At 71.4% G+C, this 57671-nt stretch carries 48 protein-coding genes and 2 pseudogenes (1 of these 50 running past the window's edge); 31 read left to right on the top strand and 19 right to left on the bottom strand.

The genetic code is table 11. The features are described 5' to 3' along the window. On the bottom strand, nt 1-1608 hold the 5' portion of the coding sequence (abc-f, locus tag HKK72_RS05460; protein WP_187233123.1) for a ribosomal protection-like ABC-F family protein. It extends 30 nt beyond the left edge of the window; only the first 1608 of its 1638 coding nucleotides appear in the window; it begins with the start codon at nt 1606-1608; its stop codon lies beyond the left edge, outside the window. Between the two features lie 393 nt (nt 1609-2001). Between abc-f and HKK72_RS05455 the strand changes: the two genes are divergently transcribed. The 4 genes from HKK72_RS05455 to HKK72_RS05440 all read left to right on the top strand — a co-directional run bounded on the left by HKK72_RS05455 (nt 2002) and on the right by HKK72_RS05440 (nt 6351). Then, nucleotides 2002-3303 carry a sensor histidine kinase gene (locus HKK72_RS05455; RefSeq protein ID WP_315987091.1) on the top strand — a complete coding sequence of 434 codons (1302 nt, stop codon included), beginning with the start codon at nt 2002-2004 and terminating at the stop codon, nt 3301-3303. 72 nt (nt 3304-3375) lie between these two features. Then, nucleotides 3376-4035: a response regulator gene (locus tag HKK72_RS05450; protein ID WP_187233122.1), complete on the top strand. Its 660-nt coding sequence runs from the start codon at nt 3376-3378 to the stop codon at nt 4033-4035. A gap of 133 nt (nt 4036-4168) precedes the next feature. Beyond that, on the top strand, nt 4169-5185 hold the full coding sequence (locus HKK72_RS05445) for an alpha/beta hydrolase (protein ID WP_187233121.1): 1017 nt from the start codon (nt 4169-4171) through the stop codon (nt 5183-5185). Continuing rightward, a complete protein-coding gene (locus HKK72_RS05440) occupies nt 5182-6351 on the top strand; it encodes an acyltransferase family protein (protein ID WP_187233120.1) in 1170 nt (389 codons plus the stop codon). Before HKK72_RS05445 ends, HKK72_RS05440 begins: the two co-directional genes overlap by 4 nt. 149 nt (nt 6352-6500) lie before the next feature. Here HKK72_RS05440 and HKK72_RS05435 read toward each other — a convergent pair whose 3' ends face one another. Both HKK72_RS05435 and HKK72_RS05430 read right to left on the bottom strand, forming a co-directional pair. After that, nucleotides 6501-7163: a potassium channel family protein gene (locus HKK72_RS05435; protein ID WP_187233119.1), complete on the bottom strand. Its 663-nt coding sequence runs from the start codon at nt 7161-7163 to the stop codon at nt 6501-6503. After that, on the bottom strand, nt 7156-8535 hold the full coding sequence (locus tag HKK72_RS05430; protein WP_315987090.1) for a TrkH family potassium uptake protein: 1380 nt from the start codon (nt 8533-8535) through the stop codon (nt 7156-7158). Before HKK72_RS05430 ends, HKK72_RS05435 begins: the two co-directional genes overlap by 8 nt. 105 nt (nt 8536-8640) lie before the next feature. Here HKK72_RS05430 and HKK72_RS05425 point away from each other — a divergent pair, with 105 nt between their 5' ends. Further along, nucleotides 8641-9021, top strand: a complete 381-nt coding sequence (locus HKK72_RS05425; RefSeq protein ID WP_187233118.1) for a nuclear transport factor 2 family protein — start codon at nt 8641-8643, stop codon at nt 9019-9021. A gap of 80 nt (nt 9022-9101) precedes the next feature. Here the strand turns inward: HKK72_RS05425 and HKK72_RS05420 are convergent, their stop codons facing one another. Beyond that, nucleotides 9102-10277, bottom strand: coding sequence for a zinc-dependent alcohol dehydrogenase (locus tag HKK72_RS05420; RefSeq protein WP_187233117.1), 1176 nt, complete (start codon nt 10275-10277; stop codon nt 9102-9104). After that, nucleotides 10274-10735: a hypothetical protein gene (locus tag HKK72_RS05415; RefSeq protein WP_187233116.1), complete on the bottom strand. Its 462-nt coding sequence runs from the start codon at nt 10733-10735 to the stop codon at nt 10274-10276. The genes HKK72_RS05420 and HKK72_RS05415 overlap by 4 nt, the downstream gene beginning before the upstream one ends. Before the next feature lie 855 nt (nt 10736-11590). Between HKK72_RS05415 and HKK72_RS05410 the strand changes: the two genes are divergently transcribed. From HKK72_RS05410 to HKK72_RS05395, 5 genes and pseudogenes are all read left to right on the top strand, one after another. Continuing rightward, nucleotides 11591-11842, top strand: coding sequence for a hypothetical protein (locus HKK72_RS05410; RefSeq protein ID WP_222720360.1), 252 nt, complete (start codon nt 11591-11593; stop codon nt 11840-11842). Next, a pseudogene (locus tag HKK72_RS42660) lies at nt 11824-12090 on the top strand (PQQ-binding-like beta-propeller repeat protein); the annotation flags it as partial. The gene HKK72_RS05410 and the pseudogene HKK72_RS42660, both read left to right, overlap by 19 nt. Further along, a pseudogene (locus tag HKK72_RS05400) lies at nt 12053-12625 on the top strand (PQQ-binding-like beta-propeller repeat protein); the annotation flags it as partial. The pseudogenes HKK72_RS42660 and HKK72_RS05400, both read left to right, overlap by 38 nt. Beyond that, nucleotides 12544-12816: a PQQ-binding-like beta-propeller repeat protein gene (locus HKK72_RS42655; RefSeq protein ID WP_410050284.1), complete on the top strand. Its 273-nt coding sequence runs from the start codon at nt 12544-12546 to the stop codon at nt 12814-12816. The pseudogene HKK72_RS05400 and the gene HKK72_RS42655, both read left to right, overlap by 82 nt. 15 nt (nt 12817-12831) lie before the next feature. After that, nucleotides 12832-13983: a serine/threonine-protein kinase gene (locus HKK72_RS05395; protein WP_187233114.1), complete on the top strand. Its 1152-nt coding sequence runs from the start codon at nt 12832-12834 to the stop codon at nt 13981-13983. 121 nt (nt 13984-14104) lie between these two features. Here the strand turns inward: HKK72_RS05395 and HKK72_RS05390 are convergent, their stop codons facing one another. Beyond that, a complete protein-coding gene (locus HKK72_RS05390; protein ID WP_187233113.1) occupies nt 14105-14656 on the bottom strand; it encodes a hypothetical protein in 552 nt (183 codons plus the stop codon). A gap of 220 nt (nt 14657-14876) precedes the next feature. Between HKK72_RS05390 and HKK72_RS05385 the strand changes: the two genes are divergently transcribed. Together HKK72_RS05385 and HKK72_RS05380 are read left to right on the top strand one after the other, a co-directional pair. Further along, a complete protein-coding gene (locus tag HKK72_RS05385) occupies nt 14877-15248 on the top strand; it encodes an STAS domain-containing protein (RefSeq protein WP_187233112.1) in 372 nt (123 codons plus the stop codon). Between the two features lie 314 nt (nt 15249-15562). Next, the gene (locus HKK72_RS05380; RefSeq protein ID WP_222720359.1) at nt 15563-20446 is read left to right on the top strand and encodes an HAD-IC family P-type ATPase; all 4884 of its coding nucleotides are present in this window, start codon (nt 15563-15565) and stop codon (nt 20444-20446) included. Between the two features lie 6 nt (nt 20447-20452). Here HKK72_RS05380 and HKK72_RS05375 read toward each other — a convergent pair whose 3' ends face one another. Beyond that, nucleotides 20453-21874: an NAD(P)/FAD-dependent oxidoreductase gene (locus HKK72_RS05375; protein WP_315987089.1), complete on the bottom strand. Its 1422-nt coding sequence runs from the start codon at nt 21872-21874 to the stop codon at nt 20453-20455. Between the two features lie 198 nt (nt 21875-22072). Between HKK72_RS05375 and HKK72_RS05370 the strand changes: the two genes are divergently transcribed. Continuing rightward, nucleotides 22073-24532, top strand: coding sequence for a LuxR C-terminal-related transcriptional regulator (locus tag HKK72_RS05370; protein ID WP_187233111.1), 2460 nt, complete (start codon nt 22073-22075; stop codon nt 24530-24532). A 30-nt stretch (nt 24533-24562) separates the two neighbouring features. Here HKK72_RS05370 and HKK72_RS05365 read toward each other — a convergent pair whose 3' ends face one another. Next, nucleotides 24563-24757: a DUF5999 family protein gene (locus HKK72_RS05365; protein WP_187233110.1), complete on the bottom strand. Its 195-nt coding sequence runs from the start codon at nt 24755-24757 to the stop codon at nt 24563-24565. 389 nt (nt 24758-25146) lie between these two features. Between HKK72_RS05365 and HKK72_RS05360 the strand changes: the two genes are divergently transcribed. From HKK72_RS05360 to HKK72_RS05330, 7 genes are all read left to right on the top strand, one after another. Next, entirely contained in the window at nt 25147-25350 is a 204-nt protein-coding gene (locus HKK72_RS05360) for a cold-shock protein (protein ID WP_187233109.1), read from the top strand. Nucleotides 25351-25816: 466 nt separating this feature from the next. Continuing rightward, on the top strand, nt 25817-27073 hold the full coding sequence (locus HKK72_RS05355) for a M16 family metallopeptidase (protein ID WP_187233108.1): 1257 nt from the start codon (nt 25817-25819) through the stop codon (nt 27071-27073). After that, entirely contained in the window at nt 27070-28440 is a 1371-nt protein-coding gene (locus HKK72_RS05350; RefSeq protein ID WP_315987088.1) for a pitrilysin family protein, read from the top strand. The genes HKK72_RS05355 and HKK72_RS05350 overlap by 4 nt, the downstream gene beginning before the upstream one ends. A 476-nt stretch (nt 28441-28916) precedes the next feature. After that, complete coding sequence (locus HKK72_RS05345; protein ID WP_187233107.1) at nt 28917-29612, top strand: hypothetical protein; 696 nt, start codon at nt 28917-28919, stop codon at nt 29610-29612. Between the two features lie 98 nt (nt 29613-29710). Then, complete coding sequence (locus HKK72_RS05340; RefSeq protein WP_187233106.1) at nt 29711-30322, top strand: MFS transporter; 612 nt, start codon at nt 29711-29713, stop codon at nt 30320-30322. Nucleotides 30323-30450: 128 nt separating this feature from the next. After that, entirely contained in the window at nt 30451-31167 is a 717-nt protein-coding gene (locus tag HKK72_RS05335; RefSeq protein ID WP_187233105.1) for a YcnI family protein, read from the top strand. Further along, nucleotides 31164-31709 carry a copper resistance protein CopC gene (locus HKK72_RS05330; protein ID WP_315987087.1) on the top strand — a complete coding sequence of 182 codons (546 nt, stop codon included), beginning with the start codon at nt 31164-31166 and terminating at the stop codon, nt 31707-31709. The genes HKK72_RS05335 and HKK72_RS05330 overlap by 4 nt, the downstream gene beginning before the upstream one ends. A gap of 150 nt (nt 31710-31859) precedes the next feature. On the opposite strand, the gene HKK72_RS05325 is transcribed toward HKK72_RS05330, so the two are convergent. The 3 genes from HKK72_RS05325 to HKK72_RS05315 all read right to left on the bottom strand — a co-directional run bounded on the left by HKK72_RS05325 (nt 31860) and on the right by HKK72_RS05315 (nt 34025). Then, the gene (locus tag HKK72_RS05325) at nt 31860-32624 is read right to left on the bottom strand and encodes a crotonase/enoyl-CoA hydratase family protein (protein ID WP_187233104.1); all 765 of its coding nucleotides are present in this window, start codon (nt 32622-32624) and stop codon (nt 31860-31862) included. Nucleotides 32625-32703: 79 nt separating this feature from the next. After that, complete coding sequence (locus tag HKK72_RS05320) at nt 32704-33279, bottom strand: HdeD family acid-resistance protein (RefSeq protein ID WP_187233103.1); 576 nt, start codon at nt 33277-33279, stop codon at nt 32704-32706. A gap of 161 nt (nt 33280-33440) precedes the next feature. Further along, nucleotides 33441-34025 (bottom strand): hypothetical protein, encoded by a 585-nt coding sequence (locus HKK72_RS05315; protein WP_187233102.1) that lies wholly within the window; start codon nt 34023-34025, stop codon nt 33441-33443. A gap of 229 nt (nt 34026-34254) precedes the next feature. On the opposite strand from HKK72_RS05315, the gene HKK72_RS05310 reads away from it, so the two are divergent. Then, nucleotides 34255-34548 (top strand): hypothetical protein, encoded by a 294-nt coding sequence (locus HKK72_RS05310; protein WP_187233101.1) that lies wholly within the window; start codon nt 34255-34257, stop codon nt 34546-34548. Continuing rightward, nucleotides 34509-37295: a substrate-binding domain-containing protein gene (locus tag HKK72_RS05305; protein ID WP_187233100.1), complete on the top strand. Its 2787-nt coding sequence runs from the start codon at nt 34509-34511 to the stop codon at nt 37293-37295. The genes HKK72_RS05310 and HKK72_RS05305 overlap by 40 nt, the downstream gene beginning before the upstream one ends. A 136-nt stretch (nt 37296-37431) precedes the next feature. Here the strand turns inward: HKK72_RS05305 and HKK72_RS05300 are convergent, their stop codons facing one another. Then, nucleotides 37432-38430 (bottom strand): polysaccharide lyase family 1 protein, encoded by a 999-nt coding sequence (locus tag HKK72_RS05300; RefSeq protein WP_187233099.1) that lies wholly within the window; start codon nt 38428-38430, stop codon nt 37432-37434. 389 nt (nt 38431-38819) lie between these two features. Here HKK72_RS05300 and HKK72_RS05295 point away from each other — a divergent pair, with 389 nt between their 5' ends. Together HKK72_RS05295 and HKK72_RS05290 are read left to right on the top strand one after the other, a co-directional pair. After that, nucleotides 38820-40112 (top strand): sensor histidine kinase, encoded by a 1293-nt coding sequence (locus HKK72_RS05295; protein WP_187233098.1) that lies wholly within the window; start codon nt 38820-38822, stop codon nt 40110-40112. Continuing rightward, nucleotides 40076-40720 (top strand): response regulator, encoded by a 645-nt coding sequence (locus HKK72_RS05290; RefSeq protein WP_187233097.1) that lies wholly within the window; start codon nt 40076-40078, stop codon nt 40718-40720. The genes HKK72_RS05295 and HKK72_RS05290 overlap by 37 nt, the downstream gene beginning before the upstream one ends. Before the next feature lie 24 nt (nt 40721-40744). On the opposite strand, the gene HKK72_RS05285 is transcribed toward HKK72_RS05290, so the two are convergent. Next, nucleotides 40745-41398, bottom strand: coding sequence for a histidine phosphatase family protein (locus HKK72_RS05285; RefSeq protein WP_315987086.1), 654 nt, complete (start codon nt 41396-41398; stop codon nt 40745-40747). A gap of 124 nt (nt 41399-41522) precedes the next feature. Between HKK72_RS05285 and HKK72_RS05280 the strand changes: the two genes are divergently transcribed. Beyond that, on the top strand, nt 41523-41741 hold the full coding sequence (locus tag HKK72_RS05280; RefSeq protein WP_187233096.1) for a hypothetical protein: 219 nt from the start codon (nt 41523-41525) through the stop codon (nt 41739-41741). A 14-nt stretch (nt 41742-41755) separates the two neighbouring features. Here the strand turns inward: HKK72_RS05280 and HKK72_RS05275 are convergent, their stop codons facing one another. Next, on the bottom strand, nt 41756-42571 hold the full coding sequence (locus tag HKK72_RS05275) for an SAM-dependent methyltransferase (RefSeq protein WP_187233095.1): 816 nt from the start codon (nt 42569-42571) through the stop codon (nt 41756-41758). A gap of 276 nt (nt 42572-42847) precedes the next feature. Between HKK72_RS05275 and HKK72_RS05270 the strand changes: the two genes are divergently transcribed. The 3 genes from HKK72_RS05270 to HKK72_RS05260 all read left to right on the top strand — a co-directional run bounded on the left by HKK72_RS05270 (nt 42848) and on the right by HKK72_RS05260 (nt 47361). Then, nucleotides 42848-44023 (top strand): cytochrome P450, encoded by a 1176-nt coding sequence (locus HKK72_RS05270; RefSeq protein ID WP_187233094.1) that lies wholly within the window; start codon nt 42848-42850, stop codon nt 44021-44023. A 78-nt stretch (nt 44024-44101) separates the two neighbouring features. Beyond that, nucleotides 44102-45499: a DUF2201 family putative metallopeptidase gene (locus HKK72_RS05265; protein WP_187233093.1), complete on the top strand. Its 1398-nt coding sequence runs from the start codon at nt 44102-44104 to the stop codon at nt 45497-45499. Nucleotides 45500-45726: 227 nt separating this feature from the next. Continuing rightward, nucleotides 45727-47361: a hypothetical protein gene (locus HKK72_RS05260; RefSeq protein ID WP_187233092.1), complete on the top strand. Its 1635-nt coding sequence runs from the start codon at nt 45727-45729 to the stop codon at nt 47359-47361. A 3-nt stretch (nt 47362-47364) separates the two neighbouring features. On the opposite strand, the gene HKK72_RS05255 is transcribed toward HKK72_RS05260, so the two are convergent. Further along, on the bottom strand, nt 47365-48936 hold the full coding sequence (locus tag HKK72_RS05255; RefSeq protein ID WP_187233091.1) for an SDR family NAD(P)-dependent oxidoreductase: 1572 nt from the start codon (nt 48934-48936) through the stop codon (nt 47365-47367). 99 nt (nt 48937-49035) lie between these two features. Here HKK72_RS05255 and HKK72_RS05250 point away from each other — a divergent pair, with 99 nt between their 5' ends. Beyond that, nucleotides 49036-50892: an AAA family ATPase gene (locus HKK72_RS05250; protein ID WP_187233090.1), complete on the top strand. Its 1857-nt coding sequence runs from the start codon at nt 49036-49038 to the stop codon at nt 50890-50892. A 12-nt stretch (nt 50893-50904) separates the two neighbouring features. Here the strand turns inward: HKK72_RS05250 and HKK72_RS05245 are convergent, their stop codons facing one another. Together HKK72_RS05245 and HKK72_RS05240 are read right to left on the bottom strand one after the other, a co-directional pair. Then, nucleotides 50905-52392 carry an MFS transporter gene (locus HKK72_RS05245; protein WP_315987085.1) on the bottom strand — a complete coding sequence of 496 codons (1488 nt, stop codon included), beginning with the start codon at nt 52390-52392 and terminating at the stop codon, nt 50905-50907. A 58-nt stretch (nt 52393-52450) separates the two neighbouring features. Then, nucleotides 52451-52819: a VOC family protein gene (locus HKK72_RS05240; RefSeq protein WP_187233089.1), complete on the bottom strand. Its 369-nt coding sequence runs from the start codon at nt 52817-52819 to the stop codon at nt 52451-52453. 73 nt (nt 52820-52892) lie between these two features. Here HKK72_RS05240 and HKK72_RS05235 point away from each other — a divergent pair, with 73 nt between their 5' ends. Together HKK72_RS05235 and HKK72_RS05230 are read left to right on the top strand one after the other, a co-directional pair. Continuing rightward, nucleotides 52893-53945, top strand: coding sequence for a sigma-70 family RNA polymerase sigma factor (locus tag HKK72_RS05235; protein ID WP_222720357.1), 1053 nt, complete (start codon nt 52893-52895; stop codon nt 53943-53945). 91 nt (nt 53946-54036) lie between these two features. Continuing rightward, entirely contained in the window at nt 54037-55818 is a 1782-nt protein-coding gene (locus HKK72_RS05230; protein WP_187233087.1) for a protein kinase domain-containing protein, read from the top strand. Nucleotides 55819-55916: 98 nt separating this feature from the next. On the opposite strand, the gene HKK72_RS05225 is transcribed toward HKK72_RS05230, so the two are convergent. Continuing rightward, nucleotides 55917-56942, bottom strand: coding sequence for an LCP family protein (locus tag HKK72_RS05225; protein ID WP_187233086.1), 1026 nt, complete (start codon nt 56940-56942; stop codon nt 55917-55919). Next, complete coding sequence (locus tag HKK72_RS05220; protein ID WP_187233085.1) at nt 56935-57546, bottom strand: RNA polymerase sigma factor; 612 nt, start codon at nt 57544-57546, stop codon at nt 56935-56937. Before HKK72_RS05220 ends, HKK72_RS05225 begins: the two co-directional genes overlap by 8 nt. Nucleotides 57547-57671: the final 125 nt, after the last annotated feature.

The raw sequence follows: 57671 nt of genomic DNA, 5'->3' as shown, positions 1-57671 counted from the left end.
CAGCCGGCCCTCGAAGATCCGCAGCCAGCGGTTCACCTCGATCTCCGCGAGGAACCGCTCGTCGTGGCTGACCACCACGAACGCGCCTTCGTATGCGCTGAGCGCGCTCTCGAGCTGGCCGACGCTGACCAGGTCGAGGTTGTTGGTCGGTTCGTCCAGCAGCAGCAACTGCGGTGCGGGTTCGGCGCACAGCACGCAGGCCAGGGTGGCGCGCAACCGCTCGCCGCCGGACAGCACCCCGACCGGGAGGTGAATGCGGGAGCCCCGGAACAGGAAGCGGGCGAGCAGGTTCATCCGCTGCGCCTCCGGCATCCCGGGCGCGAACGCGGCGAGGTTCTCCGCCACCGTGCGGTCGAGGTCGAGTAGGTCCAGCCGTTGGGACAGGTAGGCGACCCGGCCGTCGGCCCGCTTGATCCCGCCGCCCTCCGGCACCAGCTCACCGTTGATCACGCGTAGCAGGGTGGACTTGCCGGAGCCGTTGGGGCCGGTCAGGGCGATCCGCTCGGGGCCCCGGATCGCCAGGTCGGCGCCCTCCCCGGTGAAGATCGCCTGCTCACCGTAACCGACCCGCATCCGTTCGCCGAGGAAGACCGTGCGTCCGGCGGGGACGTTGGTCCCGGGCAGTTCAAGCGCGATCTTCTGCTCGTCGCGCACAGCACGGCCCGCCTCGTCGAGCCGGGCCCTGGCATCGCTGAGCCGTGCGGCGTGCGTCTCGTTCGACCTGCCCGCCGACTCCTGGGCGCGGCGCTTCATCGCCCCGGCGACGATCTTCGGCAGGCCGGCGTCCTTGATGTTGCGGGCGGCGTTGCCGGCCCGGCGTGCGGCCCGCTCGCGGGCCTGCTGCATCTCCCGCTTCTCCCGCTTGACCTCCTGCTCGGCGTTGCGGACGTTCTTCTCGGCGACCTCACGCGCGGCGCGCACGGCCTCCTCGTACTCGGTGAAGTTCCCGCCGTAGGAGCGGATCTCGTCCCGGTCGAGTTCGGCGATCCGGTCCATGCGGTCGAGCAGTGCCCGGTCGTGGCTGACCAACAGCAGGCAGCCGTTCCACTCCTCGAGTACGCCGTAGAGCTTGCGGCGGGCGTCGAGATCGAGGTTGTTGGTCGGTTCGTCGAGCAGCAGGACGTCGGGCCGCTTCAGCAACTGTGCCGCCAGGCCGAGCGAGACGACCTGGCCACCGCTCAGGGTGTGCAGGCGCCGAGTGAGGGAGACGTCCCCGAGGCCGAGCCGGTCCAGCTCGGCACGAGTGCGCTCCTCGATGTCCCAGTCGCTGCCGATCGTGGTGAAGTGCTCCTCGCTGGCGTCTCCGGACTCGATGGCGTCCAGTGCCCTGATCACCGGCGCGATTCCCAGGACCTCCCCCACAGTCAGGTCGCCGACGAGGGGCAGGGTCTGCGGGAGATAGCCGAGCACCCCCTCGACGGACGCGGTCCCGCCACCGGGCCGGTACTCGCCGGCGATCAGCTTCAGCAGGGTGCTCTTACCGGCGCCGTTCGGCGCGACGAGGCCCGTACGGCCGCCGCCCACGGTGAAGGACAGGTCCTGGAAGACCGGGGTGTCGTCGGGCCAGGAGAAGGAGAGATGGGAACAGATGATGAACGCATCGGACATGCGCGAAGACCTCGTGTGTGATGCGGGCGCGCCGGGGGCCGCCCAGCAGGGAAAGGATGGATGGAATGACGGCATGGCCACGGCGGCAGCGCTCCCGCGCGCCTGCCAGCGGCCGATCATCTCCGGTATCACCCGGAGATGTCGTCGTCACCCGCCACGTCTGGTCTCCCTTGTTCCCGATCACTCGCAGCACACCATGGTAGTCGGTATCCACCGATGTCGGGCCGTCCGCGGAGCCGCGGGTGGCTCTTGAGTTGCGGCGTGTCGTTGGTGTCACTGCGGTGCGCACCAACGACACGCCGCAACTCAACGAAGCACCCCCTACCTGAGGGCTACCGGGTAATCATCCGGTAGCGGCACGAACCCGGCAGTGGGGCGCTCTAGCCTGGACCCGTGACCAGCACCGAGCGCGCCCGGAAGGGAGAGGCCACCCGCCACCGGGCAGGCGCCCCCCGCGTGCTGTGGGCGCTGAGGCCGGTGGGCCGTGCGGTGTTGACGGCGGGCGAGTCCCCGGACCGATCCAGGCGGCGCAGGTTCGGCATCGATCTCGTCGTCGCCTTCGACGTCGTGCTCGCGTTGATCCTGCTGGCCACGGGTTACGGGGAGTTCGACTCCGCGAACCTCAGGTACAGCGATCCGTACCCGAACTTCACGCTGCTGTTCCTCGTGGCGACGATGACCATGCCGTTGCTGCTCCGCGACCGCCTGCCCGGTCTGGCATGGACGCTCTCGGCGACGGCCGACCTGTGGACGGTCGGGGTCGCCCGCGAACTGCTCGGCGCCCCGTTCCTCACGGTCGGCGTCCTCGTGCAGCTCTACTGCCTCTACACGCTCGCCGCCCGATATGACCGGCTGGTCACCACCGTCGCGTGGACCATCTGCCTGGCTGCGGGCATCGGATTCGCCCCCCACAACCTCATCGCGGTCGTGATCGTTGTGACGGCGCCGGTCCTGGTGGGCATCAACGTCCGCAGCCGGCGCCTGGCTCAGGACGAGCTGGTCGAGCAGGAAAACCGCCACCGGGACGAGCGTGCGGTGCTGGAGGAGCGGCAGCGCATCGCGCGGGAGCTGCACGACGTCGTCGCCCACCACATGTCGGTGATCGCCATCCATGCCGAGGCCGCGCCGTACAAGGTGACCGACCCGCCGCAGGAGCTGGCGGAGAGCTTCGCCGACATCCGGTCCTGCGCGCTCGAAGGGCTCACCGAACTGCGCCGGATCCTCGGGGTGCTGCGCACGGAGCACGACCCGCAGACCGTGCCGCAGCCCGGGCTGGACCGCCTCGACGAGATCGTCGCGTCCGCCCGCAACGGCGGCGTCAGCGTGACGGCGTCGGTGCGCGGCGAGGCCACGGCGCTCCCCCAGGGAGTGAGCCTGTCCGCGTACCGCATCCTGCAAGAGGCGCTGAGCAACGTCATGAAGCACGCACCGGGCGCGTCGGTCGACGTGGACGTCGCGTACGGTCCCGGCACGTTGACGTTGCGGGTGGTGAACGGGCCCGGGCCGGCGCAGGAGGACGCGCCGTCACCGGTCGCCGCCGCCGGCGGTGGGCACGGCCTGGTCGGCATGCGCGAACGGGTGGTAATGCTCGGCGGTGACCTGGTCGCGGGGCCCACGCCGGGCGGCGGCTTCGCCGTCACCGCCACCCTGCCGTGGACCGGCCCGGGCCGCCCGGAACCCTCCGCCTCGGGGTAGGGCGCCCGCTCGGCATGAGGACGACCCAGCCGAAAAGGGACCCAGACCAAAGGAACACAGAGGAAGGGATACATGAGCATCCGGGTGATGGTGGCCGACGACCAGGGGATGGTGCGTTCCGGCTTCTCCATTCTGCTGAACGTCCAGCCCGACATGGAGGTCGTGGGCGAGGCCGCGAACGGGGCCGAGGCGATCGCCAGGTCGGCCGAGCTGCGCCCCGACGTGATCCTCATGGACGTACGGATGCCGGTGCTCGACGGGCTGCAGGCGACCCGGCGCATCACCGCCGAAGAGGGCCACCCGAAGGTGCTGGTGCTCACCACGTTCGACCTTGACGACTATGTGTACGAAGCGCTGCGAGCGGGCGCGAGCGGTTTCCTGCTCAAGGACGCGTCGGGACAGGAACTCGCGAACGCCGTCCGCGTGGTCGCGGCGGGCGAGGCGCTACTGGCGCCCACCGTGACGCGCAGGCTCATCGCCGAGTTCGCCCGCCTGGGCACGCCGAGGGCGCCGAGCTGCAAGCGGGTGGAGAGCCTGACCGAACGCGAGACCGAGGTGCTCGGCCTGATCGCACGTGGGCTGTCCAACGCCGAGATCGCCGCCACGCTGGTCGTGGCCGAGCAGACGGTGAAGACCCACGTCGGGCGCATCCTCATGAAGCTCGACCTGCGGGACCGCACCCAGGCGGTCGTGTACGCCTACGAGACCGAGCTGGTCCGGCCCGGGGACTGACCCTGGCCCATCTGGCCCATCTGGCCCCTGCGGGGTAGCCACAGGTCCACTCCGCGGAGGGACTCGGATCAGCGGGCCCGATCCATAGCTTCCTGATCAGCCGGAGAACCCCGGCTGAACAGGAAGGACCCCCATGCGACACGGCCGAGTGGTTCTCGCGACGTTGGTCACGGCGAGCGGCTTCGCACTCCCGAACCTGGCCGACGCACGATCCGGTACGCCTACCGTGGATCGGCCGTTCCCCGCCCTCACCCGTGCCGCGCTGAACGAGCGGTACGCCGAGACCCGGCGATCGATCGCCGAGGACGCGCGCGCCGCACAGACCGCCGGCGACCGCACCACCGCCGAGCGGCTGAGCGCGCTGGCGTCGCCCGGACGCCGGTTCCTCGCGTACGGGGAGCACCAGGCGGTCGAGGTGATCGGTGACCTCGCGGCGGCCCGCCGGGTCGCCGTTCTCGTCCCGGGGGCCGACACCGGCCCGGCCACCTTCGACTCGCGCGGCACCGCCACACCGGGGGGCGGCGCCCGCGCGGTGCTGGCCGAGGCGCGGCGCATCGATCCGCGCTCGGGGCTCGCCGTGATCGCATGGCTCGGGTACGAGCCGCCGAAGACGCTCAGCCTCGACGTCGCGACGACCCGGCGCGCCGACCGGGGCGCCCGATCGCTGCGGCGGCTGACCGGATGGCTGAACGGCTCGCCGAGCGGCACGGTGAACGCCTCGCGGGACGGCTCGGTGAACGCCTCGGTGCACGGCTCGCGGGACGGCGGCGGAACGGCAACGGGCCAGGTGCGGATCAGTCTGCTCTGCCACAGCTACGGCTCGGTCGTGTGCGCACGCGCCGCCGGGCGGGTGCGTGTCGCCGACCTCGCGGTGTTCGGCAGCCCCGGCCTGGCCGTCCGCTCGGCCCGCGACCTGCACACCGGTGCCCATGTGTGGGCAGGACGAGCGGCCGGCGACTGGATGGCGTACGTCCCGAAGGTCCGCGTTCTCGGGGTCGGCTTCGGCGCCGACCCCACGTCGCGGGGGTTCGGCGCCCGGCCGTTCGCGACCGGGGACGGCGGCCACAGCGACTATCTCGAGCCGGGTGGTGTCGCGTTGCGCAACCTCGCGCTGATCGCCCTCGGGCGGGGCGCGGAGGTGACCCGATGACGCTCGGACTCACGCCGGCCCGGCGCTGCCGGGTCGCCGCACTCGCCGGCAGGATCGAGGCCGCGACGCCCGAGCATCGCGACCGCGCGGTCGACGCGCTGCGCGCCATTGCCATTCTCGGCGTGGTGCTCGGCCACTGGACGGTCACCGCGCTCGTGGCGGGTGAGCCCATCGGCGGGAACGGCGCTACCCGTTTGCACGCGGAGAGCCCGCTGTCGTCGATGCCGGCGTTCATCCCCGTGTCCTGGGCCCTGCAGACTCTCGCCGTCTTCTTCTTCGTCGGCGGATACACCGCCACCCGAGGGCTGCGGCGCCCGTACATCGGATGGATCCGGGTCCGGATGCTGCGGCTCTCCCGACCGGTCGCGGTGCTGTTGGTCGCCTGGATCCCCATGACGCTGGGACTGATCACCTCGGAGCTGCCCCCGGCTCCGCTGCTCAAGCTGGTGCTCAGCCCGTTGTGGTTCCTGTGCGTCTACGCCGTGCTCACCGCGCTGACCCCGCTGCTACACCTGCTGCCACACCGGGCGGGGCCGTACGCGGCCATCGTCCCCGCCGCCGTGGTGGCCGCGGTCGACCTGGCGAGGTTCGGCCTCGACGGGCCCGCCTGGCTCGGCTGGATCAACGTGATCGCGGGCTGGCTGGTGCCGTACCTGCTCGGCATCGCGTGGGCGAACGGCGCACTCGAGTCCCGCCGCATCGCCGTCGCAATGCTCGTCACGGGCACCGCCGGCACCGCCGCGCTGGTCGCGTGGGGCGGGTATCCGGCCAGCATGGTGGGCGTGCCGGGCGCGGCGATCTCCAACCTCAACCCGCCGACGCTGGCCGCCGTCACCTTCGGTGTCGCGCAGGTGGGCCTGGCCCTGCTCGTCCGCGACCGGCTGGCCCGCTGGATGCGCAGGCCCATGGCGTGGGCGGGGGTCGCGCTCGCGAACCTCTCGGCGATGACGGTGTTCTGCTGGCACCAGACCGCCCTCATGCTCGTCACGCTGACCGGCCTCGCCGCGGGCACGCTCCCCGGCCTGCACGACGCGCCCGACGGCCCGGCGTGGGTGCTGTGCCGGCTGGCGTGGCTGCCCGTCTTCGCGTTGACGCTGGCCGGGTTGTGGGCGTTGTTCCACCGCGTCGAGCGGCCGAACGCCAGGGGGCCGCGCACAAGTGCATGATCACGGACGGAGAGAGGCGCTGGCGGGACCCACCGCCGTGATCATGCACTTGTTCGCGGACGCGGGACGGGGGACGGGGGGCGCACCGGCCATCGGGGGACGGGACGGGGGGCAATGACATTGGGGGCGTGACGAGCAGGGCTTCTGGTTCAGGTTCGCTCGGCGAATCGCTCCACCTTGCCGATGGGACCGGCGACCACGATGACGTCGCCGTACTGCAGGACCGTGTCGGTGGCGGCGTAGGTGAACTCCTCGCCCGGGCTCTTGACGCAGACGACCGTGACCCCGTGTCTGCTGCGCAGCTTGGTCTCGCCCAGCGGCACGCCCACGAGCTCTTTCGGCGGCCGGGTCTTGACCAGGGCGAAGTTCGAGTCCACCTCGACGTAGTCGAGCATCCGGCCGCTCACCAGGTGCGCGACCCGCTCACCCATGTCGTGCTCGGGGAGCACGATGTGATGGGCACCGACGCGTTCCAGGATGCGCGCGTGCTGATGGCTGACCGCCTTGGCCCAGATGTCGTCGACACCGAGCTCGACGAGCAGTGACGTGGTGAGGATGCTGGCCTCGAGGTCGCTGCCGATCGCGACGACCGCACGGTAGAACTCCGCCACACCCAGATCACGCAGAGCGTCTATATCAGTGGCGTCGGCCGTGACGATGTGCGTGAGCTTTCCGGACAGGCTCTGCACGAGCTTGGACCGGTTGTCGACGGCGAGCACCTCGGTGCCGCGGGCGGCCAGGTCCAGCGCGAGGGCGGTGCCGAACCGGCCGAGGCCGATCACCACCACCGGGTCGTTTCCGATGTCACCCAACGATCGGACGCTCCTCTGGTAGTTCGTACCGGCGGCCGCGCTCCCTCAGCGCGAGCGCGGAGGCGAGGGTCAGGGGACCGATGCGGCCGACGAACATCAGGGCGATGAGCAGTATGTGCCCGGCCGTCGGCAGGTCGGCGGTGATGCCCGTCGACAGCCCGACGATGCCGAACGCCGACACCACCTCCAACAGCACCTGGTCGAGGCTGTGCGGCACAATCGCCAGCAGTGTGTAAGTCGCGCCGACGACGAGTCCGATGCCCAGCAGGGCGATGGCGACGACCTGGCGCTGGGTGTCGTCGGGCAATCGCCGCCGCCCGACGTTGACCCGGGTGTCGCCGCGCATCTCCGCCCAGACGACGAAGGCCAGCAGCCCGACGGTGGTCACCTTGATGCCCCCGGACGTCCCGGCGCTGCCGCCCCCGATGAACATCAGCACGTCGGTGACCAGCCAGCTCTCCGGGCGCATCTGGCCGATGTCGATGCTGTTGAAACCGCCCGACCGGGGCATCACCGCGGTGAAGAAGCCGACCAGGAACCGGGCCGGGCCCGGGTGCTGCCCGAGCGTCCTAGGGTTCTCCCACTCGGTCGACGTGATGACCAGGGTGCCCACGGTCAGCAGCGTGACGGTCACGGCCAAGGTAATCCTGGTCAGCATCGACCAGCCCGCCGGCCTGCGCCCGAACCGCAGCAGCTCGAACACCACCGGGAAGCCGAGCCCGCCGACGATGACGGCGATCGCGATGGTCAGGCAGATCCAGGGGTCGGCGGCGAACCGCACGAGGCTGTCGGACCACAGCGCGAAGCCCGCGTTGTTGAACGCGGAGACGGCGTGAAAGACGCCCAGATAGGCCGCCCGCCCGAACGGCTCGCCGTATCCGAACACGAAGCGCGCGGTGAGGACCGTCGCGACGATCGCCTCCGAGGTGAGACTGAAGATCACCACTTTGCGTACGACCCGGCGCAGGTCGGTCATGCTCAGCGTCTTGGTCTCGGCCTGCGCGACCAGCCTCGCGCGCAGGCCGAGCCGGCCCGACACCAGCACGGCGAAGAGCGTGGCGAGCGTCATGATGCCGAGCCCGCCGATCTGGATCAGCCCGGCGATGACGAGCTCACCGAACACCGACCAGTGGGTGTCGGTGTCCACGGTCACCAGCCCCGTGACGCATACGGCCGAGGTGGCGGTGAAGACAGCGTCGAGCAGGCGAGCCGGTTCACCGGACGTCGTCGCGTACGGCGTGGAGAGCAGACCGGTGCCGATGAGAACGGCCGCGCCGAATGCGGACACGACCACCTGGGCCGGATGGTTGAACCGGTCCAACGTCGCCGCGCCCACCACGATGCGCGTACGCCCACCCGATCGGCCACCCACGGCGCGGATGCGGCACCCCCCCGAGCGAGGTCAGGCGGAGGAGCCGCCCCATTTCCGGCATACTTTGCACACCGTACAACGCGCACGTTTGCCTAGGAGGACGGAATGCAGGGACCCGGTGACGACCTGCATGATCGGTTGCTCGATCTGGAGGGCCAGGGGTGGACGGCGCTGTCGTCCGGCACGGGCGGTGATTTCTACCGCGACCGGCTCTCGGCCGACGCCTACATGGTGCTCCCGATCGGCACGCTCGGACGGGAGGCCTCGATCAACGCGATGGAACAGGCGCCGCCATGGGCCCGGTTCCTGCTCACCGAGACGCACTCGACGGCGCTGGGCGGTGATGCCGCTGTGCTGACCTATCGTGCCTTGGCGCAGCGGGACGGCGAGCCGCCCTATACGGCACTCATCAGCAGCGTCTACGTCCGCGAAGACGGCGAACTGAAGATGGCGATCCACCAGCAGACCCCGCTCGCGGCCGGCTGAACGCGCGGCGGGCGTCCTGGCCAGGACGCCCGCCGCGAGGTCCACGTGGCCCACGTGGCCTTGGTGGTCATGTGGTCGGCTCAGCCGTGCGGGCGGAACACCGCGCGCACGCAGCCGTCCTTCTTGGACTTGAACAGCTCGTAGCCCGTGGGGGCCTCGTCCAGGGACATCTCATGAGTGGCGAGATGACCGGTGGACAGCTCCCCCGCGGCGATGCGCTCGAGCAGCATGGGGATGTACCGGTGGCCGTGCTGCTGGGCTCCGCGCACGGTCAGGCCCTTGTTCATCAGCATGCCGAGCGGGAACTTGTCGGCCAGCCCGCCGAAGACTCCGAGGACGAACACCGATCCGCCCTTACGGCAGGACCGGATGGCCTCGCGGAGGGCGATCGGCCGTTCCTGTGGCAGGTGGACCTGCTGCTTGACCTTGTCGTAGGCGTACTTCATGTCCTTGCTGACGGCCTCCATGCCGACCGCCTCGATGCAGACGTCCGGCCCCCGGCCCCCCGTGCGTTCGCGCAGTTCCGCGTCGACGTCGGTCTGCGAGAAGTCGATCGTCTCCGCGCCGATGTACTGCTCGGTCATGGCCAGCCGCTCGGGCAGATGGTCGATGACGATCACGCGGTCGGCGCCGAGCAGCCCGGCGGCACGGGCCGCCATCTGACCGACCCCGCCGGCCCCCCACACCGCGACGACATCACCGGGTTCGACCCCGCCGAGATGGGCGCCCATCCAGCCGGTCGGAGCGGCGTCGGACGCGTACAGGGCGTCCTTGTCGTTCACGCCGTCGGGCACCGGGAAGGTGCCGTAGTCGGCCATCGGGACCCGGATGTACTCCGAATGGCTGCCCTTGTACCCGCCCATGGCGTGCGAATAGCCGTAGACGCCACCGGTCTCGAATCCGAAGACCTCCTGGGCCAGTTCCCAGTTGGTGTTGGTGTTGTCGCACAGGGACCACAGGTCGTGCGTGCAGTACCAGCAGCGCCCACAGCCGATGAACGAGCACACCACAACGCGATCGCCCACCTTGCGGCGGCGGACTCCCGGGCCAACCTCGACGATCTCGCCCATGAACTCGTGCCCCATCACGTCGCCCGCGCGCATGGTGGGGATGAAACCGTTGATCAGATGCAGATCCGAACCACAGGTCGTGGTCAACGTGACCTTGAGGATCGCGTCCTGGTCGTTCAGGATCTGCGGGTCCGGCACGCGCTCGACCGCCAGCTTGTTCACGCCTTCCCAGCACAGCGCCTTCACAGTCGCCCTCCTCGCCGGCCCGCGAGCTCCAGTAGCTTTCCGGTGGGGGTGGGGTGCGTCGACGGCGGCCAGTCCGGACGCATCACCTCTCCCGTCTCGATCAATGACTTGGAATGGCGAAGCGCCTTCGCCACCGTACGGCGCGGGTCGTCGCCGGTGATGCGCGACGCGATGCCGCTCATCCCCGAGGGCGGCGCCTCGCGCAGGCGTGCGCCGAGTTCGGTGCCGCGGTCGCCCGGAGCACGAGCGATCTTGATGTCCACCGCGTCTCCGAGCCGTGCGATCGGCTCGGGCAGATCGGCTCGCGACGACAGGCGTTCGGGCGCGCAATTGATCGTCACCATCATCCAGCGGTTTCTGCCGGACCGGTCCCTTCCGGGCTGAGCGGTACGCGAGGTCAACCACCGAGCCGCACCGGCGCCCATCGCCAGCAGCCCGAGGCCGACCAGACGTCTCATGTCGCCCCCTCCCCTCGGGGCGCGCGCTCGGGCTCTCGGCGAGGTCATGCCCTTTTTCCCGGCTCCCGCTCCCCGGGAGATGCCTCTCTTGCGCATCGAGACGCCCCCGGTGCGCTTCGCCGCAGGGCGCCTTCCCCGCAGGGCGGCCCCTGTCCCCCTCGTCGCGGACCCTTTCCCCCAGAGGCCGGGCCTTGCCCCCTTCTTGGCGGACCTCGTCCCCCTCATGGCGGACCTTGTCCACAAGGTGCCGCCCGTTCTCCTCGAGACGGCTCTTCGCGACTCGCCCTCCTCTTGACCGGCCATCCGGGTGATCACCCGTTCGATCAACGTGAGTGCGATGCCGAGGATGCCCACCTCGGATCCGGACCGGCCATCTCGTGATGTTCGGTCATGAGACGTTCGCTCGGCGGCCGTGCGCCGCCCCTGCATTCGCTGTTGCATGCGTTCGAAACCGTTCGTGCGCGTCGTGGACTGGACCGGCGCCCAGGTTTCTGGGGTCGGCGTGATTGCGAGCAGGCCGCTCGGGTGTTGTCGTCGGACTCGAGATCGACCGGTGCCACGTGCCCTACCCCCGCCGACCTGCGAGTCACGCGAGACTCGGCGTCCACGAGAAACCTTTACGGCCGCCGCACGAAGCCATGGCCTGCGACAGGCCCGGTCAGACCGTTATCTTCTGAGCTGCCGGGTGCACGCGGACGCGACCGACGCCGAAGAAGCGGCGGCTCGCGAGCCGCCGATCGACGCGGCAAGGCACGATCCATCCGAGACGCACCGGGGACCCACCGGACCACGCGAGTACACGGACGCCCGCGGGCACGCGCGGACATCCGCGGACCCCACGCGAGAGGAGCGCGCATGGAGGCGTTGCGGCCCGATGACCCGGACCGCGTCGGCCGGTACGTGCTGCTGGCGCGGCTCGGCGCGGGCGGTATGGGCCAGGTCTTCCTCGGGCGTTCGCCGGCCGGTCTGCCGGTGGCGCTCAAGCTGGTGTACGCGAACCTCGCCGTCGATCAGAACTTCCGGGCGCGGTTCCGGCGCCGACCCGTGCGGGAAAGGTCCGGTGAAAGCACGACGCGGGCGCGTACCTCATCTCCGATCCGACCGTAGCGGGCGGAAGCGTGTACATCGGCGGCGGCAAGGGCCAGTTGCTGGCGCTCGACGCGGGCACCGGGCGGGTCCGCTGGCGCCATCGCATCTCGGCACCGAACGTGGACGTGTCCGCGGCCCCCGCGATCGCCGGCGGTGTCGTCTTCGCGGGCGGCCTGGACGGCGGCCTCTTCGCGCTCGACGCCCGCACGGGCCGGCTGAGATGGCGATATGACGCGGGAACCCAGATCCCCGCCGCCCCGGTCGTCGCCCGTGGCATCGTCTACGTCGCGAGCCAGATGGGCAACGTCTTCGCCGGGTTCAAAGGGCGGATACCTGACCGCACTCGACGCCGCGACCGGCGCGGTCAGGTGGCGGCGTCGTACCAAGGAGGCGATCGGCAGCGACTTCGCCGTGGCCGACGGGGTCATCTACCTGCCCGACGACGCACTGTACGCACTCGACACCGCTACCGGCCGCGTCAGGTGGACGTACAAGCTGAGGACCCCCAAGAACATCGCGCTCGCGAACGGTCTCGTCTACTGCGGGAACTTCCAGGGCGAAGAACTGCACGTGGTCACCGCCGCCACGGGCAAACGCCGGTGGACCTACCGGACCGGCGGACCGATCACCGCACGCCCACTGGTCGCGAACGGCGCCGTCCACGTCGGCGACTGGAAAGGCGGCATGTTCGCGCTCGACGCGGTCACCGGCTCGATGCGGTGGCAGCTGCGGACCGGCGGCTCGATCGAGTCGAGTGCCACCATGGCGGGCGGGCTGGTCTGCTTCGGCAGCGGCGCGTTCTCGGACGGCACGTGTACGCCGTCGATCCGGCCACCGGGCGATCCGTGTGGAGGTACGAGACCGCGAAGGGCATCACGTCGAGTCCGGCCGCGGCGCCGGACGGGACCGTCTACGTCTCGTGCAAGGACGGCGTGATCTACGCCCTCGACATCAAGGGCGGGACGGGAACCGTGCCGCCCACCGCCGAATGAGCGACGGGAGAGCCGATGGAGCCTCTGCGGCCACACGACCCACGGCAGATCGGTAGCCATCTGCTGCTCGCCCGGATCGGCGACGGCGGGATGGGCGAGGTGTTCCTCGGTCGTTCCCCCGGTGGACGCACAGTGGCCGTGAAAGTGATCCACGCGGCGCTGGCGGGCGACCCGGACTTCCGTGCGCGGTTCCGCCGTGAGGTGACGGCGGCCGGCGCCGTCACCGGGGCGTTCACGGCACCGGTGATCGACGCCGACCCCGAGGCCCCATTGCCATGGCTGGTCACCACCTTCCTGCCCGGCATGTCACTGGAGGAGGCGGTGACGGTCTACGGCCCGCTGCCGATCACCGCCACGCTCGTGCTCGGCGCGAGCCTCGCCGAGGCGCTCATCTCCATCCACCAGGCGGGGGTGGTGCACCGGGACCTGAAGCCCTCCAACATCATGCTCACCCCGGACGGCGCGCGGGTCATCGACTTCGGCATCGCGCGGGCCGCCGACAGCGCCACCATCACCCAGACCGGGGTCGCTGTGGGATCGCCCCGGTTCATGGCGCCCGAACAGGCCACCACGGGTGGCACCGGCCCCTCGGGCAATGTGTTCTCTCTCGGCGCCGTCCTCACCTACGCCGCCACGGGCAGCCCGCCCTTCGGCGACGGGTCCATCCCCGAGCTCATCTACCGCATCGCGCACCAGCAGCCGGACCTCGGGGCCGTCTCGGACCCGAGCCTGCGCACGCTGATCGCCGAATGCCTGGAGAAGGACCCGGACCGGCGGCCCCCCGCCTCGCTGCTCGTCGATAGGCTCTTGCATCCGGGCGGGCGACCGGCCGGTCCGTACCCGAACCCGCAACCGGCGCCCCCGGCGGTCCCGCACCAGGTCTCGCAGCCGGGCCTTTATCAAGGTCAGCAGACGGTGCCGCAGGGTCTCGCCTGGCTGCCCCCGCCCATCGCCTCCACGATCGCCCTCCTCGCCACGCATCCCCTCCCGCAGAGCGCCCCCGGGGCGCCGGCCCCCGCGTCGCCCGGTCGGCCGCCGCGCCGTCCTGATCGGCGGGGCGGCCACGGCGGCGGCACTGGCCGTGGGTGGGACGGCCGCGGCCCTCGCGCGCCGCCGGCCGCGTTCGACGGTGCTGTGGACCTTCGAGATGCCGGATTTCCTCGGTGACGGCCCCATGCCGGCCGGGGGCCTGCTCTTCGCGGTCGGTCCCGAGACGTCGGCGCTCGACCCGCGCACCGGCAGCGGTCGTTCGCGGCCTCCGGGCGAGTCGCGCCGAGGGCCGACAGGATCACCGGCTCTTCGCCCTGGCCTTGGCCTCCTTGGCCTTCGCCTTGGCCCGTACCTTGGTCGCCTTGGCCTTCGCCTTGGTCCCCTCACTCACGGTGTGCAGCTGCGACTTGGCCCGCCGGGACGCCTTGTCCCACGGCCGCGCGTTGCGGCGGGCGCGGCGGCGGCGCCATGCCCATACGGCGAGCACGGCGGTGGTGACCGCGGCCAGCCCCGCTCCGGAGCGGCGCGCCTTGGGCGCGATGTCCTCGGACGTGACCACCTCGCGCGCCTTGCCGGTCAGGTCGCCGACCGTGTCGCGCACCTGCTCTCCGGCGTGCGCCGCCTTGACCTTCACGGTCTCGGCGGTCTGGCCGGCCTGGTCGCCGACCTTCTCCCGCATCTGGTCGGCCTTCTCCCGCGCCTGCACGGCCTTCTCCTTGGCGCGGCCTATCATCTGACCCTTGACACCCGTCTCGGCCGCGTCCGGGTCTCCGGTGCTGATCAGTTCATCGGCGTACGGCGGACCGTCCTTCACCGACTTGCCGGACTTACGGCTCTCGTTCGCACTCATCGGCATGTCCTTTTGTCCTCTCCATGGGATGTCACGCCTTGTCGCCGCGACCTCTCGTCTTGATGTCGCTCGCATCTCTTCCCCATGAGCACGAGCTAAACGGCCGCGTGGTCGCCGTGACGGTGAGACTTTGCGCGACCAGTTCGCCCAGGTCACTTGGCAACTGTGCGTGCTCGCTCCATGCTGGTGAGTTACTGCTGTGACCTGACGATGTGCTCTGGTGAGGTACGGGATGCACCTCGAAACGAACCTGGTGGACTGTCTCGACTGCCGCATCTTGATCCTCGCCGGAGAGATCGACGTTCACACGGGCCCGCGGCTGCGTTCACGGATCTTCGATCTGCTCGACGAGAACACCTCACCGCTCCTCATCGACATGACAGGCGTCGCGTTCTGCGACTCGGCGGGGCTCGCCGTCGCGGCGGCCGCACAACGGCACGCACGTGAGCGCGGCTGCCCCCTCGCGCTCGTCGGCCTCAGCGCCCGCGTCAACCGGGTGTTCCAGGTGACCGGCCTGGACCGGTTCGTCGCCACGTATCCGACCCTGGCCGACGCCGCACGGGATCTCACCGAGTCCGATCGGCCGTGGTGACCGGACCCGCGGCGCCCCACACCGCCCGGGCACTCGGCCCGACCATCGGGTGCCGGTTATCGCCGCTGGCAGGAGGGCATGATCCCAGGCGTAGCGGCCACGCCGTGCCCGGTCAGTGGTCTTGTGCTCGGCGGTCTTGTCCTCGGCCGGGCAGTCGAAACTGATACGGGGGGTTTGTCGGCGTGGTTGGGCTTCCGCTGGTCAGTCGTTGCACTGCGCGCATTCCCTTGCCGTCTCTCGCCCGGGCAGCGGTGGCCCGTCGCGACACGGCTCACGCCGACCGCGAAATGGCCCAGGCCGGTCGTGAAATGGCGGTGGCCGGTCGTGAGTTGGCGGAGGCCGGTCGCGACGTGGCGGCCGCGGGTCGAGGCGTGGTCGGCGAGGCGGCATCGGTCGCCGGTTCGGTCTGCGCCTTGCCGGCTCAGATGGCGAGGAACACGGTGGGCCTGGTGCCCGCCGTGGTCATGGTCGCCGCCACCGTGGTCGATGTACGGCCGGCCCGCGCCGGCCGCGAGGCGCTGGTGGACGCCGCGTCAAAGGCGACGTCCATGGCAGGTGAAGCCGCTTCGTCCGCCGGTTCGGTGGCCAGGTCGGTGGCCGGGTCGATCCGGTCCCTCCCGGCGCGCGCCGCCAAGGGCGCCACGGGCGTGCCCCCCGCCATCGCCGCCGCAGCGGCCTCCACTCTCGGCGATCTCGGGCCGACCCGGCGCCGGCGCCGGGTGTGGGCGTCCGACGGCCGCGCCCACATCGAGGTCCGCGGTCTCACCGGCCACGGACCGCACCACCGGCGGCTCGCCAAGGCGGTCACCTCCGCGCTGAGCCGGCTGAAGGGGGTCGACTGGGCGGCGGTCAACGCGGTGACGCGGCAGGTCCTCGTGTCCTTCGACGACGACGAACTGAGCGTCGACGACCTGGTCGACATCATCGAGGCCGTCGAGGAGGCGCACGCCACCGACGAGGACACCTTTCCCTGGTCGCGGCAGTCTCCAGGAGACCAGGTCCATCTGGTCGCGCCGATCACCGTGCTCGCCGTGGACATGGTCGCCTTGGCGGTCGCCCTGTCCCGCCCGGACTGGTTGCCACTCCTGTCCCGTGGTGTCCGTGCCCCGATCGCGTACATCGAGGCGCAACCACGGCTGTGGGAGGCGATCGCCCGGCGCATCGGCCCGGTGAACACCGAACTGATCTTCGGCGTCGTCAACGCCACGCTCAACGGGCTCTCCCGGGCACCGACACCGCTGACCCTGGACATGCTGTTCCGGATGATCCACCTCAGCGAGCATCGAGCTCGCCACGCGGTCTGGGTGCGCAGGGAACCCGAGCTGTGCTCATCCGATGAGCATCTGCCACGAGAGACGCACGAACCTGTTCCACGGCCGGTGCCGTTGCCCGTCGGGCCCATCGAGAGGCTGGCCGACCGGGTCTCGATCGCCTCGCTCCTCGGCGCGGGCAGCGTCCTCGCCTGGACCCGCAACCCGGAGCGGGCGGCGCACGCCATGCTGGTGCTGGTTCCGAGGGCCGCGCGACTCGGCCGTGAGGGCTTCGCCGCGACGCTGGCGCGCGACCTCTGCCGTCGGGGGGTGGTGCCGCTCGACGGCAGGACCCTGCGGCGCTTCGACCGGATCGACACCGTCGTCATCGACTCCGAGGTGCTGTGCGGCGCACGGCCGCAGATCCTCTCCGCGGCGGCGACGACCCCTGACCTGGGGGACGCCGAGGTATGGCGGATCGCCAGCAAGGTCGTGCGAGGACACCGGCTCGACGAGATGAGTGGCAAGGGCCCCTGGTCGAAGCGGCAATGGACACTGCGACGGGCTCCGGACGCGGTTCCCGGGCGGCCTGACGGTCCCACCGCGCTGACCCTCGACCTCTTCGACGCGACCGGGGCCCGGCTGGGTCGTGTGCGGGTCGGCTGTGAACTGGACCCGCTCGCCGACGCGCTGCTCGGAGCCGCCCGGCACGGTGTCGACAGGCTGGTGCTCACCGAGCACGACAGCATGGGCGACATCCTGCCCTGGGCCGACCAGGTGCTGCCCGCCAAGTCGCTCGCGGACCAGATCCGCGCCATGCAGGCGGACGGGCGCGGCGTCTTCCTCATCACCGGGCGGCAGGACGACGCCCTGGACGCCGCCGACGTCGGCGTCGGGGTGCTCGGAGCCGGACCGGTGCCGTGGTCGGCTGATCTGCTGGTCGGCCCGGGGCTGGGCGAGGCGTGCCGGCTGATGCATGCCCTGCCGGCGGCGCGGAAGGTCAGTGACCGGTCGGCCCGCATCGGCGTCGGCGGATCCGCTTTGGGCGCCCTCGTCTCTTCCGTGGGCAGGCCGAACCGCAGCGCCGTCGGCATGGCACCGGTGCACAGCGCGACCCTCCTCGCCCTGCTCGGCGGTGTGCTGGAGGCCCGGCGGGTGGCGACGGCGCCGGATCCGGAGCCGGTCACCCGGGCGGCCTGGCACACCCTGACGGCCGAGGACGCGTTGGTCCGACTCGCCTCGACCGGCCGTGAACTCGACCGGCTGCCCGTCCCCCGGCACGGTGTCCGCGCCGTCGTCGACTCCGCGCGAAGCCGGATGACGCCGCCCGGGGGCCTCCCCCGGCCTCCGGCGTGGATCGGCCGCCCGGCCTCGGTGCTCGTGCTGACCCCGGCCCGTGGCTCCGTGGAGCTGCTGAAGGCCATGGGAGAAGAGCTGCACGACCCGCTGACCCCGGTGCTGGCGCTCGGCGCCGCCGCCTCGGCCATCGTCGGTTCGAGCGTGGACGCCTGGCTCGTGGCGAGCGTCATCACCGGCAACGCGGCGGTGAGCAGCCTGCAGCGGATCCGCGCGGAGCGCGCCCTGAGCAAGCTGCTGATCAGCGAGGAGCTGCCCGCGCGGAAGGTGCTGTGGACACCGCCCGACGGCGACACCGTGGACGACCTGTTCGCCGACCTCACCACGGCCGACGTGGAGCGGGTCCCCTCCCATCGGCTGCGCCTCGGCGACATCATCCGGCTGTCCCCCTCCGACGTGGTGCCGGCCGATGCCCGGCTGCTGCAGGTCGACGATCTGGAGGTCGACGAGTCGAGCCTGACCGGCGAGTCGCTGCCGGTCACCAAGGCGACCGACCCGACCCCCGCCGCCGCCCTCGCCGATCGCACCTGCATGGTGTACGAGGGGTCCGCCATCCTGGCCGGCACCGGCCATGCGGTGGTCGTGGCCACCGGCTCCGGAACCGAGTCCGGACGGGCGACCGCCGCGGCCGGCCGCGCCGCGCCGCCCGCCGGCCTGCAGGTCCATCTCAGCGAGCTGACCAAGATCGCGCTCCCCGCCACGGGTTTCGCCGGGCTGGCGGTCACCGGCCTGGGCATCCTGCGCGGGGTCGGGCTGCGCGACGCGGTGTCGTCGGGCATCGCCATCGCCGTGGCCGCCGTTCCCGAGGGCCTTCCGCTGGTCGCCACCGTGTCGCAGCTCGCCGCCGCCCGCCGGCTGTCCCGCCGGGGAGTGCTCGTGCGGTCGTCCCGGTCGCTCGAGGCGCTCGGCCGGGTCGACACCATCTGCTTCGACAAGACCGGGACGCTCACCGAGGGCCGGCTCGCGGTCACCCGGTTGGCCGGGCCGGGCGGCGTCATCGGCCTGGACAGCCCCCTCGGACGGCGTGTGCTCCAGGTCGCGGCACATGCGAGCCCGCAGCCGGACGGCACCGGAAGGCTGGCGATGGCGCATGCCACCGACCGGGCGATCGTCGAGGGCGCGCGCGCCCACGGCGCCCTTGGCGAGGACTGGTGGCTGATCGACGAGCTTCCGTTCGAGACCAGCCGCGGCTACGCGGCCTCACTCGGCAAAGAGCACGGCAGACTGCACCTCGCGGTCAAGGGGGCCCCCGAGGTGGTGCTCGCCCGATGCTCGTCCGTACTCGTCACCCGGCCCAAGGCTCAGCGGAAGAAGGCCGCACCCGAGGAGAGCGACATGGCGGCGTCGACGGACGCCGGCCGGGCGACGCCCATGACGCCGGCTCGCCAGCGCGCCGCGCAGGCACTGGTCCGCCGGCTCGCCGAGGACGGCCTGCGGGTGCTCGCGGTGGCCGAGCGCCACCTGCTCGCCGACCAGGATCCCGCCGAGCTCGAGGTGGCCACCGCGGCCGAGAACCTCACGCTGCTCGGGTTCGTCGCCATCGCCGACGTCGAGCGGCCGTCCGCGGCGGCGGCGATCAAGCGGCTGTCCGAGATCGGGGTCCGCGTCACCATGATCACGGGAGATCATCCCATCACGGCGGTGGCCATCGCCAAGATACTCGGCGTGCCGGACGCCGACCGGGTGCTCACCGGCTCTGAGCTGGAGGTGCTGCCCGAGGAGGAGCGGGTCGCGCGCATCGCATCGAGCACCGTCTTCGCCCGGGTGTCTCCCGAGCAGAAGGTCGGCATCGTCCAGGCGCTCCAGCGCGCCGGCCATGTCGTGGCCATGACCGGGGACGGCAGCAACGACGCGCCGGCGATCCGGCTGGCCGATGTCGGCATCGGGGTCTCGGGCCATGGCTCGGCGGTCGCCCGCAACGCCGCCGACCTGGTGCTCGCCGACCCCGACATCGGCCGCATCGTCGACTCCGTGCTCGAGGGCCGCGCGCTGTGGAGCAGCGTTCGTGACGCCGTGTCCATCCTCGTGGGCGGCAATGCCGGCGAGGTGGCCTTCACCCTGCTGGCCACCGCGATCGCGGGGCAGGCTCCTCTCGGTACCCGGCAGTTCCTGCTGGTCAACCTGCTCACCGACATGCTGCCCTCGCTCGCCGTGGCACTGGCGCCGGCGAAGGCCGCTGACGAGGAGTCGCAGGACGCCGGCCCCCTCACCACGGGGCCGGTGCCCTCGGTCCTCGGGCCGGAACTCGCCCGCACCATCGCCGTACGCGGCGCGGCCACGGCGTTCGGCGCCACCCTGGCCTGGCGGCTCGGCTCCCTGACCGGACGGCGGCGGCGGGCCAGCACCATGGCCCTGGCGGCGCTGGTCGGCGCCGAACTCGGGCAGACGCTGCTCACGAGTTCGCACAGCCCGCTCGTGATCACGACCGTGGTCGTCTCCGGCGCGATCTTGGCGACCATCGTCGAGACCCCGGGGGTCAGCACCTTCTTCCAGTGCACGCCGCTGGGCCCGATCGCCTGGACGATCGTCCTCGGGTCCGCCGCGGCCGGCACCCTGAGCGCCGTGATCGCGACCCGTGCCGTAAGCGCCTGAGCCCGATCAGCAGCCGTACTCCTCCAGGAACCGCAGCCAGATCTCACTGATCGTGGGATAGGACGGCACGGCGTGCCAAAGGCGCTCGATGGGCACCTCGCCCACGACGGCGATGGTCGCGGCGTGCAGCATCTCGCCGACGCCGGGCCCCACGAAGGTGGCCCCGACCAGATGGCCCCGGCCGGTGTCGACCACCATCCGCGCCGATCCCCGGTAGCCGTCGGCGTACAGCCCGGCGCCCGCGACGTCGCCGAGTTCGTAGTCGACGACCTTGACCTCGCGGCCCTCCCTGCGGGCCTGCTCGGCGGTGAGCCCCACGGCGGCGACCTCGGGATCAGAGAAGATCACCTGCGGTACGGCAGCGTGGTCGGCCGTCGCGGAGTGCCGTCCCCACGGCTCGGTCGCGAGCGGCTCACCCTTCGCCTGGGCGCCGATCGCGTCGCCCGCCACCCGTGCCTGATACTTCCCCTGATGCGTCAGCAGGGCCCGGTGATTGACGTCGCCCACGGCGTACAACCAGCCCTCATCCACCTGGTCCACCACGCAGGTGTCAGAGACCGCGAGCCACGACCCCGGGGCCAGCCCGATGGTCTCAAGCCCGATGTCATGGGTGTTCGGCTCACGGCCGACGGCCATGAGCACCTCGTCGCCCCGCAGTTCCTCGCCGCCTTCGAGTCGTACGGTGACCTCGCCGTCGGCCTGCCGGTGCACGGCGGTCACGCTGACACCGGTGCGCACCTCGACGCCGGCAGACACCAGGCTCTCGGCGACGATCTCGCCGGCGAACGGCTCGATCGAGGTCAGCAGCGTTCTGCGGGCCACCAGGGTGACCTTGGAACCCAGCGCCTGCCAGGCGGTGGCCATCTCCACCCCGACCACTCCGCCGCCGACCACGATCAGCCGGCCGGGCGCCCGCTTGGCGCTCGTGGCCTCTCTGCTCGTCCAGGGCCGGGCGTCGGCCAGACCGGGAACCGGCGGGATCGCCGCGCGACTGCCCGTGCACACGGCGACCGCGTGCCTGGCGGTGAGTGATCGCGCGCCGCCGTCCGGAAGCGTGACGGTGACCTGCCGTACCCCGGCGAGCCGGCCGTGCCCGCGGACGAGGTCGACCCCCGCACCGCTCAGCCAGGAGACCTGCCCGTCGTCGTTCCAGTGCGAGGCGAACTCGTCACGGCGGGCCAGTACGGCCGCCACATCGAGATCTCCGGACACCGCCTGCCGGGCGCCCTCGACCCGTTCGGCGTCGTGGACGGCGGAGACCGGACGCAGAAGCGCCTTGCTCGGCATGCAGGCCCAGTAGGAGCACTCACCGCCGACCAGTTCCCGCTCGACGATCACCACCGACAGACCGGCCGCGTGGGCCCGGTCGGCGAGGTTCTCCCCCGCGGGCCCCGCGCCAAGGACCACAACGTCGTACGTGTCACTCACGATGTCTCCTCGCGTGTGGATTGTCAGACTCGATTGTCACACCGCCGCCGGACCGGATCTCGAAGGCCCACCGCTCAGACGCCGGGACGGCCAGGCCTCGACCGTGCACGGCGAACGGCCGGGTACATAACATGGATTATGTCGGTCTAAATTCGGGTGCGACCGGCGCTCCTCAACAGGATCGGCACAGGGCATGTGATGAGTGGCGCGGCATCGAGCGACTCGACCCGGCGGCAGCGGCGCGAGCTCCCGGCCGAGGTGACCAGTTTCGTCGGACGTCGGCACGAGTTGGCCGAGGTCAAACGTCTGCTGTCCGCATCGCGGATGGTGACCCTCACGGGCATGGGCGGGGTCGGCAAGACCCGGCTCGCCATGCGCGCGGCCGGCGAGGTGCGGCGGGCCTTCCGGCACGGCGTGTCGCTGGTCGAGCTGGCCGAACTCGATGACTCAGAGCAGCTCATCCAGGTGATCTCGACGGTCATGGGCCCGCCACCCGAGACGCAGACGCCGGAGACGCCGCCCCTGGAGACCCTGTCCCCGGAGGCGCTGACCCCGGAGGCGCTGACCCCGCTGGAGCAGCTCGCCGAGGAGCTGCGGGGCAGGCAGGCACTGCTGATCCTGGACAACTGCGAGCATCTGCTGCTCGACTGCGCGGTCGTAGCCGAGACGCTGCTTCGCTCCGCGCCCGACCTGCGGATTCTCGCGACCAGCCGGCAGGCGCTGGGCACCGCGAGCGAGCACCTGCTGTCGGTGCCACCGCTGCTGCCGCCCCCTGGAGCCGACGGCTCCCGGTCACCCCTCAGGTCGTCCGCGCAGAACGAGGCGGTGCAGTTGTTCACCGACCGGGCCAGGGCGGTGCTGCCCGACTTCGCCGTCACCGAGTCCAACCGGGACGCCGTGGAGGGAATCTGCCGCCGGTTGGACGGCATCCCGCTCGCCATCGAGCTGGCGGCCATGCGGCTGCGGGCGCTCTCGGCGCAGGAGCTGTTCGACCGGCTCGACGATCGGTTCCGGCTGGTCACCCGCGGATCACCCGCGGCGCCGCCCCGCCATCGGACGCTCCAGGCGCTCATCGACTGGAGCCACGACCTCTGCACCGAGCAAGAGCGTCTGCTGTGGGCGCGGGCGTCGGTCTTCTCCGGAGGGCTGGACCTGGAGGCGGCCGAGGCGGTCTGCGCGGGGGACGGAATCGCGCGCGAGGAGATCATCGACCTGGTGACCGGGCTGGTGGACAAGTCCGTGCTGATCCGCGAGGAGCACCCGGCCGAGGCCCGGTACCACCTGCTGGAGACGACCCGTCAGTACGGCCTGAACCGGCTGGCCGAGGCCGGAGACGAGCACGCGTTGCGGGCCCGGCACCGCGACCACTTCCTGCGGTTGTCGGCCGAGGCCCGCGCCCGGCTGTTCGGCCCGGCCCAGGCGCCGAGCCTCACGCGGCTGATCCGCGAGCACGCCAACCTGCGGGCGGCTCTGGAGTACTGCTTCGCCGATCCGGCCGAGCTCACGACCGGGCTCGGGATGGCGGCCGACCTTACCGATCACTGGGTCATCGGTCAGCATCTGGCCGAGGGCCGCCGCTGGCTCGACCGCGGTCTCGCCGTCGAGACCGGGCCCACGGAGCTCCGCGCCCGCGCCCTGCTGGCCGGCGGCCGGCTCGCCCTCCTTCAGGCCGACACCGCCCCGCCCGGAGGCGCTTCGGCGCGTGACGGGCTCCTGGGCGAGGCGACGGCGATGCTGGAGGAGAGCCGGGCCCTCGGGGAGCGGCTCGGGCGGCCGTCGATCCTGGGCTACGCCGATCTCTACACCGGGATGCTCGCGGGCCTGCGGGGGGATGCGGAGTCGGCGGTGAAGTCGTACGAGGAGGCGGCGGCCCGTCATCGCGCCGCCGACGACCCGGCCGGGCTGGCCACGACGCTCATCCGGCTGTCCCTGGCCCACTGCCTCGCGGGTGATCCGCGGCGTGCGGTCGCGATGGCCGAGGAATGTATCGAACTCTGCGACGCCCACGGGGAGCGCTGGTACCGGGCGTACGCGCTGCTCACACTGGGCATCGCGACCTGGCGGGACGGCGACACCCGCCGGGCGACCGCCCTGGCGAAGCAGAGTCTGCGGTTCACCCGATCGATTGAGGATTCGCTCGGGGTCGGCGCCGGTATCGAGGTGCTCGCCTGGATCGCCGCCGCCGAGGGCCGGCACCAGAGGGCGGCGCAGCTGCTGGGAATCCTGCAGACGCTGTGGCGGGCGACCGGAGCCACGCTCGCCGGGTTCGGGCGCCTCATGGACTTCCACGACCGGTGCGAGTCCACCACCCGGCAGGGCCTCGGCGAGCCGGCCTTCCGCGAGGCCGTCAGGCGGGGAGCCGCCCTGGGTCCCGACACGGCGCTCGGCTACGCCCTGCAAGATCGATCTTCGGCAGAGGAGGGGCGGGAGGAGGCTCCGGCGCCGTCACCGTTGACCCGCCGGGAGACGGAGATCGCACGGCTCGTCGCCAAGGGGCTGAGCAACAAGGAAATCGCGACCACGTTGACGATCGCTCAACGCACGGCCGAGGGCCATATCGAGCACATCCTCGGCAAGCTCGGGTTCAACTCCCGTACCCAGATAGCGGTATGGGTGGGCGAGCAGCAGGAGGTCGGTGCGAAGCGCACCGATGCGTAGCGGGCGGGCGCGGCGAGGCCACGCGAGGCCTCAGGCCGCGGAGATGACGGCGATCCGGTGGGCGGGGACGCTGCGCCCGTCGGGCAGCAGCTCTCCGTTGTCATCGAACACCACGACACCGTTGCAGAGCAGGCCCCACCCCTGTTCCGGGTGGAACGCCACCAGCCGAGCGGCGTCATGGTCCAGAGCGTCCGCGGACGGACAGACGGGCTTGTGATTGCACATGGTCGGCACCTCCTTCCTTGGTGTGGCCGGATCCTCCGACGAGACCAGCATGGCTCCGGGCAAGGGTTCCCCAACACGGGGTAAATCCCCATATCCATACCCATTCCTTTGGTATGGGTACGACTTTGCCCAGGTAGAGGCCGTGACGGGGGTCCGCGTCTGGTTCCGCTGTGGCCCGGCGTGCCAACGGGGCGACATCGGGTATGATGCCCGTGTTGCAGTCATGTTTTCCTCGTACGTTTGAGCTTTGTGAAGCGCTCGCGGAACTAGCAGGCAGCGGGCGTATTGCTTCTCCGGGATGATTTCCGCGGATGCAAGTCAAAGGTCCGCTACGCAGCCCAGGGCCGTCACCTTGACGGTCCGGTGAGGCTCTCTTGAAGGAGAAGCAGTTGTCCCAGGGAACCGTAAAGTGGTTCAACGCCGAAAAGGGCTTCGGATTCATCGCGCCTGACGACGGCAGCGCCGACGTCTTCGTGCACTACTCGGCGATCACCTCGTCGGGCTACCGCAGCCTTGAGGAGAACCAGCGCGTGGAGTTCACCACCACGCAGGGCCCCAAGGGCCTTCAGGCGGAGCAGGTCACGGCGATCTGATCCACCTCGGCTTCGATATGGGCCCGCTCCCGCTGACGCGGGGCGGGCCCATATTCGTCGGCCCGCCATGACGCGGGTGCTCACGCCGCCGGTCGCCGCAGGTCCTCGGCCATCCGGCGAGCCGCACCGCCGCCGGTGACGCGCTCTCGGAACAGGTGCACGAATTCCGCCGGGGCGCGATCGCGGCCGCCACGCGCGAGTGATCCGCGGCCGATCAGGCCGTGTTCGCCCGTCTACTCGCCCGGTTCGTGGGCGACTTCGCCCGCGCGACGCGCTAGTGCGATGATCTCTGGGCGATCTCTGGGCGCCCTCGAGCCCGGCCGCCGAACCCGCTGATCAACGCGCGGCCGTACGGACGGTCGGCACCCTCCTCGAGCGGGTACGGTGAAGCGCGAATCAGTGTCCTCGGAAACGTAGGAGTCAGAGCGCGTCGGGGGACGTAGGCATCGACCGACGGGAGCGATCCGTGGCAGAACGGCCACTGCACGAGCACACGCTCGGCAATGGGCTGCGGGTGGTGGTCTGCGAGGACCATGTCGTGCCGCTGGCGGCAGTGAACCTTTGGTACGCGGTCGGCTCGCGGCATGAACAGCCGGGTCGTACAGGGCTCGCCCACCTCTTCGAGCACCTCATGTTCCAGGGGTCCGGCAACGTCGCCGAGGGTGAGCACGCCGCGCTGATGGAGAGCGCCGGCGCCACCTTCAACGCGACCACCTCGTTCGAGCGCACCAACTACTTCGAGACGGTTCCGGTGAGCCACCTGGAACTCGCGCTCTGGCTGGAGGCCGACCGGATGGGCACGCTGCCCGCGGCCCTCACCCAGGCCAACCTCGACAACCAGCGTGACGTGGTGAAGAACGAGCGCCGCCAGCGCTACGACAACGTGCCGTACGGGGACGCCTTCGAGCACCTGTGCGCGCTCACCTTCCCCGCCGGCCACCCGTACGCGCACACCCCGATCGGCTCGATGGAGGACCTCGACGCCACCACGCTCGACGACTGCCGGGACTTCTTCGCGACCTGGTACGCGCCGGGCAACGCGGTGCTGTCCATCGTCGGCGACGTCGACCCGGACGAGACCCTCGCAGCGGTCGAGCGCTTCTTCGGCCCGCTGCCGGCCGGCGCGTCCGCACCGCCCGCCGCGGACGGTCACCTCGGCCCGATCACCGAGCTGTCCACCAGGCACGTGACCGCCGACGTGCCCTCCCCGGGTTACTTCGGGATGTTCCGGCTGCCCCCGGACGGCACCTCCGACCTCGAGGCCGCCGAGCTCGCCGCCGAGATCCTCGGCGGCGGGACGGGTTCCCGGCTCTATGACCGGCTGGTCCGCCGCGACGAGATCGCCACCGAGCTCGGGGTCAGCGTGATCAGGTTCGCCTCGGGCCCGTCCGCCGCGCTGGTCGAGGCCATGGGGCCCGACACGAACGCGATCGCCGCGGCCATCGACGAGGAGCTCACGGCGTTCGCCGCGAGCGGACCCGACGACGACGAGGCCGCACGGGCCGTCGCGCTCGCCGAACGCGGCTTCCTCGAGCGCACCGAGACGGTCACCGGGCTGGCCAACTCCCTGTCGCAGCAGGCCACGCAGTTCGGCGAACCGGCCCGCGTCTTCAGCGCGCCCGCGCGGGCCGCGGCCGTCACCTCCGCCGACATCAAGAACGTCGCGGCGCGCTGGCTCTCGCCGGGCGCCCGCGCCGTCGTGACCTACGGAGCAGCCGAGTGAAGACCGCCCCGCTTTCCGACAGCACGCCCGCGCGCCCGACGCCCGGCCCGATGCCGCCGTGGACGTTCCCGGCCGCCGAACAGGGACGGCTCGGCAACGGGCTCACCACCTTCCACAGCCATCTGCCCGATCGGCGGCTGGCGGCCGTACGCCTCGTCCTGGACGCCGGAGCGAGCCGGGAGCCGACCGGCCTGGACGGTGTGGCCACGCTCGCCGCCAGCGCCCTGCTCGAAGGGACCGAAGCGGGCGGTGGCACCGCGCTGACCGCCGCGTTCGACCGGCTGGGCGCGACCCTCAACACGGCCGCGGACCTGACCGCGCTGCGAGTCGCACTGGACGTGCCGGTGACCCGCCTCGCGGACGCGCTCGCCCTGATGTCGACGGTGATCGGTTCACCCGCGCTGGCGGACGACGACGTACGGCGCCTGGCCAGGGAGCGGCTGGAGGAGATCGCTCAGGAGGACGCGGATCCGCACAGCCGCGCCCGCCGTGAGCTGCGCGCCGTCATGTTCCCGGCCGAGAGCCGGTCGGCCCGGCCCACCGGCGGGAACCCCGACACGATCGCCCGCGTGACCGGCGACGACGTCCGTGCGTTCTACTCGTCCATTGTGCCCGCGCAGGCCACCGTCGTGGCGGCCGGCGATCTCGCCGGGATCGACGTGAACGGGTTGCTCAGCTCTTCCCTGGGCGGCTTCGCGGCGACGGGCTCGGCGCTTCCCGCTCCGGACATGGCCCGTCCGGGGCCCGGCCCGCGCGTGGTGATCGTGCACCGGCCCGGCGCCGTCCAGACCCAGTTGTCCTTCGGCCACGGGATTCCCGGCCGCGATCACCCTGACTGGGCCGCGCTCGCCGTGACGGCGCACGTCCTCGGCGGCGGGCTGACGTCGCGGCTCAACGCCGTGCTCCGCGAGGAGAAGGGCTACACCTACGGCATGCGGGCCGGGCTGCTGCGGCTGCGGCACTGCGGGCTCTTCATCGCCGAAGGCGCCGTGCACACCGAGGCCACCGCGCCCGCCGTCGCCGACGCGCTGACCTCGTTGCGCAGTGCGCTTGACGGCATCACCGGCAAGGAGTGCGCCTCGGCGATCAGTGCGCTGGCCGACCGCGCGCCGGCGAACTACGAGACGGCACGGGCGGTGGCGGCCGAACTGGCCGACGCCGCAGCGAGCGATCTGCCCGCGGATCACCCCCAGCGCCATCTCGACGCGATCCGGGCGACGAGCCCCCAGCGGGCGGCGGAGGCCTATGCGGCCCACGTCGACCCGGACGCGCTGACCATCGTGGCGGTCGGCGACGCGGACCAGATCCGGGATCCGCTGGCGGAACTCGGTTTCGCCGAGGTCAGCGTGGTCACGGCCGAGGCCTGATCCGGCGCCGCCCCGGGCGGCTCAGGCGAACAAGGTCGTGGAAGATCCTTGTCTGTTTGTGATGCCCGATCTTCCCGATCTAGACTCCGCGCTGGGACGGCTGCGGCCTCCGGCGTCTGCCGGGGCCGATTGGACACAACGAGATGTGGGAGACGGATGTGGCTGCGAGACACGCGAAACATGCGAAACCCAATGCCGGGCGGGGCGAGACCGCAACTCCGAGCCCAGCGGAGACACCGCCTGAGCCGCTGCTCGTCCCGGCAGGCGAATACGAGGGGGCGGGGCCGGAGCCGTCGGCCGAGCCGTCGAAGGAGGGGCCGCGACCGCCGCTCCAGGACGGAGGCCCTGCGCGGCCCGAACCCGCGCGGTCTCGCGCCCTGACGGGCATCGACTCGTCACATCCGGCGACCCGGCCGCCGGGTCGAGCGGGTGCGAGGCGTCGGCGCGCCGCGATCATCGGCACGGGATCGCTTCTCATGCTCATCGCCGTGGGGGCGCTGGCCCTGCGGGATCCCGGCGCCGCCGGAGCCGGAAACGCCGATGCCGAGCAGGGCGTCAATCAGGCGCTTCAGTCGACGCTCGGGTATCCGAACACGCCCCTGGCTCCTCCCAGCGTGTCCCCATCCGCCGGCCCGTCCTCAGGCGGCCCGAGCACCGAGTCCTCCCGCGCGCAGACCATCAAGCCCGAAGACCCGGAGAGCAGTTCGTCACCCCGGCCGGACGGCCGGTCGGGGCCCGGCTCCGACACCGGATCCGATTCCGGCTCCGATCGTGGATCCGGCACCGACCCCGGTCCCGAGCCCGGGTCCGGCTCAGCGCCGGAAGTCGGCGACACCAGCGGGGCCAGAGCGGTGATGCAGGCGTGGCTGCGGGGTCTCGGCAACGGAGACACCTCCATCTGCGCCCGTTACGCCTCGGAGGATTTCGCTGACCGGGCGTTCGGTTCCATGGACAGGTGCCGCTACCACGTCGCGCACGTGGACGACTACAACCGGCGGGACGAGGTGCGGGCGCTGCGCACGACCACGGTCGTCGGCGGCACCTTCCAGAACGGGACCGTCGTCGTGCGCTTCTCCGACCTGCGCTGGAGCAGCGGCTACATGACCGCCGACACCACGCAGGAGCAGCACCGGCTCGGGGTCGTGAACGGCGACTGGAAGATCCTGGGCTGACCGGACGACCGTCTCCCCCGGCCGGACCGCGGACCGGCCGCTGCCGTCCGCGCGGGTGGCTGACGCCTTCGCCGGGCGGATGGCAATATAGGCGCGTCATGGCCATTCCTCCGTTGCTGCGTCTAGGCCGCGCGGGTGTCTTCTCGGCGGTGTGCGTCACGCTGGCCGCCACCGGGCACACCGTCGTCTCCGGCGCGGCGGTCGCGCCTTGGGCGCTCGCCGTGGGCTTCGCCGGGGTCATGGCCCTGTCGATGACGCTGTCGGGGCATGAACGGGCCTTCGCGACCATCTTCGGCGGACTACTCGGCGGGCAGTTCATGCTGCACGTCCTGTTCTCCGCCACCGCACTGGAGTCGACCGCACCGATCCCAGGGCCGGCCGCCGCACACGCCGGCCATCACGTCACGGCGCTGGTGGCGCACCAGCCCGGTCTCAGCATGGTGCTGGCGCACTACACCGCCGCGCTGCTGGCGGCCCTGTGGCTGCGGCGCGGTGAACGTGCGGTGTGGACACTGACGCGGCAGGTGGCGGCCCTCGCGGGTCGTCCCGCCCGGGCGCTGCTCACCGCCGCCCGGCCGACCCCGATCATCGGACCCGTTCGCTTCCCGGTGACGACGGCCGTCACCATCCGGCCGACCGGCCGGATGCTGCGGCACGTGCTCCTGCGCCGCGGGCCGCCGCTGCGTTCGACGGCGCTCTCACTGGTCTGACTCACCGGTTTGGGCGCCGACCGCCGCCGGTCTCCCTGGCAGGGAACCGGTCTGTCATCACGTCCGTGATCGGTTCGAACGGAGCTCTCATGTCGTCATCTCGTCATATCCGCACGTCCCATCTCCGTATGGGTCGTGTCGGCGCGGCCCGACCCATCTCCCGAGCCGCGGCTGTGGCCGGCCTGGCCGCCGTCACTCTCTTCGGCGTCGCCACGGCAGCCGCCGCGCACGTCACCGTGAACCCCCGCACCGCCGAGCAGGGCAGCTACGCCAAGGTCGCCTTCCGCGTGCCCAACGAGCGCGACGACGCGGGCACGACCAAGTTGCAGGTCGACCTGCCGCTGGACCATGCGGTCGCGTCCGTCTCGGTACGCCCGCTGCCCGGCTGGAAGGTCAAGGTCGAGAAGAAGAAGCTGCCGACCCCCATCAAGTCCCACGACGGGGAGCTGACCGAGGCGGTCGCCACGATCACCTGGTCCGGCGGCCGGATCGATCCCGGTCAGTTCCAGGAGTTCGACGTCTCCATGGGGCCGCTGCCGACCGATACCGACCGGATGGTCTTCAAGGCCCTGCAGACCTACTCCGGCGGTGAGGTCGTCCGGTGGGACCAGGACCCCGGCACCGGAGGGCAGGAGCCGGAGCATCCGGCACCGGTGCTGAGCCTGACGCCCAAGGGCGCCGCCGCCCAGCCGGTCGCGGCCAAGGGCCCGACGGTCACCGCACGCGACTCCGACACGGCGAGCGACGGGACGGCCCGGCTGCTCGGCACGGCCGGCATCGCCCTCGGCCTGATCGGTTCGGCGGTCGGCGGCTACGGCCTGCGCCGCGGGCGGAGCCGACAGTGATCCGGCCGGCCCGGCTGTGGGCCGCATCGGCGGTGGTGGCGCTGGTGCTCTGCACCGCCACTCCCGCCGACGCGCACACCACGCTGAAAGAGGCCTCTCCCGGGCCCGGCACGACGGTGTCCCCTCCTGCCCGCATCGTGCTGACCTACGGCGACCCGGTGATCCTGCCGCAGGTGGTCCTGACGGACGCGTCCGGCCGGCGCCATGAGTCCGGTCGCGCACAGGCTGTGGACAACAAGGTCACCCAGCAGGTGGCCGGATCGCTCGCGCCCGGCGTCTACCAGGTCGGCTGGCGGGTCGTCGCCGTGGACGGGCATCCCGTCACCGGCGAATACCGCTTCACCGTCCGGGGCACCCCCACGTCGGGCCAGGACGCCGGCGGAGGCTCGTCGGCACCCGCCCCCGCGGTGACCACTACCGCCCGACCGGGCGCGTCGACGTCCGGCTCCTCCAGCTCCGGGTGGTGGTGGATCGCGCTGGGCACCGCTCTCGCCGCCCTGGTGGTGGCGGGGATCGCCCTGACCCGACGACGCTCAGACTGACCGACGCCGGAACCTACCGGCCCCGTGGACCTCGCTCCGCGGACAGGGGCCGGGACGCCGCCGGCAACAGGGCGTCCCGGCCCCGCATGGCAAAGCGCCAGGGACGGGGCTTCTGCGGGGTCGCGACGCGGCGGCCGGTGTCGCCGGTCCTCAGATCGCGGTGAAGTCGCCGTGGCGGCCGGCCCCGGCGGCGAAACGGGCCGCGCCGTCGACGGCCTCGGCGAGCGCGCCCTTGCCGTGCCGCAGTTCACCCGCCATCGCGACCTCCTCGGCCAGCCCATGCTGCTCGAGGACCGACATCCGGTCACCGCGCATGCAGGTCTGCGGAAAACGGGCGAGGTCGGCGGCGAGGCGTTCGGCCGCCTCCCTGGCCTGCCCCACCGGCACGATCCGGTTGGCCAGCCCGATGTCATGGGCCTCCCGGGCGTCGACCGGCCGGCCGGTGAGGATCAGATCCATGGCCCGGCTCTCTCCGATGAGCCGCGGCAGCCGGACGGTCCCGCCGTCGATGAGGGGTACACCCCAACGCCGGCAGAAGACACCGAACACCGCGTCCTCTTCGGCCACCCGCAGGTCACACCACAGGGCGAGTTCCAGCCCGCCCGCGACGGCGTGCCCGCTGATCGCGGCGATCACCGGCTTGGACAGCCGGATTCGGGTCGGTCCCATGGGGCCGTCCCCGTCGTCGGTGACCTGGTTGCCGCGATCGGTGTCGAGGGCCTTGAGGTCGGCGCCGGCGCAGAAGGTGCCGCCTTCGCCCCACAGCACCGCGACGGACGCGCCGGAGTCGCCGTCGAACTCCTCGAACGCGCGGGCCAGGGCCCGGGCGGTCGGGCCGTCGACCGCGTTGCGAACGTCCGGTCGGGACAGGATGACGGTGGTCACGGGACCGTTCTTCTCGATACGTACGGCCATCGATGCTGATCCTCCCGTTCGGTCCGTACAGTATCCCCGCGTCGCGATCGTGGTTCCCGGCCCATGTGCCGGGCCCCGGCTACAACGGTGACGCCGCCGGGCCGCCCGTGGGTCCGTGCGCCAGCCGTTGCCCGCCCTTGCGGGCCCGCAGGCCGGCTGTGATCAGCAGGATCCCGAAGATGATCGCGTAGATCCCGATGAGCCAGGCCACCGCCACGGCACCCGACACCGGCCAGAACAGCACCATCACACCGAACAGCACCGAGACGAGACCGGTGAGAAGGTGGATCCACTCGCCCGGGAGTTCCTTGCGCAGCCGGATGGCCGCGAAGATCTGAAAGATCCCGGTGATCAAAACCCATGCGCCGATGAGGATGGTCAGCGCGAAGAGTGTCGCACCGGGCCAGAAGAACGTGACGACCCCGATCAAAATGCCGGCGATGGCCCCGAGGATCAGTGGGATGCGCCCCGTGCCCTGGGCCCGCACCGCGGCCAGCGCCGCGAAGACGCCGTCGACGAACGCGTAGGCGCCGAACACGACGGCGAGCACCAGCAGGGTGATCCCCGGCCAGATCAGCGCGATGAGCCCGAAGGCCACCGCCAGCACGCCGCGCACCGCCAGCGCCGACCAGTGCCTGGCGAGATTGTCGAGCATGCGTCTCACGTCCCTTCGTCTGGTTTGCGAGGGATGTCTGATCGGTTCCTCGCCGCGACCGTGGCCGGTCAACACCATAAAAGAGGCAGATATCACCAAACGCGGCATTACTCGCAAATCGCTTTCGGCCGCCGCGAGCAGCGGTTCGAAAGCGAGGTCCGCTAGGCCTGCTCCGCGGTGACGGGAGTGCGGTGGAAGACGCTGACCACGTCACTGATCCGGTCGAGCATCGCGCCCTCGCCCAGTTCGGGGAGGATGCCGCGCTCGGCACGGCGCTGCGCCCAGCGCGGTGCCGGGATGGCCGACCCGTTGGCGCTCTGCCAGCGCTCGGTGAGCTCGCCCAGCGTGTGCCGGGCCTGCTCGAAGGTCTGCCCGGGCAGATCCACCTGCCGCGCCTGACGGGACAGCATCTCCACGGCCTGAAGCGCCCGCGCGGCCTCAGCGGCCTGGCTCTCGCGCCGGGCCGGGCCGGCCACGCTCAGGACGGTCGCCAGCATCGCCGCGCCCAGGGCGAGCGTGCCGGCGAGGACGGCGAAGCGCGGGACGGCCAGCATCATGCTGCCCGCCGCCCCGGCGGCGATGACCGCGAACGTGCCGAGCCACACGTGCGCCATCCGCCAGAGCTTGACGGTCTCGGCCTGCCCCAGGGCCGCCCGGGCGCAGATCTCCTCGATCCGCTGCAGCTCGGCGCCGACCGCCATCCGCCACATGGGGTCGCTCTTCACGAGCACATCGTTTTTGGCCATGGTCACGCCGTCCCCGCTCGCCGTTTCAATTACCACGCAAATCAATCAGCGTCTCATTGCCGTCATCAACACCGGCAACACAACCCATGACCCCTCTTGACCAGGGAATTGAGTTGATCGCCCTATGATCACCTGGCGCGGCCGCCGGAAGCGCTCCCTTGCTGGTCCGCGGCGTGTGGGTTACGGTCCCGCTGCGACGATGTGTCCTCCATAAAATGGAATTCGTGAAATGTCCTCCGGTAGTCACCCGACCATCGGGTTCGTCACCGCGAACATCCATGTCGGGGTGGGCGAGACGGTCTGGGCGGGCGTCGCCGACGCGACCGAGCGGTACGGCGCCAACCTGATCTGCTTTCCCGGCGGGGAACTGCACGCCCCGGAGGGCCATGGGGCCCGGCGCAACGCGGTCTACGACCTGATCGGCCCGGACACGCTGGACGCCGTCGTGTGCTGGACGTCCGCGGTGGCCTTCGTCCTGAGACCGTGCCCCGCTGGCCGCGGTCGCTCGACACCGTCAGCCTGACCACGCCGCCGGGCGAGCACGCCGCGCTGGACAGCTACGACGCGATGCGCACCGCGGTACGGCATCTCGTGGAGGTGCACGGCCATCGCCGCGTGGCCTGCCTGCGCGGCCCCGAGGACAACCATCACGCGCGTGAGCGATACCGGGCGTACGCCGACACCCTGCGGTCCTGCCGGCTCCCGCTCGACCCCGCGCTCGTGTCGCCGCCCGCGGATTTCGAGCGGGACGCGGGCGCGTCCGCCATGCGCGCGCTGCTGGACGTGCGAGGGCTGCGGCCGGGACGGGACTTCGACGCCATCGCCGCCTGCAGCGACGTGCTCGCCTTCGGCGCCTCGCGCACACTTGCGGCGCACGGCATCGGCGTGCCCGCGGATGTGGCCGTCGTCGGGGTGAACGACTCGCCACAGGCCCGGCTGGCCAACCCGCCGTTGACCTCGGTGGCCCTGCCCTTCCACGCCCAGGCCGACCACACCGTCAAGACCCTGCTGGCACGGCTGGCCGATGAGCCGGCCCCTCAGCCGCGCCGGGCCGGGCCGCGGCTGGTCGTGCGGCGCTCCTGCGGCTGCCCGGCGCCGGTCACCGCCGGTTCGGCCGAGGACCTCGCGTACGAGTTGTGGCGCGCCGACGACCTGGCCGGCCGGCTCCAGGACATCAGCCAGGAACTGATCACCACTCGCGACATCGCCACGCTGACCGACGTGCTGGGCGCGGGTCTGCCGTACCTCGGGATCAAGAGCTGCTATCTCGCGCTGTACGACGGGACCTTCGACCGCGCGCGGCTGGTGTTCGGCTACGACGACGGGCCGCTGGCGCTGGAGCCGGGCGGGCTGCACTTCGACGCGCGGCGGCTCGTGCCGCCCGGCATGCTGCCGAGGCAACGCCGCTTCAGCCTCGTGGTCGAGCCGCTGTACGTGCTGGACGACCCCATCGGGTTCGCGGTCTTCGAGGCGGGGCCGCACAACGGGCTCGCCTATGAGGTACTGCGCAAGCATCTCAGCGCGGCGTTGAAGGGGATGATGCTCTTCCAGGAGGTCCTCGACTCCCGAGACCGGGCGCAGCAGGCCGACCGCTTCAAGACCTCGCTGCTGACCAACGTCACCCGCGAGCTCCGTACACCGCTGAACGCGATCATCGAGGCCACCGAGCGGCTGCGCGACCCGTGCGGCGCGGGCCAGATGCGCGACGGGCTGACCGCCATCCGGCGTAGCGCGGAGCGCCAGTTGCGGCTGATCGAGGACGTGCTCGATCTGTCCCGGGCCGATATCGGCGCCCTCGACCTGGCGCGCGAGCCGGTCGACCCGCGCCCCCTGCTCGACGCGGCGTTCCGCTCCGTCGCCGACCGCGGGGCCGACATCGCCTGGCGGCTGCGGCTGCCCGACCGGCTGCCGATCATCCAGGCCGATCCGGTGCGGCTCCGCCACGTCGTCATCGGCCTGCTCGGCACCGCCCGCAGCGGCCGGGTCGTTCTCGGGGCCAAGGTGCGACCGCCGAACCTGCACATCTGGGTGGAGCACACCGACCTTGAGCTGTTCGAGCCGTTCGGCCCGGATCTGGAACTCAGCCCGGCGCTCGCGCACCGGCTGATCCGGCTGCACGGCGGTTCGATGGCGGCGACGAGCCGGCCGGACGGGGGCGAGGTCCTCGACATCGACCTGCCGCTGCCGACCCTGGGCGACCGGCCGCTCGACGGCGGCGACGACCTCGATCCGGTGCTGCTCTGCGTCGGGCTCTCCGCCGACGAGGTGCCCGGCATCACGGGCCTGGTGGCCCAGGGGTGGACGGCGTGCGGGTGGACGAGGCCGGGCTGGACCGCGCGGGGCCTGGACCCGGGCGATGACCTGGACGCCGTTCTCGAGGCGGCGCCCCCGACGGCGCTCACGTGGGATCTGGGCCGGGCGGACCCGCACGACTGGCCTCTGGCCGAACGGCTGCGCGACGATCCCCGGACCCGGCAGCGGCCCGTCCTGCTCTATGCACCGTCCGATCCCCCGCGCCGATCGAGCCTGTGGGAGATCGTGGAGGCGTTCCGGCCGGCAGCCGTCAGCGGCCCGGTGCTGCTCGTGGACGGGGACTCCCGCACGCGGTCGCACCACCGGACCCTCCTCGCGAAGGGGCTGCCGGGTCATCCCGTGCGCACCGCCGACGACGGAGGCGCCGCACTCGCCGCGATGGCCGAGGAGGTGCCGGGCCTGGTCGTGCTCGACCTGGCCCTGCCGGACATGGACGGCCTCGACGTGCTCGACCGGATGCGCCCGGATCCACGGCTCCGCGAGGTGCCGGTGCTGGTGCTCACCACCCGGCCGCCCACGCTCGACGACGTCGAGCGGCTGGAGCCGCATGCGCAGGTGACGCTGCAGGTCAAGGGGATCCTGTCGGAGGAGGAGACCGTCCGGGCGGTACAGCGCGTGCTGAAGACACAGCGCCAGACGAGCGCACTGGTCCTGCGGATGCTGGTCTACCTGCACCGGAACTACGCCCACCAGCTCACCCGGCGCGGCATCGCCCGGGCGGTCGCGGTCAGCGAGGACTATCTGAGCAGGGTGTTCCACCGGGACCTCGGGATCTCACCCTGGGACTACCTCAACCGGCTCCGCATCCACCACGCCAAGGATCAGTTGCGCAACACCGGCGAGAGCATCCAGGTCGTCGCCCGCCGGGTGGGGTTCCGCGACCGCGCCTACTTCAGCCGGGTCTTCCGCAAGCTGACCGGCGTCACGCCGCAGGCCTTCCGCGAACATCCCGAATAGCCGCCCCGGCCGCGGAACCCCGCGGGTGCGGATCCGCGGCCGAGGGCGGCCTCTCAACGCGTTCTCAGCACGGGGAGGCCGGTCACGGGCGGCCCGGCGCACGGCGCCGGGCCGCCCGGAGGCCCGCCGAGTGCGCCTAGATCCTGCCTACGCCGGCACCGCTCCGAACGGTGTTCCTGACGTTGGCCGCGCTCTCGACGGTGTAGGAGTAGGGGATCCCCGCGACGCTGCCGCCGGTCTCGCCGCTGCCCGAGTTGGACAGGTAGTTGTTGCGGGCGACCAGGGCGCCGTCCGGCGAGCTGCCCTCGCCGCGGTGGAACGGGTCCTCGACGTTCTCGAAGTAGTTGCTCTCGACGAGCACGCCGGCGTTGCAGGTGGAGGCCACGCCATAGCTGCCGATGTTGGAGTAGTAGTTGTTGAGCACGTGCACGGGGTTGCCGAAGCGCACCCGCGGGTGCCGCTGGCCGGTGCCGTCGAACCAGTTGTGCACGTAGGTCACCCGCAGGTGGCCGACGTCCTGGCTCCGGTTGTCGTCGGAGTGGCCGAGCAGCGCGGTCTTGTCATGGCCGAAGAAGCGGTTCCACGAGACCGTGATGTAGTCGGAGCCGCGTTTGATGTCGAGCAGCCCGTCGTAGCCGTCGGTCAGTGAGTTGTGGTCGAACCAGATGTTGGTCGACCCCTCCTGAACGTTGATCGAGTCATCCGCCGCTCCGCTGAAGGTGAGGTTGCGGACGATCACGTTCCTGACCCCGCTGAAGTTCAGCCCGCCGTTCGTGAACCGGCCGGACGTTCCCACACCGATGATCGTCTTGTTGGAGGCGACCTTGACCATCCCGGACAACGAGATCGTGCCGTTGATCTGGATGATGTACCTGGTGCTGGACTGGGCGTAGCCGGCGAACTGCGAGGCCGAACCGGCGGTCACCGTGGCGCCGCCCGCGCCGCCGGTGGTGCCACCGTTCATGCTGGCGAACCCGACCGGGCTCGACTCTGCGAACGGCGCCACGGGGCCGGGTACGGCGCCGACGGTCTGCGCCTGGCTCTGCAACCCGAAGCCGGCGACGAGCGTGACGGCCACGGCGGTGGCCAGAGCGGCCAGCCCGGCCGGGCGAATCCGCTTGATGGACTTTCTCATGAGGTGGTTCTCCGTTCTGAGGGGGTTTGCGGAGAGGACGGAGTTCGTCGGACCAGATCACCTCCTGCGGTGGGCGCCCCCGCACGATTCGGAACGTGACCCCTGCGGCCTGTCCTGCCGCAACGTGACGCTAGGCGAAGGGTGTGGACGATCGTGCACACTGTGTGGACAATTGCGCCCTGCCGCACGGACGTGAGGTCACGTCCCTGCTCCCGGCCGGTCTCACGGTGGTCCCCCGTCCCGCGTCCCACGACCCGCCGCCCGCCGGGGTGGACCTAGATACACCCCGTACCGGGGGTTCACGGCCAGTGTGCACAACGCGGCGCGGTCGGCACACTGAGATCGGGACAAGGGACCTAGTGAGCACGCGGAACAAGGAGCTGAAGGTCATGGACGTCGTTCAGAGAGCGAGAGAGAGCGGTGTCGCGGCGCTGCGGGGCCTGGCGCTGTTCTGCTTGACCACGGTGGTCGGCCTGACGCTGTTCTCCGTGACCGTGCTGGCGATCAGCCTCATCGGGATCGGCATCGGGATCTTCCTCCTGCCCCCCGCCGCCGACGCGGTGCGCCGCCTGGCCGACCGCTCAAGGGACCTCGCCGGACGCTGGGCCGGCACGCCGATCGCGCGGCCGTACCTGCCCCGTCCCACGCCGGAGCCCGGCTTCACCGGCCGGTGGCAGCGGTGTCAGTGGGTACTCACCGACAGGGCGTTCTGGCGGGATCTGCTGTGGACGCTCACCGACCCGATCGTCGCCGGCTTCACGGCGCTGCTACCCGCCGCGTTCATCGTGCAGGGCCTGTTCGGCCTGATGCTCGCGGGCGGCGTGTGGCGCCCGATCGTCGACACCTACGGTGGCACCCAGTGGTACACCTTCCTCCCGGTCGCCGACCAGCCCACCGCGCTGCTGGCGGGGGTGCTCGGCGCGGTCTACATCGCGATCGGCCTGGGCACCGGGCGGCGCCTGCTGGCCGTGCACGCGTCCTGGACCCGGGTGCTGCTCGCCCCGACACCCGAGCAGGCGCTGGCGCTGCGCGTACGGCACCTGACTCGGACCCGCACGGACGCCGTCGACACGCAGGCGAGCGAGCTGAGGCGGATCGAGCGGGACCTGCACGACGGCGCGCAGGCCCGGTTGGTCGCGATGGGCATGAGCCTCGGAGCGGTCGAGCATCTCCTCGACCGCGACCCGGAGAAGGCCCGAGTCCTGCTGGCCGAGGCTCGTGAGACCTCCGCCACGGCGCTGAGAGAACTGCGCGACCTGGTCCGCGGCATTCATCCGCCGGTGCTCGCCGACCGCGGCCTCGGCGACGCCGTCCGCGCTCTGGCGCTGGACCTGCCGATGCGGATCGACGTCGACGTCAACCTGCCGGGCCGGCTCGACCCACCGGTGGAGTCGGCCGCGTATTTCGCCGTCTCCGAACTGCTGGCGAACGCCTCCAAGCACTCGGGCGCTCAGCGGGTCTGGATCGACCTGCGGCACCACGACGGCTCGCTGCGCGTCATCGTCACCGACGACGGCATCGGCGGCGCCTCGGTGGCCGACGGCACCGGGCTTCGCGGCATCGAGCGCCGGATCGGTACATTCGACGGAGTCCTCGCCCTGAACAGTCCCCAGGGCGGCCCCACCATCGTGACCATGGAGCTGCCGTGCGCGTCGTCCTCGCCGAGGACCTCACTCTGCTGAGGGATGGTCTGGTCCGACTTCTCGAGGCATACGACTTCGAGATCGTCGCCGCCGTCGCGGACGGGCCTTCGCTGCTGACCGCCCTGGTCGAGCAGCGGCCCGACGTGGCGGTGGTGGACGTGCGCCTGCCGCCGACGTTCACCGACGAGGGACTCCAGGCGGCGCTGCGGGCCCGTCGCGAGGTTCCGGGCCTGCCGGTGCTCGTCCTCTCGCAGTACGTGGAGCAGTTGTACGCCCGTGAGCTGCTGGCCGACGGCAGCGGAGCGGTCGGCTACCTGCTGAAGGATCGGGTCTTCGACTCCGCCCAGTTCGTCGACGCCGTACGCCGGGTCGCGACGGGCGGCACCGTGATGGACCCGGAAGTGATCTCCCGGCTGCTGGCCGGCGGCGCCCGCGAGGAACCGGTCACCCGGCTGACCGCGCGCGAGCGGGAGGTGCTCGCCCTCATGGCCGAGGGCCGCTCGAACGCCGCCATCGCGCAGCGGCTCGTCGTCACCGAGCGGGCCGTCGCCAAGCACACCGCGAACATCTTCACCAAGCTCGACCTGGCGGTCTCCGAGGACGACAACCGCCGGGTCCTCGCGGTGCTCGCCTACCTCAACCGCTGACGGTCGGCCTCCCCGCCCAGGAGATCAGCCGGCGCCCGTGACGAGGTGGACGGGTAGATGTGTGACACCTCCGCCGACCACGGCGGGGCGGCCGCCGGTGAGGCGCAGGTCGACGATGCAGCCGTTGGGCAGCACGTAGACCTCGGCGAACCGGCGGTAGTCGCGCATGTCGGCGGCGTCGGGCTCGCGGGTGCCGGTGAGCACCGACCAGATCAACGCACGCATGAACAGCCCATGGGTGAAGACGGCCACGAGTCCCTCAGACCCGGTGTCGACGCGGCCGAGAAGGTCTCCGGTCCGGCCGATCAGAGCGGCGAACGACTCCCCACCTCCGCCGTTGACGTAGGTCGGGTCGCACCGCTCCCAGTAGGCCTCCACGTGCGGCCGGCGTTCCTCCCCGGTCGTCGACGGACCGTGCAGGCTGCCCAGATAGGTGAACTCCTGGACCGGCCATTCCTCGTAGGGGACGTCGGGGAAGCGCCTGCGGGTCGGCTCGGCTGTCTGCCCGGCCCGGATGAACGGCGACGACACGATGAGCGAGGGCGGCTCGGTGAAGACCTCGGCCACCCGCTCCGCCTGCTCCCGGCCTACGGCGGTGAGAGGCGTGACGGCGGGCCCGTTGGTCGGTAGCCCTGCGTTCGACTCGCTCTGGCCGTGTCTGATGAGCCGAACGCGCACCAGCCCTCCTCGACTTGACTCGCCCCCTCACGCAGGCGTGTCCGATGTCAGCCAGCGGAGTAACTCCGATGCCCTCGAATCGGATGAGCATCGTGACGGTGCAACATTTCTCGAGGAGTGTGACATGCCAGACTCGACCACGGCCACCTCACCTTGGCCGACGCGCAAGTGGTGGGCCATGTTCGTCACCGCGCTGGCGGCCTTCCTCGTGAACTGGATCCAGGCCGGGGAGCTCAACAGGGAGATTCTGATCGCCCTGGTGGGCCTCGGAGCCCAGGCGGCCATCACCTATCTGGTGCCCAACGACAGCACTCCCGGCGGGGTTCCGCTGAAGCGCAAGTAGGCGCGGGGGCGCCGTCAGTTCTTGCGGCCGATCCCGCCGACCACCCAGACCGATTCCGGATCGACGGTGGGCTCGCCGGGATCCGGCCGCCACGCGGGCAGATGCACGACGCCCGGCTCGACGAGCTCGAGTCCGTCGAAGTAGGGATCGATCTCGGCCTTGTTCCGGACGTTGCACCGCGGCTCACCCCTGGTGCTCCCGCGGCGGAAGAGCGCCCAGAGATCCGCCGTGACCTCGGGGCAGGTATCCGAGATCGCGTGGGCGATGGCGAGGTGACTTCCCGGGGCCATGGCGTCCCGCAGCCGTTTGACGATCCCGGTCGCGACGTCGTCCTCGTGGATCCCCTGGAGCAGCGACACCAGCAGGAAGGCGACCGGCTGCTCCAGATCTATCAGTGACGTGAGGCCGGGGTGGGCGAGGATGTGCTCGACGTCACGCGCGTCGGCCTGCACCACGCTGGTGTCGTCGTTGCTGACCAGCAGCGCCTGGGCGTGTGCCACCACCACCGGGTCGTTGTCGACGTAGACCACCCGGGAACCGGGGGCCGCGGCCTGCGCTATCTCGTGGACGTTCCCTCGGGTCGGCAGCCCGCAACCGATGTCGACGAACTGCCGGATGCCGACCTGCGCCAGGAAGCGGACCATGCGCCCGAGGCACTTGCGGCTCTCGCTCATGAGCAACGGCAGGTCCGGGGCCACTTCCAGAATTTTGTCCGCAGCCTCCCTGTCGACCGCGAAGTGGTCCTTGCCACCGATGATGAAATCGAGGACGCGTGCCTCGTTGGGCATCGTCGGATCGAAGCGGGGAAGTTCCCGTTCCGAAGGTGCCACCGTGATCCCTCCACCCGATCGATTCCATCGAGGCTAACGCCGACCGGGACATAACGACATAGTTACTGACGCTGTTGCAGCAGCGTTGCATTGCTCGCGAAATCGTTCAAGACACCCAGCCTTTCGACCTAGCGGCCGATCGCCCGGACGGGCCCAAGGCGGACCGAGGACCACACCGGTCGGACACCGGGTTCGGCCGGAACCGGCGCATTGACCGCAGACCTGACGAATGCGAGGTTCGGGAGTGGACCAGAGGCGGAACAAGGGGCTCCTGACATGACCGACCTGCCGCGGTTGCCGTTCGAACGAGCCAACCTGCTGGAACTCTCGCCGGCGTTCGCAGTCCTGCGGAAGGAGGAGCCCGTCACCAGGGTCCGCACCAGCACTGGAGACGAGGCCTGGCTCGTGACCGGGTACGAACAGGCCCGCAAGATCTTCGCTGACGAACGATTCGGGCGCTCCCACCCCACGCCCGAGACCGCTCCCCGGCTGTCCAACTCCAGCCTTCTCGGCGGGCCGCAGGGCGAGCACGCCACCGAGAAGGCGGCGCACGACCGCATGCGACGGCTGCTCGCACCCGCCTTCTCCGCCCGCCGCATGCAGGCGCTGGCCGGGCGCGTCCAGCAGCTCGTCGACGACCTGCTGGACGAGATGGAGGAGCACGGGCCGCCGGCCGACCTGCATGAGCTGTTGTCCGTCCCGTTGCCCATACAGGTGATCTGCGAGCTGCTCGGTGTGCCGTACGAGGACCGCGACCGATTCCGGGCGATCGCCGACGACATGGGAGACCTGCGCGACCTGCGCCGTTCCGCGGCGGCACGTGAGGAGATGCAGGTCTACACGCACGGCATCGTCACGGCCAAGCGCTCCGACCCGGGCGAGGACGTGTACTCCGATCTGGCCGCGGCCGACCTGCCGAGCCACGAGGTCGCGACGCTCGCCGGAGGCCTTCTCTTCGCGGGCCACGAGACCACGATGAACCAGATCGACTACGGCGTGCTGCTGTTGCTGAGCAACCCCGGCCAGTTCGAAGCGCTGAAACGCGACCCGAACCTGACCGACGCGGCAGTGGAGGAGATCATGCGGATGGGCGCGTCGAGCGAGCACGGGCTGATCCGCTACGCCCATGAGGACGTCGAGGTCGACGGGGTGACGATCAAGGCCGGCGAACTCGTCGTGCTGGCCACGGTCGCGGCCAATCGCGACGAACGGGTCTACCCCGATCCCGAACGGTTCGACGTCACCCGTGAGTCCACTGATCCGCATCTGGGATTCGGGTACGCGATCCGGTTCTGCCTCGGGGCGAGCCTGGCCAGGGTGGAGCTGCGCGCGGTCTTCGGCGCACTTCCCCGGCGCTTCCCCGCGCTGCGGCCGACCGTGCCGCTCGATCGCCTCGAACAGCGCCCCGACCAGCTGACCGGCGGCCTCATGGCACTGCCCGTCACCTGGTAGCCCCGCCGGACCCGGCCCGGCCGGGCGGGGCCGGGAAACCGCTGGAGATCCGTCCCGCCGGGCGTAATGCTTGGGCGCATGGCGTACGGGGACCGGGTGCGGCCGAGAGCACCGGTGGTGGATCTCACCGACCGGCGCGCCCTGGAGCAATGGCGGCCGGCGGACCCCGGCACGGTCGAGGCGGCTCGGCGGCTGAAGGAGCAGGCGCTGCTGGATCTCGGGATGACGCACAGCGCCATCGCGTCATGGATCTACACCAAATGCCACCACCAGATCGCGACCACCGCGGTGGGCACCGCCGCCGTGCTGGCCTCGGGCGACGGCACCTGCCTGCTGCTCTACAACCCGGACTTCTTCGTGGCGCTCGGTCTGGAAGGCGTGCGGTTCGTCCTCTTCCATGAGGCCCGGCACCTGGTGCAGCGGCATCTGTTCGCCGACCGGGAACTGCGCGAGGACCCGGTCTTCATCGTGGCTTGCGAGGTCACCGTCAACCACGTCGCCAAGGTGCGACTGCGCGAGGCCGGCCTGCCCACGATCGACGGCGAGCCGGTCGGCATCGACCCCGAAGAGATCCACCGCGCCTACCGCGCCGACCTCGACGCCCAAGGCGCCGACTCGCTCGACTACGCGGCCTTCATCGCCACCGACATGAGCGTCTACCGCGAGCTCGGCCGGATGCGGCACCCGCCCGTGCCGGGACCGGTCTGCGTCCACCTGCTGCTCGACGACGCCGGGCTCGACCAGGAGACCGTCGACCGCGTCGCCTCCGACGTGCTGCGCAGCGTGCTCATCGCCGCCCGGCGCGGCGACGTCGCGGCGCGCGGGGAACTGCTCGACCTGCTCGGCCGCACCGAGGGCGCCAGTGACCGTGTCGACCGGCTGTGGGGCGACCTCGGCGCACACGCGCTGCGCGGTGTCACCACGCGCACCCGGCGAGTCGACTGGTGGCAGCGGTGGCTGGTCGACGTGCTCGCGTCCAGACTGCGCGAGGGCGAGCGGCTCGTCTACCCGAAGAAGCGTGGCGCGCTGCTCGCGGCCCTCGGTCACGACCCCATGCTGGCCCGCCGTGGGCCCGAGCGGGTCAAGACCGTGGTCATCGCGCTCGACACGTCCGGGTCCATGCTCACCCCGCTGGTCGAGTGGTTGACCGAACTGGTCGGCCAGATCGACGGGGTAGAGGCGCACTGGCTGAGCTTCGACGCGATGGTGATGCCGTTCCGGCCGGGCGAGCGGGTGTACGGAGGGGGCGGTACGAACTTCGGCGTCGTCCGCGACTACGTCGAGGGCCGCCACGCGGTGAACGGCGAGCGCCTCGACGAACATCCCGACGCCGTCATCATCGTCACCGACGGCCTCGCCCCCAAGATCAGCCCGGCGCGGCCGGACAAGTGGATCTGGCTGATCACTCCAGGCGGCGACGACTGGCCGGAGCGACGGCACCCTCCGATGGCCTGCCACCGGGTGCGTCCCGCATAGGCGTCGGCGCAAGCGTCGGTACAGGCGTCGGTACAGGCGTCGGCACAGGCGTCGGCACAAGCGTCGGCACAAGCGGGGGCACAAGCGGGGGCACAAGCGGGGGCACAGCGCTCGCATGGACGTCCGCGTAGGCGCCCGCACGGCGTGCCGCGACCGCATCGGCGTGGGCGGGGCTGTGCGATCGCTCACTGGCGGCGGGTGTGGATCACCCCGTACGGTGTCGGCTCGTGACCTCTGCGACCGCCACCTATCTCAGGGCTTCGGACGGCTACGCCTGCGCCGCCGGACTGCTGCGATTCGCGACCCCTGGTGAACTCGACGCCCTTCTCGGCCACCTGCGTCACGACCGGGCCGGTCGCGCGCACGTCAGCCACGGGATGCCCAACCGTATGATCGCCGAGGCGATGCTGCGGCGCCCGGATCGCGGTCTGCTGCTGGAGACCATGCGAGACTCGAGGCTGGCCGGCGACGCACTGTCCGACCACACCTCCAGCCTGCTGGGCCGTCTGCTCGATCTCGACGACCCTGAGATCAACCTCGCGCTGTACCTCTCCGACCGCGTTCCCCGGAACCTGAGGCGGCAACTCGCCCACCAGACCTCCCGCCGGGACGGCGTCTCACCGGTCCCCCTTCCCGCGCGGCTGTGGGAGCTGCTTCATGAGGCCGACGGGCAGGGGCGGACGAGCAGGCTGCTGCCCCCTCTTCTCCACTCGGCCGACCCCGACCTGGCCGATCACGCGCTCGGCGCCCTGCGCCGCGGGACCGACCCGCACGGCGCGGTACGCGCCTGCCGCACCCTGCTCGACGCCGGTCGGCGCGCCCGGCTCCGGGAACTGCTCGAACTGGACGCCCTCCCCGAGGAGCGGTGGGGACCCGAGGATTCCGAGCCGGGCGTACGGGCGTACGTCAAGGCCGCCCTGGCCGGCGAGGACGGCGCAGCGCGGCTGCGTGAGCTCTCCGAGCGGGTGAGACGGCCCGAATGGCTGCGGTCGGCGGCCGAGATCGCCGACACGATCGCCCGGGAACCCTGGCGCCAGGAGAGCCCGGCGCTGGTCCGCACGATCGTGGATCGGCGACACCCCTCGATACCCCGGGTCGACTGGCCGGCGGTGCTGGCCGACGAACCGCGCCGACGGCGCGCCGACGGGCCGCTCCCCCGGCCAGCGGCCCGGGTGATGGCGCAGCGCACCGACACCCCGCCGGAGTTGCTCCGACTGGTCATCGCCGACCATCCGGCGCTCGCCTCGCTGATCTCCGACCCGACGCCCGAACTGCTCGCGGCGGCCTGCGAGCACCTCGCGCTGACCGGCACGCAGACCGTCGTCAACGTCGCCGGGAACGGCCTCGTCGCAGGCACGCTGACCGCCGAGGACGTCATCGAGCTGCTGCCCCCCGAGCCGCTCGCCCTCTTCGCCGAGTCGCTGTGGCTGCCGGGAATGCGCGGCACCGCGACGGTGCGTGCGCTGACCGGCCGGATCGGCGACGTGGTGCTGCGTCCCTTCCTCGTCGACGAGACCGGGCAGGGTCCGCGCCGGCGGCTTCGCGATCCGAAGGTGCGTGCGCACTGGGATCCCACGACCATCTACGGCAGGCAGGTGGCGGCGGCGCTACAGCGGCACGGGGACGAGCTCACCGCCGACCAGGTGCTGGAACTGGTGACCCCCGACGCGGTGCTCGCGCCCGTCGGCGACGCGATGCCCGACCCGAGGGTGCTCCGCCGGCTGGCCGAGCTGGTCCACCTGCACCTGGGCGGCCGGCCGGAGGCCTGGATGGTGGCGCTACGGCTGTTGCGGGACGGTTTCGTCGGAACCCTGCCCGAGCTGCTCATGACCTCCGGCGTGGTGGGCGGTGAGAACGGCTGAGGGTCACCACGGAGTGACGCGGTAGTCCTTCAGGAAGCACCCGTACAGCGGATCGCCCCGCTCGCCGCGCACGATCGGGTCGTACAGGCGCGCCGCGGCGTCGACGACGTCGAGAGGCGGCCGGAATCCGGCGGCGGTGCGGCGGTGCCGGTCGGGCTCGGGCTGCTGGTCGGTGAACCAGCCGGGATCCACGCTGGTGACATAGACGCCATGGCCGGCCAGCTCGTCGGCGGTCGTGCGAGTCAGCATGTTGAGCGCCGCCTTGGCCATGTTGGTGTGCGGGTGCTCTGGGCCCTTGTACATCCGGTCGAACTGCCCCTCGACGGCCGAGACGTTCACGACGTACCGCCGAGGCCACGGTGAGCGCGTGAGCAACGGACGCAGCCGGCCGAGAAGCACGAACGGGGCAGTGACATTGATCAGCTGCACCTCGAGCAGCTCGACCGGGTCGACCTCGTGCACCAGCCGGGTCCAGGAGTTGACCGGCGAGGGGTCGGGAAGCAGCCCCGCGACGTCCACGATTCCCGGCACCGCGCTCAGCGACCCCTCGTCCGGCCCTACGGTCGGCGTCACCTGGCTCCCCTCGCCCGCGGGCCGTACGAGCCGCTCCGCGAAGCCGGCGGGGCCCGCCACGGGCAGCGCGTGGTCCGGCGACTCCGGCCCCGATCCCGCCCGAGCGGAGAGCGCGCCCGCCCGAGCGGAGAGCGCGCCCGCCCGAGCGGGCAGCGCGCCGGCCGCCCGCTCGGCGGCGATCAGCGCCGCGTACGACTCCGGCGGATGGCGCAGGGTCTGCGCGGCGAGGTTCACCAGGATGTCGAGCGGCTCCGCGGCCGCGACCTGCTCATCGCACCATCGCACCACGGCGGGGAGGTCGCGCAGGTCGATGCCGGTGACGGTCAGCCGGTCCCGCCACTCCGCGTGATCGTCCACCGCGGCGAAACGCCGCCGGGCGTCGGAGGGGAAGCGGGTGAGCGCGGTGACCGCCGCGCCGTCGCGCAGCAGCTTGAGCACGAGCTCGAAGCCCGCCTTCACCCGGCCGCCGGTGACGATCGCCCGGCGACCGGACAGGTCGGTGCGCGCCGACCTGTGGCTCCTGTTCTCCTCGGCGCACGGCGGGCACAGCCGGTGATAGAAGCCGTCGATCTGCCGGAAGTGGGCCTTGCACGCGTAGCACGCCAGCAGGCCGCCGATGCGACGAGGCCCGTCCTCCGTCCGAAGGTGCGCTTCGTCCGTACGGCGGGGCGCGACCGGCCGCCGAGCCGGCGGGACCGGCGCTCGGCCTTGCGGGACCGGTGCGCTCTCCACCCCCGAAGCCGGTGCGGGAGCGTCTTCCACCGGCCGCGACACCGCCGGCGCCCCCTCCTGCCGGTCGGTGGCTCCGGTGGCCGTGCCGGCCAGGACCGCGGCGTCCGCCTCGGAGCGTCGCCGTCGTTCCCCGGCCTTCTGCCGCCCGCGGGTCTTCTTCACGAAGACGCTCACCGCTTGCCGGACGCTGGCGAGATCCGGGTCGTCATGGGGGGCGTCGGCCAGCTCGGCGAGCACTCTCAGGCAGGTCCGCACATCCTCGTCGCGCATGGCGCCATTAAATCCAGTGATCTCGGGGGCCGGGTCCCGGTGTACTGGTATCCGGCGAACGTGTACTGGTATCCGCGAAAACGATGAGGGAGACCTGACGTGACCATCGCACCGGCTGAGTTGCGCGCCACGCCGCGTTGGCGGCCGACCGCGACCTACCCGGAGCGGCCGGCCGACCGGCCCAGCGGGTCGGCGCTGGCCGGCTTCATCGACGCGATGATCGATCTGGGCATCACCGGTCAGGTCTTCGGCGAGCACGGCATCGGCAAGACCTCCACGTTCTTCACGCACGTCCGCGAGGCCTACGACGGCGTCCGGCTGGTGTACGTGCCGGCCGCCAACCTCACGCCCGACGACCTCCTCGTGAACGCACCCGTCCGGCAGGGCGATGAGCTGGTGCTGCGGCAGCTCATCATGCGGCAGCTCAAGCCCGGTCATCCGTTCGTGCTGCTCATCGACGACTCGCTGCAGGCCGGCGACACCATCCAGTCGCAGCTGATGCAGGTGGCCTGCTCGTGGACGCTGGGCGAGCACGACCTGCGCGCGCTGGGGTGCGTCGGTGTCTTCCTCACCGACAACGAGTCGCTCAGCGAGACGGCCGCCCGCCGCAGCGACCTGGCGATCCTGGACCGGATGGCCACGCTCCAGGTCACAGCGGCCGACACCGCGTGGCGGGTGGCGCTCGCCCGCCGGTTCCGCGACCTCGACCTGACCGGTGTCTTCCGCGTGTGGGCGTCGCTGTCGGCCGAGCAGCGCCGGCTGCTGTCCCCGCGCACGTTGGAGCACGTCCTCGACTGCGCCCTCGCCGGGTTCCCGCTGGTCTGGGGCCTGCCGCTGCTGAACGGCGACCGGCTCGTGCTGCCGGGTGCCGGCGCCGGCGGCACACCGGGAACCGACGAGGCCCCGGCGATCCTGGAACGCATCGCGACGGAACTGCGCCGGGCGGGCGCGGACGTGCCCGATCCGGCGCATGTGCCCGACGCGGTACGGCGGGTGGTCCGCGCGGCCCTGCGCCACCGCTGGACCGTGCTCGTCCAGGGCCCGCCCGGCTGTGGCAAGACCGAGGTGGTCAAGGAGGTGGTGCGCGAGGAGCTCGGCCGCGACCCCCTCTACTTCTCGCTGCCCGTCACCAATGTGGAGGACCTCTGCGCCCCGGTGCCGACCGCCGACGGCACGCTCGACAACCTGCTCGCGCAGTCCTTCACCGGCCCGGGCGACAAGGCCATCGTGTGGGACGAGTACAACCGGCCCAAGGACAAGGCGACGTTCGCCCGGCTCATGGAGATCACCCAGGAGTGGTCACTGGCCGGCCGCCGGATCGAGGGACTGCGCGCCCAGATCGCGCTGCAGAACCCTCCGTACCACCTCGGCCGCAAGCTGCTGGTGGCGCGCAACACCATCGCGCAGGCGTCCCGCTTCACCGTCTCGCTGCAGGTCACCCCCGACGACATCCCGGCGAACGAGTGGCTGATCGGCCGCTACGGCGGCGTCGCCGAGACCGTCCTCGAGTGGTGGAAGAACGACATCGACGACGAGGGCCGGGAGTGGATCACCAAGCGCACGCTGGAGCGGCTCATCAAGCTGTACGGACGAGGCGTGCCGCTCGAGCTCGCCAAAATCTATCTCGGCGACGGCGAGTACGCTCCCGTACCGCTCATCGACCTCGAGGCGCGGCTGGCGTCGCGTCAGGTCACCGGCCTGCGCGAACTGGCCGCCGACGTGGACGCCTGGGCGGAGCGGCTGCGTCAGGCCGCCGACGACGGTCCCGAGGGCACGGACGCGACCGACGTCGTGCACCGCGTGCTCGCCAACTCTGAGCTGCCGCAGTTGCGCGAGCACCGAGGCACCGTGGCCCGGCTGGCGCCGCTGCTCCCGCCCAAGCTGAAAGCCACCTACCTCATCGGCGCCGCCGGCGACAGGCAGCGGTTCTGGATCGAGGTCTTCACCCGACGGTAGCCCGGCCGGCGGTCAGCGGGACTTCTCGACCATCTCGGCCGTCGGGTCCCGCAGGTCCGGGTCGACGCGCTCGAACAGCACCATGATGAGCACTCCACCGAGAACCATCAGCGCGGCGCCGACGCGGAAGGCCATGACGTAGCCCGAAGTCACCGCGACCTCCGCGGGCACGCCATGCCGGATCTCGTCATCGGCGTACCGGAGCGCGAGGGTCACGAGGACGGCGAGTCCGAGTGCGCTGCCGATCTGTTGCATGGTGGTCTGCACGCCCGAGGCCAGGCCGGAGTCCTGCACCGTGACCTTGTGCAGCGCGGCCGTGGTGGCGGCCGGCATGGTGGCGCCGGCGAACACCCCGAACACGATCATTCCCGGCAGGATCCCGCCGACGTAGGACGTGCCCGGCTCGATCATGCTCGTCAGGAGGAGCCCCATGCCGGCGCCGATGAAACCGATGCCGGTCACCGCCCTGACGCCGATGCGCGGAGTCAACGCGGTGCCCAGACCGATGCCGATCCCGATCGCGAACCCGAGCGGCAGCCAGGCCAGCCCGCTCTTCAGCGGGGAGTAGCGCAGCACGTGCTGCTCGAACAGGGTCAGCATGAAGGTGTAGGAGATGAACGCCGCCATGAAGAACAAGGAGGTGGCGTTGATGACCGATCTGGTGCGGTTGGCGAAGAACTCCAGCGGGATGAGCGGATTCTTCGCGCGCCGCTCGACGACGAGCATCGCGACGAGCAGGCAGGCTCCGGCGAGGAGCGGGAGCACCACCGTCGCGGACCCCCAGGGGTGCTCGGCGGCCTGCAGCAGCCCGTAGACGACGGCGAAGAGACCCGCGGTCGAGGTGATCGCCCCGGTGACGTCGAGCCGGTGGTCCTTCTCGCGCACCATCCGGCTCTCGGCGACCAGACGGGGCACGAGCGCGAGGACGACCACGGCGACCGGCACATTGATGTAGAAGATCCAGCGCCAGGACGCCAGATCGGTCAGGACACCGGAGATGACATAGCCCAAGGTGCCGCCGACCGCCAGGAGCCCGCCCCAGATTCCCAGGGCCTTCGTCCGTTCCTTCGGATCGGTGAACAGCAACGCGATCAGGCCCAGCGACGCGGGGGCGGCGATCGCCTCGGCGATCCCCTGACCGACCCGGCCGGCGACCATCATCCCCGGCGAGACGGCGGCACCGCACGCGATCGACGACACCGCGAAGACCACCACGCCGGTCAGCAGCAGCCGCCGCCGGCCGAAGAAGTCGGCCAACCGGCCGCCGAGCAGCAACAGCCCGCCCGACATCAACACATAGCCGTTGACGACCCACGCCAGCCCGGCCTCGGTGAAGCCGAGGGACTCCTGGATCCGCGGCAGCGCGACGTTCACGACGGTCATGTCCAGCAGGATCATGAACTGCAGGCCCGAGACCAGGGCGAGCACCCACCACCGCCGGGGATCGAGCTGTGGGGCCTCGGCACCCTCCGCGGCCGAATTCGAGTTCACCGTGGTCACGCTGGCTCCCTTGAAGATCGATTCACCATGCCGCCGTCGATGTCCCGCGGGCGTGCCGTCAGGGACCCAACAGGCCGACCGCGTTGCCGTCGGGGTCGTTGAACACGGCCATCCGCCCCATGCCGGGCAGGGCCTGCGGGTCCAGTGTTCGTTCGCCACCGAGTTCCTCGGCCCGCGCGAGAGCGGTGTCGAGGTCGTCGACCTGGAAGTACACGACGATCCCCGGGGTGTACGGGCTGCTCGGACCGGCCTGGCCGATCCCGCCCATCGGCCGGCCGTCTTCGCCGCCCACGAGCGTGTAGCCCTCCTCCGCCACGACGTTCATCGCCCAGCCGAACATCTCCTCGTAGAAGCGTCGCGCCCGCGCGACGTCGGGAGAGCAGATGTCGAACCACGAGGGTGCTGTGCGGGGTCCGGTCGGTGTCATGAGGGGTCCTCCTGGCAGGGCGGTCGTACTCGGTCGAAGGGGAGACTCCCGCCGTGCGGCAGAATCATCGCTTGTGAGCGAAATTTCTTCGCAGGCCGCGGCCACGGCGACGGAGTGGGCCGAGGACCCCGACCTGGCCCGGGCGCGCGACGGGGACGACGCCGCGTTCGCCCGCATCGTGGAACCGCTGCGCCGGGAGTTGCACGCCCACTGCTACCGGATGCTCGGCTCGACCCACGACGCCGACGACGCCCTGCAGGACGCCCTGCTGCGGGCGTGGCGTGGGCTCGCCCGCTTCGAGGGCCGCAGCTCGCTGCGCTCGTGGCTGTACACGGTGGCGACCCGCACCTGCCTGGACATCGCCCTGACCCGCGGCAGGCGGGCCCTGCCCGTCGACCTCGGCCCGTCCAGCGACCGCGCCGTGATCGGCGACGCCCCGCTTGCCGACGTCGCCTGGCTCGGCCCCTACCCCGATGCGGGCCTCACCAATGATCTGGCCGGCCCGGACGCGCACTACGAGCAGCGCGAAGCCGTCGAACTCGCGTTCGTCGCCGCCCTCCAGCACCTGCCGGGCAACCAGCGGGCGGCGCTGTTGCTCTTCGAGGTCCTCGGCTTCTCGGCCGCCGAGATCGCCACCATGATGGACACCACCAGCGCGTCGGTGAACAGCGCCCTGCAGCGTGCCCGCCGGATCGTCGCCGAGAAGATCCCCTCGCCCACCCAGCAGCAGACGCTGCGGGAGATCGACGACGCTCGCCTTCGGCACATCGTCGCCGAGTACTCCGCCGCGCTGGAAAGCGGCGACACCGACGCCATGGTCGCGCTGCTGACCGAGGACGTCACCTGGTCGATGCCGCCGCTCGCGGGCTGGTACCACGGCATCGAGGCCGTCGCCGACTTCGCCGCGCGGGTCCCGCTCGCGGAATGCGGAAACTGGCGCAACGTCCTGGTCAGCGCGAACGGCCAGCCCGCCGTGGCCTCCTACCTCTGGGACGAGGACGCCGGCGCGCACCTCGGCTGGTCGATCAATGTGCTGACGCTGCGCGCCGACCGAATCGCCGAGATCACCTCGTTCATCGGTACCGAGCACTTCCCGCCCTTCGGGCTGCCCGCCACGCCGCCCTGACCATCATGACCCGCGCTCGGCCGTTCAGTCCGCCGACGAGGGCCCGCCCGACGACGGCACGTGCGAGCTGGAGGAAATCTTGATCGGCCCGATGCGACCGACCGATCCGACGACGGTCGGAGGCTTCACACTGACGGGCCGACTGGGCGAAGGCGCCCAGGGGGCGGTGTTCCTCGGTGTCTCAGGCGCAGGCGAGAAGGTCGCGGTCAAGCTGCTGCACCCCTGGGTCATGCACAATCCGACGGCGCTGCGGCACCTTCGGCGCGAACTCGCCGCCGTGGAACGGGTCGCGCCCTTCTGCACCGCACGCATCCTCGCCTCCGACGCGACCGGAGACCTCCCCTACATCGTCAGCGAGTACGTCGACGGGCCGTCGCTGCAACAGGTGATCAGCGAAGGCCGGACCTTCGCCGAGGCCGACCTGGCGCAGCTCGCCATCGGCACCGCCACCGCGCTCGCCGCCATCCACGAGGCCGGAGTCGTGCATCGCGACTTCAAGCCGGGCAACGTGCTGCTCGGTTCGGACGGCCCCCGGGTCATCGACTTCGGGATCGCCCGGCCGCTCGACGCCACGGCCGCGACCATGAGCGGGGCCATCGGCACGCCGTCCTACATGGCTCCAGAGCAGCTCGCCGGCGCACCCGCCGGGCCGCCACTGGACCTGTTCGCCTGGGGGTGCACGATCGCCGCCGCGGCCAACGGGCTGCCGCCCTTCGGGGGCGAGAGCATTCCCGCCGTCATCACGAGGATCGTGCACAGCCCGCCGGACCTGGGCGGCCTCACCGGCGACCTGCGCGAGCTGGTTTCGGCCTGCCTGGACAAGGACCCCGAGCGCCGGCCGACCGCGTTGCAGGTCCTGTCGCGGCTGCTCGGGGACGCGCGGCAGCGCGATCTGCTGGAGTCGGGGACGACCACCGCGGCCCGGCTGAGGGCACCCCTCCAGCAGCGGCTCCCCTCGCCGGGGCCCCCGCCAGGATCTCCGCAGAACGCTCCACCGGGCCCTCCACCGGGTTTCCCATCGGGCCCCCCGCCGGGTTCTCCATCGGGCCTTCCAACGGAGCCGCCGTCTCCGTATCCGCAGCGATGGGCCGCGGGGCCGCCGTACCCGGCACCCGGCCCGCGACAACGATCCGGCGCCGGACGGGCCGGCGCCATCGCCGGGGGCATCGCCGCCGCCGTCCTCGTCATCGGCGCCACGACGGCCTTCGTGCTGAACGGCGTGCTGAACGACGGGGATCGCTCCGGCACGGGCGGCGAACGGGCGGGCTCGAGCCCGAGCCCGGCGCCGACCGGACCGTGTTCCTACCTGCCGCCGGCCTCCGACGCGCAATCCGTCCAGCGGAACTCGGGCACACCGCCCCCTCGGCCCGAGATCACCGGGACGGTCCGCGCGACCCTGACCACCGACCGTGGCGTCATCGTCATGGACCTCGATGCCGCGAAGGCGCCGTGCACGGTCAACTCCTTCACCTACCTGGCGCAGCGCGCCTACTTCGACTCCACGCAGTGCCACCGGCTCAGCACCGTCAGGGAGCTGCGCGTTCTGCAGTGCGGCGACCCGAGCGGCACCGGCACGGGCGGCCCCGCCTATCGCTTCGGCGACGAGAACCCCGCCGGCACGAGCTACGTACGCGGCACGGTCGCGATGGCCAACACTGCGCAGCCCGACACCAACGGCAGCCAGTTCTTCATCGTGTACGGCGACATACCGCGGCTGGAAGGGAACTACACCGTCTTCGGCAAGGTCGTGTCGGGTCTGCAGGTGGTCGATGACGTGGCCCGGCACGGCACGGACGACAGCGAGGCGCGCGGCGCCGGACACCCCAAACAGAAGATCACGATCCAGCGCGTCACGCTCACGCCGCGGTCCTGACCCCTCGCCGAAACCGCCGGACGTACGGAAGACCGCATCGCGGATCGGCCGCCGACATTCCTGCGGCGCCCGATCCGCGTCCCACCCGCTGCGGTCCGCTACCTGAGCCGGGCGAACAGCCGCTCGGCGGCGGGGCCGTTCAGCTGGATCCGGTTCGGGTCGGGCGGATAGACGCGCACAGGCACCGTCACGAACGTGGCACCGCCGGGCCCGGTCACCTTCGCACCACGGGCGATGGCGTACATCGTCTTCAGATCGAGTCCCGGGTCGGTGGTGACCGACCTGTCCACCGCCTGCAGGAAGGAGTAGAGCCGGGCCGGGTCGGTGAGCCGGTCGCCGGCCCTCGCGAGCATGGCGGCCAGGAACCGCTGCTGGTTCTTGACCCGCGCCAGGTCGGATCCGTCCTCGATGCCGCGGCGGGCGCGCACGTAGGCCAGCGCCTGCTCACCGTCGACGATCTGCCGGCCGGCCGGCAGCCGCAGACCGGAGTACCGATCGTCCACCGCTCTGGGCAACCTGATCTCGACCCCGCCGAGCGCGTTCACCATGCTCTTGAACCCGGAATAGTCGATCTCCATGGCATGGTCGACATGGACGCCGGTCACCGACTCCACCGTCTTCCACGCGCAGGTCAGCCCGCCTGTGAGGAACGCCGAGCCGAGCAGGTCGAGGCGACCCCGCAAGGCCGCGCCTTCGGGCGACTCGCAGGCCGGGATCCGCACCATCAGATCCCGGGGCAGGCTGACCCCTCTGAGGCTCTTACGGTCCGCCGAGAGGTGCAGCAGGATCATCGTGTCGGCGCGCGCACCGGAGACGCCGTGGCTGCGGTCCGAGCCGACCACCAGCACGTTGAGCGCCTTGTCCTGCTTCACCGGACGGGTCCCCGGCGGGGCCTGCACGGAATGGTCTCCACCCAGCAGCACCGTGGGGGCGACCGCGAGCGCGGCGGTGACGCCGGAGACCAGCGCGAGCGCCGCCCAGGTCCGCCAGGAACGCTGCCGCAGAGCGAACCGGCGCCTCGTGCCGATCTCGTCCAGCAGCCGCCCGCGTGCGTGTGCGGTGACCTGTGCCGAGGCCGGCCGCTCCTGCGCGAGCACCTCGCCCACCATCGTCAGCTCATCCATGAATCTCCTCGCCCCCTTCCCGACCACGCGGATCTCCCAGCGCAGCGCGCACCTTCCTCCGCGCCCGGCTCAGCCGGGAGCAGACGGTGCCGTACGCGACATCGAGCGCCTCGGCCACCTCCTCATAGGTGAGGTCGCCGAGCGCCACCAGCAGCAGCACGTCGCGGTCTCCGCGCGCCAGATCGGCCAGCGCCGCGCTGAGCCGGAAACCCGCTTCGGACGCCGTGACCCGCGCGGCCACCCTGTCCTCGTGGCTTTCGGAGTCCGGATCGACGCCCACCCGCGCCAGAGCGCGATAACGACGCATCTCGTCTCGGCGGTGCCGGCTCACCAGCCGGGTGGCGATGCCGTACAGCCAAGGCCGTACCGAGCCCTGTGCGGAGTCGAATCGACCGCGTTTCCGGAAGGCGACCAGGAAGGTCTCGGCCGCGATGTCGTCGGCGGCGTCGGCGCCGAGCCGCCGGTCGACGTACCGGTGGATCTCTGCGAAGTACCTGTCGAAGATCTCGGCGAACCGCTCGGGTCGCGATCTCGACGCCTCGATCAGTTCGGCGTCGTCGCGCACGAGAGGGTTCGGCACGACGACGCGGGCCTGGCCCGTCATGCGCGGCTCCCGTCCGGCGGGTGGTTGCGATGAGCCGCGGTCCCGCGGCGACGATTGACGCTCACACACGTACTCGCCCGCAACGCCCGTGACCCTTCTCGCGCATCGGGCCGGGCCGGGCCGGG

The sequence above is a fragment of the Actinomadura sp. HBU206391 genome, from assembly GCF_014323665.1.
In the GTDB taxonomy this organism is placed as follows: domain Bacteria; phylum Actinomycetota; class Actinomycetes; order Streptosporangiales; family Streptosporangiaceae; genus Actinomadura_C.
This window is presented reverse-complemented; position numbering and strand designations above follow the sequence as displayed.

Excerpts from the sequence above, each read along its gene's own strand:
- HKK72_RS05450 (WP_187233122.1), top strand. The coding sequence starts at position 3,376 with ATGAGCATCCGGGTGATGGTGGCCGACGACCAGGGGATGGTGCGTTCC.
- HKK72_RS05445 (WP_187233121.1), top strand. The coding sequence starts at position 4,169 with ATGCGACACGGCCGAGTGGTTCTCGCGACGTTGGTCACGGCGAGCGGC.
- HKK72_RS05440 (WP_187233120.1), top strand. The coding sequence starts at position 5,182 with ATGACGCTCGGACTCACGCCGGCCCGGCGCTGCCGGGTCGCCGCACTC.
- HKK72_RS05425 (WP_187233118.1), top strand. The coding sequence starts at position 8,641 with ATGCAGGGACCCGGTGACGACCTGCATGATCGGTTGCTCGATCTGGAG.
- HKK72_RS05415 (WP_187233116.1), bottom strand. The coding sequence starts at position 10,735 with ATGAGACGTCTGGTCGGCCTCGGGCTGCTGGCGATGGGCGCCGGTGCG.
- HKK72_RS05410 (WP_222720360.1), top strand. The coding sequence starts at position 11,591 with ATGGAGGCGTTGCGGCCCGATGACCCGGACCGCGTCGGCCGGTACGTG.
- HKK72_RS05395 (WP_187233114.1), top strand. The coding sequence starts at position 12,832 with ATGGAGCCTCTGCGGCCACACGACCCACGGCAGATCGGTAGCCATCTG.
- HKK72_RS05390 (WP_187233113.1), bottom strand. The coding sequence starts at position 14,656 with ATGAGTGCGAACGAGAGCCGTAAGTCCGGCAAGTCGGTGAAGGACGGT.
- HKK72_RS05370 (WP_187233111.1), top strand. The coding sequence starts at position 22,073 with ATGAGTGGCGCGGCATCGAGCGACTCGACCCGGCGGCAGCGGCGCGAG.
- HKK72_RS05365 (WP_187233110.1), bottom strand. The coding sequence starts at position 24,757 with ATGTGCAATCACAAGCCCGTCTGTCCGTCCGCGGACGCTCTGGACCAT.
- HKK72_RS05345 (WP_187233107.1), top strand. The coding sequence starts at position 28,917 with ATGCTCATCGCCGTGGGGGCGCTGGCCCTGCGGGATCCCGGCGCCGCC.
- HKK72_RS05340 (WP_187233106.1), top strand. The coding sequence starts at position 29,711 with ATGGCCATTCCTCCGTTGCTGCGTCTAGGCCGCGCGGGTGTCTTCTCG.
- HKK72_RS05335 (WP_187233105.1), top strand. The coding sequence starts at position 30,451 with ATGGGTCGTGTCGGCGCGGCCCGACCCATCTCCCGAGCCGCGGCTGTG.
- HKK72_RS05325 (WP_187233104.1), bottom strand. The coding sequence starts at position 32,624 with ATGGCCGTACGTATCGAGAAGAACGGTCCCGTGACCACCGTCATCCTG.
- HKK72_RS05320 (WP_187233103.1), bottom strand. The coding sequence starts at position 33,279 with ATGCTCGACAATCTCGCCAGGCACTGGTCGGCGCTGGCGGTGCGCGGC.
- HKK72_RS05315 (WP_187233102.1), bottom strand. The coding sequence starts at position 34,025 with ATGGCCAAAAACGATGTGCTCGTGAAGAGCGACCCCATGTGGCGGATG.
- HKK72_RS05310 (WP_187233101.1), top strand. The coding sequence starts at position 34,255 with ATGTCCTCCGGTAGTCACCCGACCATCGGGTTCGTCACCGCGAACATC.
- HKK72_RS05300 (WP_187233099.1), bottom strand. The coding sequence starts at position 38,430 with ATGAGAAAGTCCATCAAGCGGATTCGCCCGGCCGGGCTGGCCGCTCTG.
- HKK72_RS05295 (WP_187233098.1), top strand. The coding sequence starts at position 38,820 with ATGGACGTCGTTCAGAGAGCGAGAGAGAGCGGTGTCGCGGCGCTGCGG.
- HKK72_RS05280 (WP_187233096.1), top strand. The coding sequence starts at position 41,523 with ATGCCAGACTCGACCACGGCCACCTCACCTTGGCCGACGCGCAAGTGG.
- HKK72_RS05270 (WP_187233094.1), top strand. The coding sequence starts at position 42,848 with ATGACCGACCTGCCGCGGTTGCCGTTCGAACGAGCCAACCTGCTGGAA.
- HKK72_RS05265 (WP_187233093.1), top strand. The coding sequence starts at position 44,102 with ATGGCGTACGGGGACCGGGTGCGGCCGAGAGCACCGGTGGTGGATCTC.
- HKK72_RS05255 (WP_187233091.1), bottom strand. The coding sequence starts at position 48,936 with ATGCGCGACGAGGATGTGCGGACCTGCCTGAGAGTGCTCGCCGAGCTG.
- HKK72_RS05240 (WP_187233089.1), bottom strand. The coding sequence starts at position 52,819 with ATGACACCGACCGGACCCCGCACAGCACCCTCGTGGTTCGACATCTGC.
- HKK72_RS05230 (WP_187233087.1), top strand. The coding sequence starts at position 54,037 with ATGCGACCGACCGATCCGACGACGGTCGGAGGCTTCACACTGACGGGC.
- HKK72_RS05225 (WP_187233086.1), bottom strand. The coding sequence starts at position 56,942 with ATGGATGAGCTGACGATGGTGGGCGAGGTGCTCGCGCAGGAGCGGCCG.
- HKK72_RS05220 (WP_187233085.1), bottom strand. The coding sequence starts at position 57,546 with ATGACGGGCCAGGCCCGCGTCGTCGTGCCGAACCCTCTCGTGCGCGAC.